Raw genomic sequence first — 55,562 nt, 5'->3', positions numbered from 1 at the left:
ATGCCACGCCGGGCGATGAGCGCCGGGTCAACCTGCCCCACCCGGAAATCATCGCCGCGCTGGAACCCGGCATGGACCTGCTGCTGGACGACGGCAAGTTGCGTCTGCGGGTAGTGACCAAGTACGCCGACGCCATCGACACCACCGTGCTCAATGGCGGCGAACTGTCGGACCGCAAAGGCGTGAACGTGCCGCAAGCGGTGCTAGACCTGAGCCCGCTGACCGCCAAGGATCGCCGCGACTTGACCTTCGGTCTGGAGCTCGGTGTGGACTGGGTGGCGCTGTCGTTCGTACAACGTCCCGACGACATCCGCGAAGCCCGCTCGCTGATCGGCGACAAGGCATTCCTGATGGCCAAGATCGAGAAGCCCTCGGCCGTCGAACAACTGCGCGAGATCGCCGAATTGAGCGATGCGATCATGGTCGCCCGTGGTGACCTTGGCGTGGAAGTGCCGGCCGAAAGCGTGCCGCAGATCCAGAAGAACATCATCAGCACCTGCCGCCAGCTCGGCAAACCGGTGGTGGTGGCGACGCAGATGCTGGAGTCGATGCGCTTCTCACCGGCGCCAACCCGCGCCGAGGTCACCGATGTGGCCAATGCCGTGGCCGAAGGTGCGGACGCGGTGATGCTGTCGGCGGAAACCGCGTCCGGCGAGTACCCGCTCGAAGCCGTGCAGATGATGAGCAAGATCATCCGCCAGGTGGAAAACGGTCCGGACTATCAGACTCAACTCGACGTCAGCCGACCGAAAGCCGAGGCGACTGTTTCCGACGCGATCAGCTGCGCCATTCGCCGCATCAGCAACGTGCTGCCGGTGGCGGTGCTGGTGAACTACAGCGAATCCGGCGCGTCGAGCCTGCGTGCGGCGCGGGAGCGGCCGACGGTGCCAATCCTCAACCTGACGCCGAACCTGCAGACTGCCCGTCGTCTGAGCGTGGCGTGGGGTGTGCACTCAGTGGTCAACGATCGTCTGCGTCAGGTCGATGAAGTCTGCTCGACGGCACTGGAAATTGCCCAGGCCCAGGGCATGGCGCAGCGTGGCGACACACTGTTGATCACAGCAGGTGTGCCCTTTGGCCAGCCGGGGTCGACTAACTCTTTGCGTATCGAGACATTGATCTAACGCCTGTACCGGCCTCATCGCGAGCAGGCTCGCTCCCACATTGGTTTTGTGTCGTTCACAGAATCAAGACTGAACAGAGATTCAGTGTGGGAGCGAGCCTGCTCGCGATGCGGGCAACTCGGTCCCACTGACTTTCAGAACTGCCATGCCTGCCAACCATTTCAACACCCACTGCCCCGACTGGGCCGAAGCATTGCTCAATGGCTTCAGCCAGATCTTTCTCCAGCGCAATCCGCTGTGCGGCCTGCTGTGCGTCCTGGCCATTTTGTTCACTGCGCCCGCCTTGCTCGGCGGCGCCTTGCTCGGCGGTGTCGCCGGGCTGCTCACCGCGCAACGCCGCAACTATGCCAAGGCTGATCGTCAGGCCGGGTTGTTCAGCTACAACGGTGTCCTGCTCGGACTGTTACTGAGCCTGTATTTCCCCTGGTCGGCGATGATGCCGCCACTGATTCTGGCCGCCGGTGGCCTGAGCGCGATGGTCACCCAGCAGTGGCTCAAGCGCGTCCGGTTCAGTCAATGCCTGCCGGCCTACACCGCGCCCTTCGTCGGGCTGGGCTGGTTGCTGCTGTGCTTCGCCACGCCGTCGACAGAGCCGCACTTGATCGAAGTCAGCACCCTGAACATGCTCGCCGCCCCCCTCAAAGGCATTGGTCAGGTGATGTTCCTCGGCCATCCGCTGGCCGGTGCGATGATTGCCGCCGGTTTGCTGATCGCTGATCGCCGCGCATTCTGCTGGGCGTTGTTGGCGTCTGTCGCGGGCATGGGCTGGAGCCTGCTGAACCACGACTTCTATACCGCACTGCTCGGCCTCGGTGGCTATAACGCCGTGCTGGCCGCCCTCGCCTTCAGCTCGCAGCGTCGCCAACCGTGGCTGCCGCTGGTTGGCATCGGCCTGGCGCTGTTGCTGACACCGGCGTTTGCCGCCATCGGTCTGCCTACGCTGACCGCGCCGTTCATTCTTGCCGGCTGGCTGATTCGCAGCGTCGTGCAAATGTTCGGCAAAGCCACGGTCGAAAGCGCGCCTTGCGCTCCCGGGGAGAATCAACCTAGGCTGCGCTGATTTGCGGCCAAGGCGATGTGCATGAACAGCAGCGACACGTGGCGTAACCGCCTGTACGTGATTATTTTCCAGACCGACACCGTTGCCGGTCGACGCTTCGACTCCAGCCTGCTGCTGATCATCCTCGCCAGCCTGGTGGTGGTGATCCTGGACAGCATCGATGACGTCCACCAGAACTACGCCAGCCTGCTGGCGTACATCGAGTGGGGCTTCACGATCATCTTCCTCGGCGAGTACATCCTGCGCCTGTACTGCTCACCCAAGCCCCTGCGCTATGCCTTCAGTTTTTATGGTCTGGTGGACCTGCTGGCCATCGTGCCTGGCATCCTCGCGTTGTACTACAGCGATGCCCAGTACCTGCTGATCATCCGGGTCATCCGGATGTTGCGGATCTTCCGCGTGCTCAAGCTCGGCCCGTACCTCAAGCAAGCCCATTACCTGCTCGATGCCTTGCGCGGCAGCAAGCAGAAAATCCTCGTGTTCCTGCTCAGCGTCTGCACGCTGGTCATCGTGTTCGGCACCCTGATGTATGTGGTCGAAGGCCCACAACATGGCTTCACCAGCATTCCCAAGGGCATTTACTGGGCGATCGTGACCCTCACCACCGTCGGTTACGGCGACATCGTGCCCAAGACCGCACTGGGCCAGGTCATCTCGTCGATGGTGATGATCACCGGTTACTCGATCATCGCCGTGCCCACCGGGATCTTCACCGCCGAACTGGCCACGGCCATGCGTGGCGGCCAGTTGCATCGCGACTGCCCGGTGTGTGCCAAGGACAGCCATGAACCGGAGGCGTCGTTCTGCTCCCGTTGTGGCAACGCATTGTTCAAAAAACTGGAATAAGCAAAGAGCTTTTTAATCTTTAAAGGACTATACGAGCCCAGTTATAGTCGCTGGCAAATTGCCCCACTTTTAATAGAACAAGGAATGCGCAGTGAAAAAACTCTTTGGCGCCTCGCTTCTCGCCGCTGGCCTGGCCCTGGGCAACATCGCCCAGGCTGCACCGACCCTGCTCAACGTTTCCTACGACGTGATGCGAGATTTCTACAAGGACTACAACACTGCGTTCCAGAAACACTGGCAAGCCGAGCACAACGAAAATATCGTCCTGCAGATGTCCTTCGGCGGCTCCAGCAAACAGGCGCGTTCGGTCATCGACGGCTTGCCGGCCGATGTCATCACCATGAACATGGCCACCGACATCAACGCCCTGGCGGACAACGGCAAACTGGTCCCGGACAACTGGGTCACGCGCCTGCCGAACAACAGCGCGCCGTTCACCTCGGCCACCGTATTCATAGTGCGCAAGGGCAACCCGAAAGCCCTGAAAGACTGGCCGGACCTGCTCAAGGATGGCGTTCAGGTCATCGTCCCGAACCCGAAAACCTCCGGTAACGGTCGCTACACCTACCTTTCGGCCTGGGGCTACGTGCTGAAAAACGGCGGCGACGAGAACAAGGCCAAAGACTTCGTCGGCAAGCTGTTCAAGCAAGCGCCGGTGCTCGATACCGGTGGCCGTGCCGCCACCACCACCTTCATGACCAACCAGATCGGCGACGTGCTGGTGACCTTCGAGAACGAAGCGGAAATGATTGCCCGCGAGTTTGGTCGCGATCAGTTCGAAGTCATCTACCCAAGCGTTTCCGCCGAAGCCGAGCCACCGGTGTCAGTGGTCGACAAGACCGTCGACAAGAAAGGCACCCGGGCAGCGGCCGAGGAATACCTGAAGTACCTGTGGTCGCCGCAAGGCCAGGAGATTGCTGCGGCGAACTACCTGCGTCCGCGTGACCCGGCCGTGCTGGCCAAGTACACCGACCGCTTCCCGAAAGTGGACTTCCTGTCCGTCGAGAAGACCTTCGGCGACTGGCGCACCGTGCAGAAGACCCACTTCAATGATGGCGGGGTTTTCGACCAGATCTACAGCGGTCAGTAATCGCTGGGCATTAACGAAAAAGGCGACCGGGCACAGGTCGCCTTTTTTGTACGTATCAGAATTCACTGCAAATCCATTGTGGGAGCGACTCCCCGCTACATCGGCGGCGTCACGCCATCCTTGCCCGCCGAGATGGATTGAGCGGTGAGCGTACCGTCAGCGCCCTGCGTCACAAAGCTCACGATCTTCACGCCCACCTTCAACAGGCTACGATCGGCCGGCACCAGGTTGACGATCGGCACATCCTCCGGCACCAGGATTTTCTGTTGACCGCCCTTGTAGTTGACGGTCAGCACCCGGCCATTGCTCACCACCAGGTCGCCGACGCTGCCGTTGGTCATGCTGCTGCCCTTGACCAGGTCAAACGGCCGATGACCGTCGCCACTGCCGGCCAGCTCCGGCGGAAAAACGTGGACCTCCAGGGCCTTGAGGGTGCCATCTTCCTGGGGAACAGCCGCGGAGCCGATGTAGCTGCCGGGCTTGATGTCTTCGATGTTGGCCAGGGTCACGGCGCGGACCTTGGTGTCCTTGGTCAGGTTGATCACCACGTTGTCGCCGCTGTTGGCATGGACTTTCAGAATGTCCGGACCGACGCCTGTGATCTCGCCGCGCACACCGATGCGCATGCCCGGCGCATCTTCGGCCTGAGCCAGGCCAACGTTGAATACGCTGATCAAGGTGACGACGGAAACCCAGCGAATCAGCTGACGAAACTTCACCTTCATGGGACGGCCCTCCGGCGGTGAGACAGGAAGAGAGAACATAAGCACGCTATCGAACAAGATGTAAGTGAATGTATCATTCACCTGCATAGTTCTGACGCAAGGCTCTTCGACGGACGACACACGCGTTCGTCAGTCATTCCGCAATGGAATGACTGCTATCACTCCAATCCCACTTCCGCCGTTTCAGTCAGCCCATTAGCCTGCGCGCATTCCTTTCCGTACAGCGAGACCCGTTATGAACCCAGCGACCCAGGTGTCCTACGGCACCGCGACAATGACCCGAGGCATGGTGCTGCTGTTCGCCTTCTGCTGCGGCGCGATTGTCGCCAACATCTACTACGCCCAGCCGATCATCGGCCTGATCGCCCCGGACATCGGCCTGACCAACACCATGGCCAGCCTGATCGTTTCCCTGACCCAGATCGGCTATGCGCTGGGGCTGTTTTTCCTGGTGCCGCTGGGGGATCTGCTGGAGAACCGTCGGCTGATGATCATCACCACGCTGGTGGCAATTGTCAGCCTGCTGGGCGCGGCGTTCACCGATCAGCCGAACGTGTTTTTGCTGATTTCGCTGTTGGTGGGGTTCAGTTCGGTGTCGGTGCAGATCCTGATTCCGTTGGCCGCGCACCTGGCGCCGGAAGAAACCCGTGGCCGTGTGGTGGGCGGGATCATGGGCGGTTTGCTGCTCGGTATCCTGCTGGCCCGGCCGGTGTCCAGCGTGGTGGCCGACCATTTCGGCTGGCGGGCGATGTTCATGATTGCCGCGGTGTTGATGGCGGCCATCAGCATCGTGCTGGCCGTGACTATTCCCAAGCGTGAACCTGATCACAGTGCTTCCTATGGCCAATTGCTGGGCTCGCTGTGGACGCTGTTGCGCAAACAACCGGTGCTGCGCCAGCGGGCGTTTTACCAGGGTTGCATGTTTGCCACCTTCAGCCTGTTCTGGACCGCCGTGCCACTGGAACTGGCGCGCAATCACGGTTTGTCGCAAAGCGAGATCGCGATTTTCGCCCTGGTCGGGGCCATCGGCGCGATTGCCGCCCCGATCGCCGGTCGCCTGGCCGATGCCGGTCACACCCGCATCGCCTCGTTGCTGGCCCTGCTGTTTGCCAGCCTGAGTTTCATGCCGGCGTTTATCCATCCGGCCTACAGCGTCATCGGCCTGGCAGTGACCGGCGTGGTGCTCGACTTCTGCGTGCAGATGAACATGGTCCTCGGCCAGCGCGCGGTCTACGCCCTCGACGGCAAAAGCCGCAGCCGCCTGAATGCGCTGTACATGACCAGCATCTTCATCGGCGGCGCCTTCGGCTCTTCGGTGGCCAGTGCGGTGTACGAACACGGCGGCTGGTTATGGATCGTGATCGTCGGCAGCGCGTTTCCGTTGTTGGCATTGTTGCGGTTCTTGAGTGTTTCGCCGAAGGGTTCGCTGGCGACGGCATAAATCTCTAAAAGCGCGGTATCTGGCCAGCGTGCCGATGGGCCGCCTGGGACAACCTCAGGAAATCGCCTCGGCGATTACGTTTCTACTGTCGGAACAGAGCGGGTTCATCAACGGGCAGACGCTGTTTGTCGATGCTGGTGCTTCTGTGGGTAAAGCCGCGTTCTGACTGTCGCCACATATCCCTTGTGGGAGCGAGCCTGCTCGCGATGGCGGCATGACAGTCAGCATCAATGTTGAATGTTAAACCGCTATCGTCGGAACGCCGCCCGGAGCAGGCTCGCTCCTACAGGGGCCTGCGACATCTTCAAGACTTCTCACAAGGACCTTCAATGGACCGCCTCGGCGCAATGGAAACCTTCGTCTACGTGGTGGAAACCGGCTCGTTTTCCGCTGCGGCCCGGCGCCTGAGCATCGGCCAGCCGGCCGTGTCGAAAACCATCGCGCAACTCGAATCGCGGTTGGCGGTGCGACTGTTGCTGCGCTCGACCCGGGGCCTGACGCCCACCGAGGCCGGGCTGGCCTTTTTCGAACGGGCCAAGCGTGCCATCGAAGAAGCCGACGAGGCCGATAACGCCGCACGGGGTTCCGCCAGCGGGCTGAGTGGCAACCTGCGCATCTGCGCGGCGGTCACCTTCGGCCGGCTGCACATCGTTCCGCACCTGGGCCCCTTCCTGGAGCAAAACCCGGCGCTGAACATCGATCTGATGCTCGATGATCGCAACGTCAATCTGGTGGAAGAAGGCGTCGATATCGCCCTGCGCATGGGCGAGTTGAGCGACTCGGGGCTGACCGCCCGCAAGATCGCCGAATGCCGGCGCATGATACTGGGCACGCCGGCGTACTTCGCAAAACACGGCGAGCCCACCTGCCCCGCCGACCTGTGCAAGCATCAGGCAATCCTCTACACCCTCGGAGGCGGCGCCAATTGGCAGTTCAACAAGGCCGGCGAGGAACAATCGGTGATCATCAGCGGCCGGATCCGCGTCAACGCCGCCGAAGGTTTGCGTGAAGCCGTGCTGGCCCATCAAGGGCTGACCATGGCCTCGCAATGGATGTTCGCGCCGGAACTGGCCGACGGTTCGGTCCGGGAGACGATGAAGGACTGGACACTGCCGAACCTGGATTTGTGGGCCGTTTTCCCTACCGGCCGGATGGCCAGCGCCAAGGCTCGGGCGTTTGTGGAGTATGTGCAGGGGTTGCTGGCGGGGTAACGCCTACAACACACACCCATCAAACCCGACCCTGACATTCGCCGGCAATTCACCCCGATGCTCCATCAACCACGCATCCAGGGTATGCCCGACATGGGTCAGTACCGCCGACTTCGGTTGCAACTCATCGATGCATTGCAAGGCCAGGTTCAGGTCGTTGTGATTGCGCGGTGCCTGGGGTTGCGGTGGCATGGAGCAATCCAGCACCAGCACATCCAGTGGCTCACGCCGCAGCCAGCTCAACGTGTCTGGCGGCAGGCCTACGGTGTCGGTCAGGTAGGCGATTCGCCGCCCTTCTCCTTCCAGCAGATAACCAAGGGTCGGTTTCGAGTGTTGCAGCGGCAGCGCGGTGACGCTGAGCGCAGCGAACTGCCGGGTTTCGAAGCTATCGAATGGCTGGCTGAAATCTAGAATACCGGGGTGTTTGTAGAGGTCGGCCAGGCCTTCCGGGTCCACGGGACCGTGGACCGGAATTACCAGGCCCTGGCCCCAGCGCATATGCAACAGGCCCTGGGCGTGATCGGCGTGGTAGTGGGTCTGGAAAATGCCATTGAAACTGCGCGGCGGGAAACGTTCGCACAGGTCAGGCAAACCGCTGTCGATCAACCAACGCTGATCTGCGCACTCGATCAGCGCACTGCATGGTCGACGCTGCAAGCGTTCATCGTGGCGAGCCGCATCGCAAGCCACACATTCGCAGCCGTAGACCGGCACTTGCCGGGCATCACCGGTGCCCAGCAACGTCAGGCGCATGGGGCTTGCTCGTCAATGCAGGCCAGCAAGCGTTCGACCGTAGACTCCAGCGGGCCGGAGTTGTCGAGCAGGTGCACGGCCGGATCTTCAGCCAGCAGCCGCTCGTTGAATCGGGCGTTGCGTGCCAGGCGCTGATCGATCTCGACCAATGATTCTCGCCCACGCTCCAGCAGTCGTTGGCGCAACACCGCTTGATCTACAGTCAGCAACAGCACCAATGCCTTCGGATAGCGCAGGCGGGTGTTCTGCAAATGCCCCCGCGAGCCATTGACCAGTACGTCCTGGCCGGCGGCCAGCCAATCGTCGATTTCCCGCGGGATGCCATAGGACAACCCATTGGCGTGCCAGCTCAGGGCAAATGCCCCTTGAGCTTCCATGTCGGCAAACTGCTGCGCGCTGACGCCCAGCGCCGCCTCGCCCACGGCTTCTGCCGAGCGGGTAATGACTCGCCGTACCATACGGCAGCCGCGTTCGGCCAGCCGCGTTCGCGCGGCATCCAGCAGGCTGTCCTTGCCCGAACCTGAAGGCCCGATGAGATAGATCAACCTGCCTGACATCAAAACACCCTCTTCGCTTGTCGCCATACTTGCTGGACCACCGGCAAACCGTCCTGACTGCGGGCCTGCACCAGGTCGGCACATAACCCCGGAGCGATTTCACCGCGATCAGTCAAACCAGCCGCCCGGGCCGGATTCAGGCTGACCAGGCGCACCGCTTCGGCCAGACCGATCCGCTCACTCTGCGCCGCCAGCGCAAACGCCGATTGCAGCAGGCTCGCCGGGTAGTAATCGCTGGACAGAATATCCAGCAAACCTTCGGCGGCCAGATCTGCGGCGGCCACGTTACCCGAGTGCGACCCGCCGCGCACGATGTTCGGTGCGCCCATCAACACATTCATGCCGTGCTCCCGGCAACCGCGCGCGGCCTCGACGGTGGTCGGGAACTCGGCGATGGTCATGCCGTAGCGCGCCGACTCCTCGACGTGGGCCAGGGTCGCGTCATCATGACTGGCCACCGACAGGCCAAGGGCCAGACAGTGCTCGACAATCGCCGCGCGGTAGCGGTCGCTGTAGGTGCGCGAGTTGGCCATCTGCAAAGTGATGAAGTCATCCATCTGCGTGGTGGTCAGGTGGTACTTGCCCATGTAGTACTCACGGTACTTGGATTCCAGTACGAACTGGCGTTGACCCGGCGAGTGGTCCATCACCGACACCAGTTGCACCAGCGGGTTTTCCACCAGATCGCGGAACACGCTGAGGGTGTCCGGGTGGCACAGTTCGCAGCGCAAGTGCAGGCGGTGTTCGGCGCGGGTCAGCCCGGCGTCGGAGGCTTTAGAGATAGCATCGAGCATCGCCGGCAGTTTCTGCATGCGATTGCCCTTGGGGTTCACGTCGCCGATGGACACTGCATCGAATACCGTGGTGATGCCCGCCGCGATGATCTGCGCATCATGGCTGAGCACCGCCGGCACCGACGGCCAGTCCACGCCGGGACGCGGCGTCATGTGGCGTTCCAGGTTGTCCGTGTGCAACTCCACAAGACCCGGCAGCAGGTAATCGCCATTGAGGTCCAGGGCCTGGGGCAAACGGCTCGGGCCTTCGGCGACTTCGGCGATCAAGCCGTCGCGCAGCACCACGGTGCCGTAGAACACACGGTCAGCGGTAACCAGTTGGGCATTGCTGAGGATCTGTTCAACGGGCATCGGCGTATTCCTCTTGGTTCACGGCGGCGGGAGTCATGTCGAGATGGCGGTCGGCAACCGCCTCACGGGCGATGCGGTCGTGGAAGATGCCGATCAACGCGGCACCGTCGGCTTTTGCTTCATTCATCAGTTCCAGCACCACCTGGCGATTGTTGTCGTCGAGTGATGCTGTCGGTTCATCGAGCAACATCACCGGCCACGCGACCATGAATCCCCGGGCGATGTTGACCCGTTGCTGCTCGCCACCGGAAAAGGTGCCTGGCGCCAGTTGCCAGAGACGTTGCGGGATATTCAGCCGAGTGAGCAAGGATTCGGCGCGTGCTTGCGCCTGCTCTTTCGACCAGCCATGGGCCAAGGCCGGCTCCATCACCACATCCAGGCACACCACACGTGGGATAACCCGCAGGAACTGACTGACATAACCCAGGGTGCGCTGGCGCACTTGCAGGATGTCCCGGGGCTCCGCGCCCACCAACTCCCGCCATTGGCCGTCGTGCTGCAAGCGGATGCTGCCGCCCGCCGGCAGATAGTTGCCGTACAGGGTGCGCAGCAAGGTGCTCTTGCCCGCGCCGGACTGGCCATGCAGGACCAGGCACTCGCCGCCCGCCACACTGAAATCCACGGCGCGCAGCACGTTGAGGACTACGCCGTTCTGCTGATGCAAAGTGAAGGTTTTCGAGAGGTCACGGACCTCGATCAAGGTATTCATCACAGGGTTTTCCACTATTGAACGGGGCTTCACGGCTGCAACACCGACGACACCAGCAGTTGTGAATAAGGGTGCTGCGGATCGTCGAGGATCTGATCGGTCAGCCCGGTTTCCACCACCCGCGAGCGACGCATCACCATCAAGCGGTCGGCCAGCAAGCGAGCGACTGCCAGGTCGTGGGTGACGATCACCACGGCCAGGTCCAGTTCACGCACCAACCCGCGCAACAAGTCGAGCAAGCGCGCCTGTACCGACACATCGAGGCCACCGGTCGGCTCGTCCATGAACACCAGCCGTGGACTGGACACCAGGTTGCGGGCGATTTGCAGGCGCTGCTGCATGCCGCCGGAGAAGGTCCGGGGCAAGTCGTCGATGCGCTGCGGATCGATTTCCACCTGGCTCAGCCAGTCGAGCCCGGCCCCACGCAGTTGCTGGTAATTGCGCACGCCCTGGGCCATCAGGCGCTCGCCGATGTTGGCGCCGGCGGACACGCCCATGCGCAAACCGTCGCGAGGGTTCTGTTCGACAAAGCCCCATTCGGTGCGCAGCAAGGTCCGGCGCTCGGCTTCGCTGGCGCTGTAGAGGTCCAGCCATTGGCCCTGTTTGTCGCGGTAACCGATGTTTCCGCGTTGCGGTGGTAGACGACCGCTGAGCAAGGACAGCAAGGTCGACTTGCCCGAACCGGACTCTCCGACAATGCCCAGTACTTCACCGGGGTACAGATCAAAGCTGACGTCCTGACAGCCTTTCTCCGGCCCATACAACAGCGACAGATCGCGCACACGCAGCAAGGGTTCGGTAGACACGGACACTTGGTTATTCAGCGCCTGATTCATTGGCCCTGCTCCTGCTGGCTGACGCGCTGGGCGCAGTAATAGGTGTCGGAACAGACGAAGCTCTGGGTGCCGGCATCGTCGAGAATCAGCTCGTCGAGGAACGACTCACGGCTGCCACAGATCGCACAGCACTCTTCCCACTTCTGCGTTTCGAAGGGGTGATCCTCGAAGTCGAGGCTGGTGACCTTGGTGTACGGCGGCACCGCGTACAGACGCTTCTCACGGCCGGCGCCGAACAGCATCAGCGCCGGGCTCATGTCGAGTTTCGGGTTGTCGAATTTGGGGATCGGCGACGGGTCCATCACGTAGCGCTCGTCGACCATCACCGGATAGGCGTAGGCCGTGGCGATGTGGCCGAAGGTGGCAATGTCTTCGTAAAGCTTGACGTGCATGACCCCGTAATCGTTGAGGGCATGCATGGTCCGGGTCTCTGTTTCCGACGGCTCGATAAAGCGCAGCGGCTCGGGAATCGGCACCTGATAGACCATGATCTGATCGGCATGCAGTGGCGTTTCCGGGATGCGGTGACGAGTCTGGATCACCGTCGCGTCCGGCGTACTTTCGGTGGTTGCGACGCCAGCGGTGCGGGCGAAAAATCGGCGAATCGACACGGCGTTGGTGGTGTCGTCCGCGCCCTGGTCGATGACCTTGAGCACGTCGTCGTCCCCCAGAATCGCGGCGGTCAACTGCATGCCGCCAGTGCCCCAGCCATAAGGCAGCGGCATCTCGCGACCACCGAACGGCACCTGGTAACCAGGGATCGCCACGGCCTTGAGCAAGGCGCGGCGGATCATGCGTTTGGTCTGTTCATCGAGGTAGGCAAAGTTGTACGCCGCATCGCGCACGGGTGCCTGAGTCAGGTCATTCATGGTTTTTGCCCTCGGCAGGCTTGCGCAGTTTGCGGATCAGTTCCAGTTCGGCCTGGAAGTCGACGTAGTGAGGTAACTTCAGGTGCGAGACGAAGCCTGCGGCCTCGACGTTGTCGCAGTGCATCAGCACGAATTCTTCCTGCTGTGCCGGGGACACGATCTCTTCGTTGTATTCGTCGGCGCGCAACGCACGGTCGACCAGCGCCATGCCCATGGCCTTGCGCTCGGCGTGTCCGAAGGCCAGACCGTAGCCACGGGTGAACTGCGCCAGCTCCGTGGCCGAGCCGACGAACTGGTTGACCATCTCGCACTCGGTGACTTCGATGCTGCCCAGGTTGATCGGGAAGCCCAGCTCTTCGGGATCGATCCACACCTCGACTTCACCGATGCGAATTTCCCCGGCGAACGGGTGATTGCGGCCATAACCGCGCTGGGTGGAATAACCCAGCGCCAGCAGGAAACCTTCGTCGCCACGGGCTAACGCTTGCAGGCGTTGCGCACGACTGGCGGGTAGCTCCAGTGGGTCGCGAGTGATGTCGGCCACGCTTTCGCCGTTGTCCGATTCGGTCTTGATCAGGCCCTCTTGGGCGAGCAAACCGAGGACTCGCGGACAGGGCTCAAGGCTGGCATTCGGGGTGACTTGCGGGCCCGGGTATTCGCCTTCGGCCAGCAATGCGAAGTCCAGCAAACGATGGGTGTAATCGAAGGTTGGGCCCAGCAGTTGCCCACCTGGCACGTCCTTGAACGTAGCGGACAAGCGCCGACTCAGTTGCATGTTCTGGGTATCGATCGGCAGGCTCGGGCTGAAGCGCGGCAACGTAGTGCGGTAGGCCCGCAGCAGGAAGATCGCTTCCACCAGATCCCCCGCCGCTTGCTTGATCGCCAGCGCCGCGAGTTCTTCGTCGTACAGCGAGCCTTCGCTCATCACCCGCGCCACCGCCAGCGGCAATTGCTGACGGATCTGCTCGACACTCAGCTCCGTGACCGAGGTATCGCCACGGCGCTTTTTCGCCAGCAGGCGGTGGGCATTGTCGATGGCCTGTTCGCCACCCTTGACGGCTACGTACATCAGGCGCGCTCCTCTGCGATGCGGGTGCTGCGGGGCAGGCCGATCAGGTCATGGCCCGCGGTGAAAAACAGGTCAAGCCCACGGGGGAATTCGTTGCGCAGTTCGCGTTCGCGCCAGAAGCCATCGGCCAGCGGCAGCGCTACGTCGTGTTCGCTTTCGATCCCCGGTCCGCGCCACTTCAGCGCTGCCCCGCCGTCGAGGCTTGGCAGTTGAATGAGCAAGGTGCAGGACTGGTCCGGGTAACGATCGTTGCCGGTGTCGAAACCGCTCAGGTCGAGCAGATCCTCGGCGGCAAGCAAGGCGAACCGCGCGTCTTCGCGCTTGGCGGTCAATGGGCAACCACAATGGAACGCCAGGTTGGCTCGGATCAACGGCGTATCGAACGATGGCGCCAGCCACAGCGGTGTGTCGACATCCAGCAACGACAGGCACAGCGCGTAGGTCGCGGGCGCCAAGCCTTCGAGGCTCGGTGTGGCATGCAGCGTCTGGATCAGACCGGGGCCGGCCAAGGCCTTGAGTGCAGCGCGAAATCCGTGCTGAGCATCCAGCACCGGGTCGGCGAACGCCGGTTGCAACAGCTGTGCGCTCATCAGTTTTCTCCTCGCACGAGGGTGAAGAATTCGACTTTGGTGGCGGCGGTTTCCGCCTCTTTTTGTGCCCGGCGTTCGGCCTGAACGGTCGCCAGCGGCGAGATCATTTCCGCCAGCCAATGACGCATTTGCACGCCCTGCAAATGTGCGTCGGCCAGGGCGGCCAGTTCGGCGTGGACCTTGTCGCGACCCGCCAGATAGCTGTAGCCGGTACGGCCATCGGCCAGGCGCACCACGCAGCGGGTCACGCTCATTTCGCCAACGTTGAACGGCGCGCCATTGCCGCCCATGCGGCCACGGACCAGAGTCATGCCGATTTCCGGGGCGCGGATCAGTTGGTACTCGACATCGCGCAAAGCGGCTTCGAAGGGCTGCAATTCACTGCGGCTGGCACGGGCCAGCACACCGATCCAGTGCTGCCGTTCGGTATGAGGAACAGGGTTGTGCATTGCGTTCTCCATCAGGTGACGACCTGGTACTGGAAGCGATCCGAACGGCTGGTGGACTGGGCCAGCTCCACCGCACGGCCGTCGCGATCGCGGGAAAGGGTGAATACGCTCAGGGCCGGCAGATGCCGGGGCATCAGCAGCAGCGCGGCCTCTTCGCGGTTGGGCAAGCGAGCGCCGATCAGGCTCTGGGTGCGGGTCAGCGGCAGGTCCCGTTCGCTCAGGTATTTGCGCAGGGAGCCCCCGGTGTAATCGGCCAACAGCGGCGCGTAACTGGCGCAGTAGCGATGGCGGATCAGGCTGACCGGTTGGTTGTCGAGCTTGCGCAAGGTCTGCAGCTCGATCATCGGCGCCATCTCGGCGATGCCCAGGTATTGAGCTTCTTCACGACTGGCGAAGCAGTAACGACGCTTGAGCAGCACTGCCTCGACGCCATGCCCCTGGGCTGACAGCGACTGGCTGTAGGCACTGTCGGCGGTCATCGAGTAAATCAGCGGCCGCTCCAGCACCTGGGTGCCCTTGCCCTGGCGACGCAACAGGCTGCCTTCGAACACCAGTTCATCGATGGCGCGGCGCAAGGTATGACGGTTGACCCCGAAGCGTTCGGCCAACATCACCTCGCCCGGCAGGAAATCTCCGGCGCGATAGTCCGCCAGCTCCCGACGCAGGATGTCGGCCAATTCGCGGTACACCGGCTCATCTTGTCTAGACAACTGCATGCTTAAAAAAAGCGCCCGCGGGCACCCCTCCGAAATATCAGATGAACTGCTTGCGCAGGCGTTGCGAGAGGATGTCGATCAGGCTGACGATGACGATGATCACCAGCAGCACCGCGCAGGTCTGCGTGAACTGAAAGGCGCGGATGTTCTCCCACAGGATCACCCCGATCCCACCGGCGCCGACCATTCCCACCACCGTCGCCGAGCGCACGTTGGCCTCGAAGCGGTACAGCGCGTAGGACACCCACAGCGGCATGACTTGCGGGATCACCCCGTAGATCACTTCTTGCAAGGCACTGGCACCGGTGGCGCGAACGCCTTCGACCGGGCCGGGATCAATCGCCTCGACGGCTTCGGCGAACAGCTTGGCGAGTACGCCAGTGGTGCTGATCCACAGCGCCAGCACCCCGGCAAACGGACCCAGCCCGACGGCCACCACGAACAACATCGCGAAGACCATTTCGTTGATTGAGCGGAACGCATCCATCACCCGGCGCAATGGTTGGTGGATCCACCACGGTGTGATGTTTTCCGAGCAGAGAATGCCCAGCGGCACCGAGCAGACAATCGCCAGCACCGTGCCCCACAGGGCGATTTGTACGGTGACGAGCATTTCCTTGAGGTACATGCGCCATTCATGGAAGTCCGGCGGGAAGAAATCCGCGGCGAAGGTCGCCATGTTTCCCGAGTCGCGGTACAGCGCCATCGGATTCATTTCGGCGCCGTGCCAGGCCCAGGCCAGCAGGACCAGGAACAGGCCCCAACCGAGGTACTGCGGCCAGGTGCGCTTGCCGACAGCTTCAGCGTGCAGAGTGGTCATGAGGGTTCTCTAAAAAATCAAATGAAGCGCGAAATGCGAGTGCAGACATAAAACCTGTGGGAGCGAGCCTGCTCGCGAAAGCGGTATGTCAGTCGCCATCGAGGGTGAATGTCAGGCCGCATTCGCGAGCAGGCTCGCTCCCACACTGGCTCAACCGGCGTTGGCCGCGCTCTTCTCGGTGTTGGTCTTTTCCAGCAAGGTCAGGCGCTCTTGCAGCTTCGCCAGCTCGGCATCGATGTCGGCCAGTTTCCTGGCCTTGTCGGCCGCTTCCAACTTGTCGTCAGCGCTGATCGTGGTGCGCTGCTTGAACAGCTCCAGCTGGCGAATCGGCAGTAACTGGTCGTCGCTGGATTTCAGGAACTTGCCCAGTTGCATGCCCTTGAGCACGGCCTTCTCTTCGTCGGTGTCGCCGTAGCTGAAGATGAAATCGCGGATCCTGGTTTTCTCGCTGTCACTCAGCGCTTTGCTCCACACCAGCGGGTCGGCCGGAATCAGCGGCGACTTCCAGATCACCTTGAGCTGTGCCGCCTTGTCCGGCTGGGTGACTTCCAGGCGATCCCAACTTTCGGTGTTGAAGGTCGCCACATCCACTTGCCCCTTGGCCACGCTCAGCGCGTTGACTTCATGGCTGGAATTGAGGGTGCGCTTGAACGCGGTGGCGGCGTCGACGTGGTTCTTGGCAAACACGTAGTAGCCCGGCACCAGGTAGCCCGAGGTGGAGTTCGGATCACCGTTGCCGAAGGTCAGGCTCTTGGCATTTTTCAGCATGTCATCGACGGAGTTGATCGGGCTGTCCTTGCGTACGATCAGCACACTCCAGTAACCGGCGGCGCCACTGGCGGCAGCGGTCTGGGCGAAGATCTCGCCGTTGGAGCGGTCCACCGCTTCGATCGCGGCCTTGTTGCCCAGCCAGGCCACATCGACCTTGTTGAAGCGCATGCCCTGGATCAGGCCGGCATAGTCGGAGGCAAACGTGGCGTTGATCTTCAGGCCGGTCTGCTTCTGCATGTCATCCAGGAACGGCTGCCAGATGCTCTTGAGGTTTTGCGAAGACTCGGTGGACATGATGCCGAAGTTGATGGCTTTTTCTTCCGCCTGGGCGTTGCCCAATACACAGCTGGCGAGCAGCGCTGCACCAGCAAAAACGCGACCGATACGGTTCAACATGGAAAGGTTTCCTGAGGGTGAACGGTGGGGGAATCCGGGGTTGATCACACGCGCGCCAACACCAGTCGCGGCGCCGCTTCGCTGTGACGGGATGACTCGGAACACATGAGGCTGGTGTCGGTGTCGGCACCGTACAAATCGTTGAGGAACTGGCCGCTCAATTGAGAGCCGGGGCCATCGAAATGAATCCGGCCGGCCTTGAGCGCCACGGCACGCGGGCAATAACGGGTGGCGTAGTCGACTTGATGCAGGGTCACCACAACGGTCTTGCCGTCACGGCGGTTGATGTCGGCGAGGATCTCCATGACCTTGCGCGCCGATTCCGGATCGAGGGAGGCAATCGGCTCATCCGCCAGAATCACCTCGGCCCGCTGGGTCAATGCACGGGCAATCGCCACGCGCTGTTGCTGACCGCCGGACAGGGTCGAGGCCCGTTGTGCCGCCAGGTCAGCCAGGCCGACACGGTCCAGGGACTCCATGGCGAACTGCTTTTCCTCGGCATTGAACAGGCTCAAGTTGCCACGCCAGCGCGGCATGCGCCCCAGGCAACCGAGCAGCACGTTGTCGAGCACGCTCAATCGGTTGACCAGGTTGAACTGCTGGAAGATGTAGCCGATGTCGGCGCGCAGGCGGCGCACCTTGCCATTCAAACGGCCGGATGCCTGCACTTCGCGACCCAGCACCTTGACGCTGCCCCCGTTGTGGCGATCGCAACAGGCCAGGCCCGCGAGATGGCGCAGCAAGGTGGACTTGCCGGAGCCGGACGCGCCGATCAGCGCGACCATCTCACCGGCCGCGATGGTCAGTTCGAGGTCGACCAGCGCGGTTTTGCGCGCAAAGGTCTTGTTCAGATGATCGACATGGATAGCTGCGTTCATGGGCTTCTCTGTCTGGTTGAACAGCCATCCGTGGCTGTATTTGAGTTCAACAGACTTTAGGCACCGGGCATGTCAGCCCTATGACTTGCACATGTCACTGGATGGGCCATTTGATGAAGGTTTTGTGAAAGGTTGAGCTGGAGGTTTGCGTATTTGGTCGCGGTTGCATCCATTGTTGTGGTTACTGAAGAACACTGTGGGAGCGGGCTTGCTCGCGAAGGCTTTGTGTCAGGCGATGATTATTTTGTGGGTGTACATATCCGTTGCTGCGGTAACGGCCACTTAGGGTTCCGCCCTTACGGCGGGTTACTTGGAAGAGCCCCAAGTAACCAAGGGCTCTTGCCCCTGACGTTCGTTGCCTCGCCAAGGCTCGACATGCCCTCGCTCCGGTCCTGCTCCGTGGGCCCGCCGCCATCGGCCATCCATGGCCGGCGGCGGCTAACCCGGCATCCATGCCGGGTTGCCCACTGCGCAGAACCTCCGCTCGGCCTCACGAGGTGGCAAGAAGATCAAGATCAAAAGCCAAAGCGAGGCGGCCTACCGGCCGGCCTGATCGCGGGGTTCGTTCGCCTGTGAGAATTGAGTTGGCTGACAGGCCGTCATCGCGAGCAAGCTCGCTCCCACAGAAGAGCAAAGGCGGATCGGCGTACACCTTCGCTCTTCACCACTCAACAGGCCGAGCGTTAGCTCGCCTGCAGCTCTTGATCTTGATCCACCCGCCCCCTCGGCAGGCTGAGTGGAGGCGTTCATCCGGGGGTAGGCGCGCAGCGCCGTTCGGCGCAGCCGAACACATCGAGAGGAGGTCGAGCGAAGCCGACCGGAGGCGATGCCCCCGGGTGAATGCCGGAGCGAAGGAACCCCGAGCCTTAGCGAGGGGCCGTACGTTCGGGGCGAGCGTTTTTTGGGTTACTTTTTTTAGGCGCTTGTAAAAAAAGTGACTCGCCGTAAGGGCGAAACCGCCAGCCGCCGTTACCAAAAAACCGGATATGTACACAGTCAACAAAAGACAGGTCGGCTATCAGCCCGCCTTCGCGAGCAGGCTCGCTCCTACAGTTGGGCTGGGTACATTCGGAAGAAATTGATCAGCTGTCAGGCCGCCTTCGCGAGCAAGCTGAACTGGTCAAGTAATCCCGGACACCGGTTACGGTGTTTATGCCGCTTTTTGCTCCATGGCTATTGGCGACAGGTAGTTGTTGTAGCTGTGGAGCCTGGTGCGGTTGTAGTACAGGAAGAAACGCACCATATCGGTTTTTGCTTCCTCGATCTTGCTGTAGCCACTACGAGGCACCCATTCTGATTTCAGCGTGCCGAAAAAACGCTCCGTTGGAGCATTGTCCCAGCACTGCCCGCGATGACTCATGCTTTGCAAAATGCCATGACGCTTCAGTTCTTCTTGAAACTTGCGACTGGTGTACTGACAGCCCTGATCTGAATGGAACATCAGTCCAGGAGGACACGCTCGCACCTCTGTCGCCATGCGTAGCACCTTGCTGACCAAGTTGGCGTCATTGACCAGCGAAAACGCCCAGCCAATGACGCGGCGAGCAAACAAATCGATCACGATGGCCAGATGAACCCAGCGCTCGCCCACCATCAAGCTGGTAACGTCGCCACACCAGACCTGATCAACTGCAGTCGGCTTAAAATTGCGCTTGAGTCGATTGGGCGCGACAAATGCTTCAACGCCTTTGGATCTGAATGGGTGAGGCTGGCGTTGTTTACTGACAATGTTGGCCTCCCTCATTAGCGCCCTGACAAGGCCTCTTCCGATCGCGATGTTTTGGGACTTCAGGTTCTTGCTGATCATTCTGGAACCCATGGCTTCCCGGCTTTCGCTGTGCAGTTCAACCACTTTCAACTTGAGGTCTTCGCGTCTGATCCGCGGTTTGGCTCGCCGCTGAAGCCACTCATAAAAGCTGCTGCGCTTCACATCGAAAACACGACACACAATGGCAGTCGGGAATGACTCTCTTAGTTCCGCAATCATCGAAAACGATCGGGATCCGACATCAAGAGAGCGGTAGCCTTTTTTAAGATCTCGGCTTCCATTTCCATGCGTTTGATCTTGGCCTTTAGTTCCTGGATCTGGCGCTGATCTTCGGTAATCGCCTTGGTGCCTTTGACTGGCTGTCCCTCGCGTTCCTTGCGAACCTGATCGACCCAACGCCGTAAAGCGGTAGGGCCGATATCCAGCGATGCACACACTTCTGGAACCGGGCAGTTATCATCAAGCACCATGCTGGCAGCATGCAGCTTGAACTCGCGGGTATAGACCTTTCTTTCGTTCATGGAACCTCCAAGTTGGCGAAATCATATCGCCCTTAAGAGGTGTCCGGAATTATTAGGCCAGTTCAAGCCCGCTCCCACAGGGTTCAGCAATCCCCCGGCAATCACATTTCAACAGGATCGAGTAGGAGGCGGATTTACATCCGCCGTCCTCTCACACCACCGTACGTACGGTTCCGTATACGGCGGTTCAGGTTACACGGCTAAGCCGGTATATCGTATCCAGTATCGAGACCAAACCGAGTCGATCCCAAAGCTTCTTCGGCAGCGCCTGATTCATATGTGACGCTCCCGAGTTCCACCAAGGGCCCTGCCCATTGGATGCAGATCTACGAGCGCGTCCTTCGTCGATCCCCAGACGCATCAGGTTACGCGCCCTGGTTGAGGGCTGCTTCCATTGGCGCCAGAGGATGCAGCGGAGTTTGTGACGCACCCAACCGTCCAACTCCTCAAGGGGTCGCTTGCTCTGACTGAGCTTGAAGTAACCAGCCCAACCGCGCAGTACAGGGTTAATCCGCTCGATGACGCTCGCCATCTTGCAGCCCTGCGCTCCGTGCAGCAGGTCTCTAAGCCGGTCGCGCAAGCGTCCCAGGCTCATCGTCGCTACTCTCAGTCTCGGCTGCTGATGCCAGCTCATCCCGTAACCCAGGTAATCGCACATCCAGGATCCGGCTACCCGACTCTTGTCCCGATTCAGCGTCAATTTAAGGCGCTGGTTCAGGAAGCGCTCGACGCTGACCATCACTCGTTCGCCTGCGCGAGGACTGCGCACATAAATGTTTGCATCATCGGCATAACGCACGAAGCGATGGCCCCGTCGTTCCAACTCGCGATCGAGTTCGTTGAGCAGGATGTTCGACAGCAACGGCGAGAGCGGGCCGCCTTGCGGCGTCCCCTCCTGCCGTCGGCTGACGAGTCCACCCGACATCATTCCCGCTTCGAGATAGCGACGGATCAGCGTGAGCACGCGCTTGTCTCCGATTTGACGCTCGATGTAGGCCATCAATACATCGTGGTTGACCCGATCGAAGAACTTCTCCAGATCCAGTTCCACGCACCAGCGGTGACCCGCTGCCACGTGGGCACGGGCTGTTTCGATGGCTTGATGAGCGCTTCTACCCGGACGAAAACCGTAGCTGTAGTCCGAGAACAGTGGGTCGAAGATCGGCGTGAGTTGTTGCAGCAGAGCCTGTTGGATCAGGCGATCCACGACACAGGGAATGCCCAGTTGCCGTGTTCCGCCTTTGGGTTTGGGGATGTCGACGGCGCGTACACCTTGCGGGTGATACTCACCGGCCAGCAACCGAGTCCTGAGGATCGGCCAATACTGTTTCACGTAGCCTGCCAATTGGTCGACCGTCATGCCATCGGCACCCGGTGCGCCCTTGTTGCTGACTACGCGTTGATACGCACGTCTGAGGTTGGCCGGTGCAAGCACCCGCGCCATCAGCGTGTCCGGCTCCGCGTTCGTCCACGTCACAGACGCCGCTGATACCTTTGCGCTGTCAGCCGTCACCCACGGATTCTGTCCGGGACTCGGAGTCACAGTCTTCTCTGGGAGAAATTTCTGCATTTCGGTATTCAACGAGACTCTGACGCCTACTGGCGGCATAACCTGTTCGGCCCTTGGTGGCGCGGTTAGCTGCCACTTACTACGGCTTCGGCTGACTTCTGCACGCTCATCCCGCCGCCTCTCGACGCTCGGTAGCACAATGGCAAACGTGCAGATCTCCCAGGGTAATTCGCGCGACCTTCCTGCTTATGCCTGTCGGATCTACGTCACAGCGTTCCGTGCAAGTATTGGGCTTTGGCAATTATGGCCACCTTACCCCGCTGCGCCGCCTAATCCGCTTCCTGTTCGTCAGGCCAGCATTTTGCCTCGGGCTTCCTTCAGATTCGCAGTCGCCCGCGACACCCTTGCCTCTGGCTAACACTTCCCCTTGCCGGGTGTGTAGAGGACTTTCACCTCCAAGTCACCAGCGTGGCCACCACAGCCAAGCTGGTTGCGCTAACGCGCAACGCGCCATGCCTGGCGCACCACAAAAAAGGCGACCCGAAGGTCGCCTCTTTGCGTTACTGCCCGAATTTCCGCCCCAGGCCACCCGGTACACCCTGGATATCAGTGTCTTCCCACGGCCCGTCAGGACTGATCGACCGGCTCCAGCCGTTATCCCAGCGGTAATAGGTACGCTGGCGATAAAAGGTATTGGGCTGGTCATCCAGCACATACACCCCAAGCTTCGGATCCCAATGGCTATTCCCCCCAGGTGGTGGCGCGAAGCTCGCAGAAGTGCGTGGCAACGGCTTGGAGGGTTTGGCCGGGATGGTCGGCTTGCTCGGTACAGGCGACGTCGATGGCGTGGGACTCGGCTGCGACGGCGGGAACGGCGGTGGTGGTGCCTGATGTTCCGTTGGCTGCTGGACCGCACAAGCGCTTAACCCCATAACGACGCTGAGCAGGGTGATACGAGCGAATGCGGTCATGATTGCGTTTTCCTGTTATTTGTCCGGGCTGTCGATGGTCAGTGTTTGCGGCGCGGTGGTGCTGCTGGCCAGGGGCTGGCTGCGACCGATCCATTCGCCGGCGGTCGGTTTGCCGGCACGGGAAATGCGCGCAACCAGTTGGACTTCAGGGAAGTTCGACAGTTTCAATTGCGGCATCATCGCGTCGGCATCGCCCAGTTCGACGGTCACCGGCAGGTCGGCCACGGTCATGCGTTTGACCGCCAGCGGGGCCGGAGGACCGGAGATCGCACGGGCGAAGATGAACACGCTGTCGCCAGGCTGGACCTTGGATTTGAGGTCCGCTGCCAGATCGACGCTGACCTTGAGCAACGCCGCGGCCTTGGCCGTCGGTGCTTGCGCAACCTTGCCACCACTGGCCACCAGCTTCTCCGTGGCCCGGGTAATCCCGCCTTGCAGCGCCTCGCGGGACTTGTCTTCCGGCGGCAGCTGCGCCAACAGGCGATTCCAATAATCGATGGCGTCCTGATAACGCTCGCTTTCAAACGCGGCAATGCCGAGCAGGCCAAGGCTGGTGACTTCTTTCGGATCGGCCTTGAGCGCTTCGTCGGTCAGGGCCTGGACCTTGTCCGACCACTTCTTGCCATCGGCGAAGTACTGGGCCTGGGCCCATTGACCGAGCAACTCGGGCTGACGACCGGCCAGGTTCACCGTGCGTTCGAACATCTTCGCCGCATCCGCCGGGCGGTCCTGAGCCATGTAGGTGCGACCGAGGAAGTACATGCCTTCAGCGGAATCCGGCTGAGCGGCGACCGCACGCTCCAGGCGCTGGGTCATCTCTTCCATCGACTGGGGAGCCTGGGAGAATTCGCGGGTCAGTTCGACCTTGTCGCTGGCACCGAAATGCAGATACAGGCCCAGGCCCAGCACCGGCACCAGAATGGCCGCCAGCAACGGCAAGGGTTTACCCAGACGCGACACCCGCGGCGCTTCAGCGCCTTCGGTGTCCGCCAGCAATTCACGGGCGGCTTCGGCGCGACCGGCGTCCATTTGCGCCGCATCGAGCACGCCCTCTTCCTGCTGAGTCTGCAACTCAGCCACGCGCTCCTGATACAGCGCAACGTTCAGGGCGGTACGATCCTCTTCACGCTGGGCGCGACGGCTGCGCAGCACCGGGATCAACAGAAAACTCAGGGCAACCAGAAGCAGCAGACCTGCAGCGAGCCAGAAATCAATCATTCTTGGTTTTATCCAACAGGTTGTCGAGGCGCGAGCGCTCCTCGGGAGAAAGCTCAGCCTGGGTACCGGCGCGTTGCACGCGACGACGGCGAACGATCACCGCGATGATCACGACACCACCCAGCAGCAGGCCGGCGGGGCCGAACCAGAGCAAGGCGGTCTTGGCGTTCAGTGCAGGCTTGTAGCGGACGAAGTCACCGTAGCGATCGACCATGAAGTCGATGATCTGCTGGTTGCTCTTGCCCTCGCCGAGCATGCGGAAAATCTCTTTGCGCAGGTCGGCGGCAATCGGTGCGTTGGAATCGGCGATGTCCTGGTTCTGACACTTGGGGCATCGCAGCTCCTTGGTCAGCTCGCGGAAACGCTCGCGGTCACCTTCCTTGGCGAACTCGTAGGTGTCGATGGCCGCGTGGGCCACGCCCGCCAGGCTCAAGCCCAGGATAACGGCAGCGATCCAGCGCTTCATGGCTTGGCCTCATCGACCAGCGCCTGGTACTTGCCCGCCAGTTTTTCGCGCCAGACCTGCTCGTCGATCACGCCGACGAACTTGTCGCGGATGATGCCCTTGGCGTCGATGAAGAAGGTTTCCGGCGCGCCATACACGCCGAGGTTCAGGCCCAGCGAGCCTTCGTCGTCACGAATGTCCAGCGCATACGGGTTGTGGAAGTCCTTCAGCCACTTCAAGGCATCGGCGTTGACGTCCTTGTAGTTGATGCCGTAGATCACCACGCCCTGCTGGGCCAGTTTGTTCAGCACCGGGTGCTCGACCCGGCAGGAAATGCACCAGGTGCCCCAGACGTTGACCAGCGCCGGTTTGCCCAGAATGTCAGCGCGGGTCAGGGTCTTGTCGCCTTGCACCGATGGCAGAGAAAACTCCGGGAACGGCTTGTCGATCATGGCCGAAGGCAGCTCGGCCGGATCCAGGTACAACCCACGGTAAAGGAATACAGCGACCACCAGAAAAATCGCCAGTGGTAACAACATCAACCAACGCTTCATGCAGTGGCTCCCGACATGCCCAGTGCTTCGCGCACGCGGCTTTTGACCTTGACCCGATAACGCCGATCCAGCGCCGCCAGCAACCCGCCGAAGCCGGTCAGCAAACCGCCGAACCAGATCCAGCGCACGAACGGCTTGACGTGCACGCGCACAGCCCAGGCGCCGTTACCCAGTGGTTCACCGAGGGCGACATAGAGGTCGCGGGTGAAACCGGCGTCGATGCCCGCTTCGGTCATCACCGAGTTCTGCACGGTATACAGGCGTTTTTCCGGGTGCAGCACGCTGATTTCCTTGCCGTTGCGGATCACCCGCACGGTGCCTTTGTCGGAAGTGAAGTTCGGGCCTTCGAAGTGTTTGGCACCTTCAAAGACGAACTGATAGCCGCCCAGGTCCATGGATTCGCCCGGCGCCAGGCGCAGGTCGCGCTCGGCACTGTTCTGGCTCGACAGCACGACACCCAGCGCACACACGGCAATGCCCAGGTGCGCGACCTGCATGCCCCAGTAGCTACGGGTCAGGGTTGGCAGGCCTTTGATCAGGCCTTTGTGGCGGGTCTTGTCGAAGATGTCACGCACACCGGCCAGCAACACCCAAGCGGCGAGCATAAAGGTTGCGAGCACGGCCCAGTTGAAATCGCCGTAGGCGACGCCGGCCACTACTGCTAGCGCGGCGCTGCCGAGCAGGACCGGGGTCAGCATGCTCACCAGCCATTTCACCGGTGTGTCTTTCCAGCGCACGATCACGCCGACCGCCATCACCACCATCAGCAACGCCATCAACGGAATGAACAGCGCGTTGAAGTACGGCGGGCCGACGGACAGCTTGGCGCCGGTCATGGCGTCCAGAATCAGCGGGTACAAGGTGCCGAGCAGGATCATCGAAGCCGCCACCACCAGCACCAGATTGTTGCCCAGCAACAGGGTTTCCCGGGACCAGAGGTTGAAACCGACCTGGCTCTTGACCACCGGTGCGCGCAGGGCGAACAGGGTCAGCGAACCACCGACCACGAACAGCAGGAAAATCAGGATGAACACCCCGCGCTCCGGGTCGGAGGCAAAGGCGTGCACCGAGGTCAGCACGCCGGAACGCACGAGGAAGGTGCCCAGCAGACTCAAGGAGAATGCGGCGATGGCCAGCAACACGGTCCAGCTCTTGAACACGCCACGTTTTTCCGTGACCGCCAACGAGTGAATCAGTGCGGTGCCCACCAGCCATGGCATGAACGAGGCGTTTTCCACCGGGTCCCAGAACCACCAGCCGCCCCAGCCGAGTTCGTAGTAGGCCCACCACGAGCCGAGGGTGATGCCGATGCCAAGGAAGGCCCAGGCCACGATGGTCCACGGACGCGACCAACGCGCCCACGCGGCATCCAGGCGACCGCCCATCAGCGCGGCGATGGCGAAGGCGAAGGCCACCGAGAAACCGACGTAGCCCATGTACAGCATCGGCGGGTGAACGATCAGGCCGATGTCTTGCAGCAAGGGGTTGAGGTCGGCACCATCGGTGGGCATTTGCGGCAGAATGCGTTTGAACGGGTTCGAAGTGAGGATCAGGAACAGCAGGAATCCGGTGCTGATCATGCCCATCACCGCCAACACGCGGGCCAGCATGATTTGCGGCAACTGCCGGGAGAACACCGACACCGCGAAGGTCCAGCCGCCGAGAATCAAGGCCCACAACAGCAGGGAACCTTCGTGGGCTCCCCACACGGCGCTGAACTTGTAGTACCACGGCAAGGCGCTGTTGGAGTTGTTGGCCACATAGGCCACGGAGAAGTCATCGACCATGAAGGCGTAGGTCAGGCAACCGAAGGCGAACAGCAAGAACGCGAACTGCCCCCACGCGGCCGGCTGGGCCAGGCTCATCCAGAAGCGGTCACCGCGCCAGGCACCGACCAATGGCACCACCGCCTGAACCAGCGCGAAACACAGCGCCAGGATCATGGCCAGGTGGCCCAACTCGGGAATGAAGATTCCAGCTGTCATCAGTTAGCCCTCTTTCGCGGGAGTGGGTGCCGACTGGCCGCTGTCTTTCAGGGCCTTGGTCACTTCCGGCGGCATGTACTTCTCGTCGTGCTTGGCCAGCACTTCATCGGCCACCACCACGCCATCGGCGTTGAGCTTGCCCAGGGCGACGATGCCCTGCCCTTCACGGAACAGGTCCGGGAGGATGCCGCGATAAGTGATGGTCACGGACTTGTTGAAGTCGGTGACCACGAACTTCACGTCCAGCGAGTCGCCGGAACGCTGCAAGGAACCGGCCTCGACCATGCCGCCGGCACGGATACGCGTGTCCTGCGGCGCTTCGCCGTTGGCGATCTGGGTCGGTGTGTAAAACAGGTTGATGTTCTGCTGCAGGGCGCTCAGGGCCAGGCCGACGGCAGCGCCGACCCCGACCAGGATCGCAAGAATGATGATAAGACGCTTTTTGCGCAGCGGATTCACTTGCCGTTCTCCCGGCGCAGACGACGCGCCTCTTGTTGCAGATACCGCTTGCGGGCCAGGATCGGCGCCGCCACGTTGAGGGTCAGTACCGCCAGGCAGATGCCATAGGCTGACCAGACATACAAGCCATGATGGCCCATGGCGATGAAGTCGCCGAATGAAGCAAAACTCATCGAGCGACCTCCAGGCTGTTTTCCACTTCGGCTTTGACCCAACTGGCCCGGGCTTCGCGCTTGAGCACTTCAAGACGCATGCGCAGCAACAGCACCGCGCCGAAGAAACAGTAGAAACCCAACGCCGTCAGCAGCAGTGGCAGCCACATTTCGGCCGGCATCGCCGGTTTTTCGGTGAGGGTGAAGGTCGCGCCCTGGTGCAGGGTGTTCCACCACTCCACCGAGTATTTGATGATCGGGATGTTGATCACGCCGACGATCGCCAACACCGCACAGGCTTTGGCCGCGCTGTCACGATTGCTGATCGCGTTGCCCAGCGCAATGAGACCGAAGTACAGGAAAAGCAGGATAAGCATGGACGTAAGGCGTGCGTCCCAGACCCACCACGAGCCCCAGGTCGGCTTGCCCCAGATCGCCCCGGTGACCAGCGCCACGGCGGTCATCCAGGCACCGATGGGCGCCGCGCATTGCAGGGCGACGTCGGCCAGTTTCATCTTCCAAACGAGGCTGACGATGCCGCACACCGCCAGCATCACGTAGATGGACTGCGCCAGCATGGCGGCCGGAACGTGGATATAAATGATGCGAAAGCTGTTGCCCTGCTGGTAGTCCGGCGGCGCGAAGGCCAGGCCCCAGACCACGCCAACGCTGATCAGCAGCAACGCCGCGACGCTCAGCCAGGGCAGCATTTTGCCGCTGATGCCGTAAAACCATTTGGGCGAGCCAAGCTTGTGAAACCACGTCCAGTTCATACTGTTTCCATCACGGTTGCTCTTTACTGTGAAGAGCCAGGGTCTTTGCTGGTTGTTTTTTAACCAGACCTCATTATTCGCCGACGCTGATCTTCAGGCCAGCAGCTATTGCAAAAGGTGTCAGGGTTATCGCCAGGGCGGTCAGGCTGCCAAGCCACAACAGATAACCGGTCGCCGGCATCCCCTGCAAGGCGGCCTGCAAGGCGCCACTGCCAAGGATCAACACCGGGATGTACAACGGCAGAATCAGCAGTGCCAGCAACAGGCCACCGCGTTTCAAGCCCACCGTCAGCGCCGCGCCCACCGCACCGAGCAGGCTCAGTACCGGTGTACCGAGCAGCAACGAAAGCAGCAACACTGGCAGACAGGCGGCAGGCAAACCGAGCATCAGCGCCAGCAAGGGCGCGAGCAAAACCAGTGCCAGGCCGGAAAAAGCCCAGTGTGCCAGCACCTTGGCCAAAACCAGAAGAGCCAGGGGGTGCGGCGAAAGGACCCACTGCTCGAGCGATCCATCCTCGAAATCACTGCGGAAAAGCCCGTCCAGCGAGAGCAAAACCGATAAAAGCGCTGCCACCCAGACCAGCCCCGGAGACAAGGTTTGCAACAATTGAGACTCGGGTCCGACCGCCAGCGGGAACAGCGAAACGACGATCGCGAAGAACACCAGCGGATTGGCCAGCTCCGCCGGACGGCGGAACAGCAGACGAGCCTCGCGGGCGACCAGCAGGCCGAAAACACTCATACGGCCCAGCTCCCCAGATCGATGTCGCGATAACCGGCCGGCATCCGGCTCAGCGTGTGGTGGGTGGTCAACACCACCATGCCGCCGCGTTCGCAGTGGCCGGCCAGATGAGATTCAAGCTGTGCCACGCCCTGCTTGTCGAGGGCGGTAAAGGGTTCATCGAGGATCCATAGCGGCGGACTGTCCAGATACAGGCGCGCCAGCGCGACGCGACGCTGCTGACCAGCGGACAGGGTGTGGCAAGGCACATCCTCGAAACCACGCAGGCCTACCGCGGCCAGCGCCTGCCAGATCGCCTCGTGGGTCGCCGGATGATGCAAGGCGCACAGCCAGCTCAGGTTCTCTTCCGGCGTCAGCAAATCCTTGATCCCGGCCGCGTGGCCGATCCACAGCAGGTTGCGCGCCAGCTCACCGCGTTGTTCGTTCAGCGGCTGGCCGTTGAGCAGCACCTGACCGGCGGTCGGCTGCATCAGCCCCGAGAGCAGGCGCAACAGGCTGGTCTTGCCGCTGCCGTTGGGGCCGCTGATTTGTACCATTTCGCCACTGGCCAGTCGCAAATCGAGATTTTCGAAGAGCAGCCGAAGGTCTCGCTCACAGGCAAGGGCAACGGTTTGCAGGACAGGACTGGTCAAGGGTTCACGGGCCTTATACGGTTCAAGTCGGCTCTGGCGCGGCCGTTAAAGAGATGCAGCATAGATGCAATGACGTCTTGTTCTAGAGAGCTGCGTCAAACAATTGCAAAGTTTTCGCCATTTTTGGATACAACGGCGCGGCATTATACATGCCAGACCTTACTCTAAAGAGTGCATTTTCCTCAGGTTGTGACCGCGTATGACAGGCGAAATGAACATCCTCCCGCTACCGCAAACCCTCCCGGCGACTTCGCGCCCGCCGGTGGTCAGTGGTGAGTTGCTCAAGTTGATGACGCCGGTGGAGGGGCTGATCAGCGTCGGTCAAACTGCCCAGGCCGAAGTACTGTCGCTCAAGCAGGCGGACCAGACTTTCCAGATGCTGCTCAAGGTCACCCTCGACAGCGGCCGCCAGACCACGGTCCAGACCACCAGCAATCAACCGCTGGCACAGGGCACCACGCTGGTCGTCAGCCAGCCCTCGGCCGGCAACCTGGCCGTGACGGTGCAACAGGCCATTGCCTCCAACATCGCCACCCTCACCCGCCTCGACACCGCGCAACTGCCCGTTGGCACCCTGCTGCAGGGCAAAGTGCTGACCTCGCAAGTGTTGCCCCAGGTGCCCGGCCAGCCCATGGTGTTTCGCTCGATGGTGGGCCTGCTCAACACCGCACTGAGCGGCAGCACCTTGAGCATCGACAGCCCGCAGCCCTTGCGCATCGGCACCTTGTTGAGCGCGCAGGTGCAAGACGCCCATACCGTGAAATTCGTGCCCCTGAGCAGCCGACAGGAGCAACTGGCGGTGACCCGGCAACTGGTCGACCAGCAAAGCCGCCAGGGATCGCTGGACGGCTTGCTCAAGCTCCTGCAAAACCTGCCGCCCTCGGACCAGACATCCGTTGAATTGCGCAGCGCCGCTGCCCGGTTGCTCGCCGGCCTGCCGGACGTTCAACAGTTGAGCACCCCCAAGGGCCTGGCCCAGGCCCTGGCCAGCAGCGGTGTGTTTCTCGAAAGCAAACTGCTGACCGGGCAAAACCCGACGCTCGCACCGGACATGAAAGGCGACCTGCTCAAACTGGTTGCGCAATTGAGTCAGGGCTTGCCGGCCAACACCGGCCTCGGTGCGATCATCGTCGCCAATACCCTGGCCCAGGCTATGCCGAATTTTGTCCGCAATGCCCTGGGCATGCTCGGTCAGGTCAGTGCCAAGCCGTCGCCGAGCGGTTTCCCGCTGCCCGAGCGCTTGCTGCAAAGCGCCGACGGTGAAAACGACCTCGAACACCTGCTGCGCCTGGCCGCCGCCGCGGTTTCACGCCTGCAAAGCCATCAACTGTCGAGCCTGGAACAGACCGGCGTAACCGCCGACGGACGGCTGATGAGCACCTGGCAGCTGGAAATCCCGATGCGCAATATGCAAGACATCGTGCCCTTGCAGGTCAAGTTCCAGCGTGAAGACTCACCCGAAAAAGAACAGCCCAAGGAACGTCGCGGAGAACGCGAACCCAAGCAGCAGTTGTGGCGTGTGGAACTGGCCTTCGCCATGGAGCCTTTGGGGCCGCTGCAAATTCAGGCGCAACTGATCAAGGGCAGCCTCAGCAGCCAGCTCTGGGCAGAGCGGCCTTACACCGCCAGCCTGATCGATAGCAACCTGAGCGGGCTACGCGACCGCTTGCTGTCCGCCGGCCTGAACGTCGGCGACCTCGATTGCCACCTCGGCACACCACCCCAAGGCCCGCAAACCCGCCTCGAACAACGCTGGGTCGACGAAACCGCATGAAAAACCCCAACACCCCACGCCAGGCCATCGCCCTCAAATACGACGGCACCCACGCCCCGACCCTCACCGCCAAGGGTGATGAAGCGCTGGCGGAAGAAATCCTGCGCATTGCCCGCGGCTGCGAAGTGCCGATCTATGAAAATGCCGAGCTGGTGAGGTTGTTGGCGCGGATGGAGCTGGGGGACAGCATTCCGCAGGAGCTCTATCTGACGATTGCCGAGATCATTGCGTTTGCGTGGAGTTTGAAGGGGAAGTTTCCGGCGGGGCAGGATCCGGATGCGTTGATGGTGGAGAAGGACGTCACCGAGCGCGGGGATGATTATTGAGCTTACGAACCCGTTATGCAGGAGCCAGTTTGCCGGCGAATGCGAACTTGAATATTGCACCGATCATTTAGCCGCCTTCGCTGGCAAGCCAGCTCCTACGAAACGCAATAGCTTGAAACTGCGACCAACAATCAAACCATTGATGAGCCCTGCCCCCAGCGCCGCCCCTGCAACCGCCGACATTTCATTGGCCAGTTCCGGGTACATGGCCGCCTGGTAACCTTCGTAATAACGCCAGGCAAAAAAGCCCCAATACACAATCAGTACCTTGATCGTACCGGGTAGAACCAGATGTTGCCCCTCGCACTGCACATTGTTGTACGAGAAAAAACGCAGTGCCAGCAACCACCCCGCCAGCAATCCCAATGCATAGACTGAAAGCTGGATTGCAATTTCCTGGGAGGGATTGAGCGATGCGAGGGACAAAGCCACGAATATCACGGGTGATATCTGCAATGACCTTTTCGACTCATGATTCTTGAAGCAGGCAATGACACCGTAATAAGTCAGGATCAGAAAAACCGCATATACCCACAGCGGTGTACCGCGCAAGATATCGAACATAGGCCTCCCTGGCACTGCACATGTTTGAACAGATCAAACGACTGATGGCGGGTTGCGATCATAAGACGGCGAAATCTGAGAAAGCTATAGGCAGGAGACTACGACGGCGAATTACCAGTCTGAGGATGAAGGGGGGATGCGTCGTAATCGCGGGGATGATTGCTGCGCATTCGAAGACGCCATCGCGAGCAAGCTCGCTCCCACAGTTGATCTGCGGTGAACACATGTTCTGTGTCCGACATAGAACCATTGTAGGAGCGAGCCTGCTCGCGATGGAGGTATGAGCGCCGCGTTTCTCCAGGAGGCCCGCGTCATCGTTAACGTCCATCGCGAGCAATCGAGCGTCGACCGGCTGCTCCTACAGGTTTCTAGCTGCTCTTGTGCAGCTTGCTCATCAACTCCGCCTCAGCCTGGGTCAAGCCGCAGGACTGGGTCAGTTCGTTGACGCTGGCGCCCATCCCGACCAGTCGCGCCGCCTGGGCGAACGACAGGCTTGAAGGATCACGCTGTTCCAGCTGAGCGAGTTTGTCCGGCAACGGCGCGACGATCGCCCGCAGCTCGTGCAGGTCTTCGCCCATGCGCACATTGCCGTTCTGGTAGTCGTCGACGCGCTTGGCCAGGTCCTTGATGCGCTGATCACGCTGCGCATCACCCTTGGCCTGTTGCGCGGCGATCTGTTTTTGACCGCGAATGTACGCCAGGAACATCGCCAGCGTGCCTGCCCAAAACAGGAACAGGACAATGACCGCAACCTCGAGAATCAATCAGATACTCTCCAGTTCCGACCATTCTTCTTCGCTCATCATCTTGTCGAGCTCGACCAGGATGAGCAGTTCGTTGTTCTTGTTGCACACGCCTTGAATGAACTTGGCGGACTCTTCGTTACCCACGTTCGGCGCGGTTTCGATTTCCGACTGACGCAGGTAAACCACTTCGGCCACGCTGTCGACCATGATCCCGACCACCTGCTTGTCGGCTTCGATGATGACGATACGGGTGTTGTCGCTGATCTCGGCATTCATCAGGCCGAAGCGCTGGCGGGTGTCGATCACGGTGACGACGTTGCCGCGCAGGTTGATGATGCCCAGCACGTAGCTCGGGGCACCCGGGACCGGGGCGATTTCGGTGTAACGCAAGACTTCCTGGACGCGCATCACGTTGATGCCGTAGGTCTCGTTGTCCAGCTTGAAGGTGACCCATTGCAGGATCGGATCTTCGGAACCCTTTGCCGCCGTTGCCTTGTCATTCATACCCAGCCCCTCAAGAAACCGCCCTGGCGGTGTGTGTTCCCTGCAACGCCATCAGGGTGACGTCGCCTGTTTTGTTTATTTGACTGATGTCGGTTTGTGGCCCGGCTTGCCACCGGACATGTGCCGGGCTCCGCCGCTGGCGATCAACTCGGCCAACGAGGCGACATCGAGCAAGGCGCACATGTGTTCAATCACCGTGCCGGCGAGCCATGGCCGCTGACCTCGATGACTTCTCCATTTGATTTCATTCGGGTCCAGACGCAACGAACGACTGACCTGATGCACCGCCAGCCCCCACTCGTAGCCCTGCACCGAAATCACGTATTGCAGGCCCTGCTTGAAATCGTCGCGGTAACGGTCGGGCATGACCCAACGCGCGGTATCGAGCACCTTGAGGTTGCCGGCCTGGCTCGGCAGGATGCCCAGGAACCATTCCGGCTGGCCGAACAACGGTGTTAGCTCGTGACCGGCCAGCGAGTAAATCGACCCCAGGCACACCAGCGGCACCGCCAGGGTCAAACCGGCGACATCGAACAGCAGACATTCGAAGGGTTCGGCAGCCCAGGACGGACGACCGTCGGCTTCCACCGGTGGCGGCGTGTTGTTCGGTGGCAGGTGCACTTCGACGACGGGCGGAACCAAGGCTTGAGGCGCCTCGATCACCGGAGTCTCCAGCGCCAAAGGCTTTTCAATGGCGGGAGCGCTCAGGGTTTGCAACAGCGGCGCGAGGGTCGATACCGGTGCCAGAACGGGCTCCGGGGCTTCGACCACAGCGACCGGTGCCTTGGCCACCGGTGCTACTGGCGCAACCACAGGCGCGGTTTTCTGCGCATCCCGGGCCTGTTCTTCGAGCACGGCAGCCTGGAACTCGTCCAGCACGGTTTCGGCGGCAATCTCCTCGGCCACTGCCTCTACGGGCAGCGTCAACTCTTCAGTCACCTCCTGAAGCAGGCTGTCCAGATAGGACTGCAAGGCCAGTTGCGGGCGCGAGGTGGTCTTCAACGGGCGGTTCATGCGCACATACCCGTAGGAGCGAGCATGCTCGCGATAAACCTGAGCGCGCCACGGGGTGTCAGGTTTCCCGCGTCATCGTTGACGACCATCGCGAGCATGTCGAATCGTCGCACCGTCGCTCCTACAGGGATCGGGGTCATGTCAGGCCACCTGCGGAACGAGTTGTGCCGCCAACAGGTGCTTGAGCAATGCGCGGTACGCGAGAACGCCACGGCTCTTGCCGTCGAACTGCGAAGGCGTCAGACCGGCCCGGCTGGCATCGCGCAGGCGCGTGTCTACCGGGATGTAGCCTTGCCAGATTTCCTCGGGGAATTTGTCGCGCAGCACGCGCAACGTCCCGAGGGACGCCTGGGTGCGTCGGTCAAACAGGGTCGGCACGATGGTGAAGGGCAACGCCTGTTTGCGCGAACGGTTGATCATCGCCAGGGTGTTGACCATGCGCTCGAGGCCCTTGACCGCCAGGTGTTCGGTCTGCACCGGGATCACCAGTTGCTGGCTCGCCGCCAAGGCATTGACCATCAGCACGCCGAGCAAGGGCGGGCTGTCGATCACCGCGTAATCGAAGTCCTGCCACAGTTGCGCCAGGCTCTTGGCAATCACCAGGCCCAAACCGCTCTGCCCCGGCGACTGGCGCTCAAGGGTGGCCAGCGCGGTGCTGGAGGGCAACAGGGAGATGCGTTCGTCACTGGTCGACAGCAGCAGTTGACCCGGCAGGCCTTGCGGCACGCTGCCCTTGTGCAGGAACAAGTCGTAGCTGCTGTGCTCCAGGGCGTCGGGATCGTAGCCGAAGTAACTGGTCATCGAGCCGTGGGGGTCGAGATCGACCACGACCACGCGCTTGCCCGCCTCCGCCAGTAAACCGGCTAAAGCGATGGAGGAAGTGGTTTTACCGACACCACCCTTTTGATTGGCGACTGCCCAGACTCTCATTCGGATTGTTCCTCCCGACCGAATGGATCGACCGAGAAATAGCTCAACGTGTTAATGCGGGTGACGGAGAATTGACGGCGCTCTCTCGTACCGGCGACTTGACCGGTGTCGGTGCAGTTTGTGTGCCAGCACGCTTCAATGCGGCATCCGGTTGCGCATGGGCGGTTCCGGTGCCGGTCAGGCTGCGGCGAACATCGAGGTTGCGCGACACCACCAGCACCACGCGACGGTTGCGTGCGCGGCCTTCAGCGGTGGCGTTGTTGGCCACCGGCTGAAACTCGCCATAGCCCACCGAAGCCAGGCGACCTGGGTTCACCCCTTGCATTGCCAGCATGCGCACGATGCTGGCCGAGCGGGCCGAAGACAGCTCCCAGTTGGTCGGGTACTGCGCGGTGCGAATCGGTTGATCGTCGGTGAAACCTTCGACATGAATCGGGTTGTCGAATGGCTTCAGGATCGCTGCGACCTTGTCGATGATGTTGAACGCGATGTCGCTGGGCATGGCGTCGCCGCTGCCGAACAACAGGCTGGAATTGAGCTCGATCTCGACCCACAACTCATTGCCGCGCACGGTCATCTGGTTGGAACTGATCAGGTCACCGAACGCTGCACTGATGTCGTCGGCGATGCTTTTCAGTGGATCGCTGGCGCCGGCGACACCGGCATCGACCTGGTCACTGTCCTTGACCAGCGGCTTGGCCGGGGTCACGGTCTTCGGCCGCTCGTCACCGATGGGGATCGGCTTGAGCGAACGATCGGAATCGGTGAAGACGCCGATCAGCGCTTCGGAAATGACCTTGTACTTGCCTTCGTTGATCGAAGAGATCGAGTACATCACCACGAAAAAGGCGAACAGCAAGGTGATGAAGTCGGCGTAGGACACCAGCCAGCGTTCGTGGTTGACGTGTTCTTCATGCTGGCGACGACGAGCCATAGTCCTTTACCCCCATCAATCCATGAAGCCCTGAAGCTTCAACTCAATGGAGCGAGGGTTTTCACCTTCGGCGATCGACAGCAGCCCTTCCAGCAGCATTTCGCGATAACGCGACTGGCGCAACGCGATGGATTTGAGTTTGGCGGCAATCGGCAGCAGCACCAGGTTGGCACTGGCCACGCCGTAGATGGTGGCGACGAAGGCCACGGCGATGCCGTTACCCAGTTGCGACGGATCGCCCAGGTTGCCCATGACGTGAATCAGGCCCATCACCGCACCGATTATGCCGATAGTCGGCGCGTAACCGCCCATGCTTTCGAAGACCTTCGAAGCTTCGACATCGCGGCTTTCCTGGGTGTAGAAATCCACCTCGAGAATGCTGCGAATCGCTTCCGGCTCGGCGCCGTCAACCAGCAGTTGCAGGCCTTTGCGCGCGTAGTTGTCGGGCTCGGCGTCGGCGATGCCTTCAAGGCCCAGCAAGCCTTCCTTGCGGGCGGTCAGGCTCCAGTTCACCACGCGGTCGATGCCACCGGCCAGATCGACACGGGGCGGGAACAGGATCCAGGCGAGGATCTGCATGGCGCGCTTGAAGGCGCTCATCGGCGATTGCAGTAGCGCGGCGCCAATGGTGCCGCCGAGCACGATCAGCGCTGCCGGGCCGTTGGCCAGGGCGCCGAGATGACCGCCTTCAAGGTAGTTGCCGCCGATGATGGCGACGAAGGCCATGATGATGCCAATCAGGCTTAGAACATCCATCAGATACAGGCCTCGACCAGGTGCTTGCCAATGTCGTCCAGGCTGTACACCGCGTCGGCGAGCTCGGCTTTGACGATGGCCATCGGCATGCCGTAGATCACGCAACTGGCTTCGTCCTGTGCCCAGATCGAACTGCCGCCCTGCTTGAGCAGGCGCGCGCCTTCACGGCCGTCGGCGCCCATGCCGGTCAGGACCACCGCCAGAACCTTGTCGCCGTAGGACTTGGCTGCCGAACCGAAGGTGATGTCCACGCACGGCTTGTAGTTGAGACGTTCGTCACCCGGGAGGATTTTCACCGCGCCACGACCGTCGATCATCATCTGCTTGCCACCCGGCGCCAGCAGCGCCAGGCCCGGACGCAGGATGTCGCCATCCTCGGCTTCCTTGACGCTGATACGGCAGAGCTTGTCCAGGCGCTCGGCGAAGGCCTTGGTGAAGGCGGCCGGCATGTGTTGAACCAGCACGATCGGGGCCGGGAAGTTGGTCGGCAATTGGGTCAAGACCCGCTGCAAGGCGACCGGGCCGCCAGTGGACGTACCGATGGCCACCAGTTTGTAGGCTTTGCGTTTCGGCGCGGGCGACGAAGGGGCGGCCGCATGCGCACGCGCCGGGATCGGTGCCGGACGCACGGGCGCACTGCCACCAAAGCTGCCAACGCTCGAAGGCGAAGGCGCATGTATCGGGGCTGGCGCAGCGACAGGTGCCGGAGCGCTGTAGGTACTGACTCGACGATTGCTGCGCGCAATGCTCAGGATCTTTTCGCACAGCAGTTGCTTGACCTTCTCGGGGTTGCGCGAGATGTCTTCGAAATTCTTCGGCAGGAAGTCCACCGCACCGGCATCCAGCGCATCGAGGGTGACCCGGGCGCCTTCGTGGGTCAGCGAGGAGAACATCAGGACCGGGGTCGGGCAGCGTTGCATGATGTGCCGCACGGCGGTGATACCGTCCATCATCGGCATCTCGTAGTCCATGGTGATCACGTCGGGCTTGAGGGCCAGTGCCTGATCGATCGCCTCTTTGCCGTTGGTCGCCGTGCCGACGACCTGGATATTGGAATCCGCTGAAAGAATTTCCGAGACGCGGCGGCGGAAAAACCCCGAATCGTCCACCACCAGGACTTTGACTGCCATAAACACTCCATTAGATGGAGCGAGGCCAGGCGCCCCGCTCCACCAGAATCAAATACGCCGTGTGGCGTAACGCTTGAGCATGCTCGGAACATCGAGAATCAGCGCAATGCGGCCGTCACCGGTGATGGTGGCGCCGGACATGCCCGGCGTTCCCTGGAGCATTTTGCCCAATGGCTTGATGACCACCTCTTCCTGGCCCACCAGTTGATCGACGACAAAGCCGATCCGCTGCGTGCCCACCGAAAGGATCACCACATGGCCCTCGCGCTGCTCTTCGTGAGCGGCGGAGCGGACCAGCCAGCGTTTGAGATAGAACAATGGCAGTGCCTTGTCCCGCACGATCACCACTTCCTGGCCGTCCACGACGTTGGTGGTCGACAGGTCGAGGTGGAAGATCTCGTTGACGTTCACCAGCGGGAACGCAAACGCCTGGTTGCCGAGCATGACCATCAGCGTCGGCATGATCGCCAGGGTCAACGGCACCTTGATGACGATCTTCGAACCCTGGCCTTTGGCCGAGTAGATGTTGATCGAACCGTTGAGCTGGGAAATCTTGGTTTTCACCACGTCCATGCCCACGCCGCGACCCGATACGTCGGAGATCTCGGTCTTGGTCGAGAAACCCGGGGCGAAGATCAGGTTGTAGCATTCGGTGTCGCTCAGGCGATCGGCGGCATCCTTGTCCATCACACCGCGTTTCACCGCGATCGAACGCAGGACATTCGGGTCCATGCCTTTACCGTCATCGGAGATCGACAGCAGGATGTGGTCGCCTTCCTGCTCGGCTGCAAGAATCACCTTGCCACCCCGGGCCTTGCCCGAAGCTTCGCGCTCTTCCGGCGATTCGATGCCGTGGTCGACCGCGTTGCGCACCAAGTGGACCAACGGGTCTGCCAGGGCCTCGACGAGGTTCTTGTCGAGGTCGGTTTCTTCGCCGACCAGTTCCAGGTTGATCTCTTTCTTGAGCTGGCGAGCCAGGTCGCGAACCAGGCGCGGGAAGCGCCCGAAGACTTTCTTGATCGGTTGCATCCGGGTCTTCATGACCGCGGTTTGCAGGTCGGCGGTGACCACGTCGAGGTTCGACACAGCCTTGGACATGGCTTCGTCGCCGCTGTTGAGGCCGAGGCGGACCAGGCGGTTACGCACCAGCACCAACTCGCCGACCATGTTCATGATCTCGTCGAGACGCGCGGTATCGACGCGCACGGTGGTCTCGGCTTCGCTCGCCGGTTTTTCCGCCGGTGGCGCGGCCGGGGCACGCGCAGCAGCAGGTCCAGCAACCGGCGTTTCGGCTTTTGGCTCGGGTGCCTTGGCCACCGGTTTCGGCGCCGCAGTCTTCGCGGCCGGCGCGGCAACGGACGTGTTCGATCCGCTGGCAACCGTCGCGGTGCCGACTTCGCTGAACTTGCCTTTGCCGTGCAACTCATCGAGCAGCGATTCAAATTCGTGATCGGTGATCAAATCGCTGCCGACCACTGCGGCGGCTGGCGCGGCAGGTGCTGGCACGCAAGCAATGGCCGACTCCAGTGCCTCGACAGCAAAGTTACCCTTGCCGTGCAGTTGGTCGAGCAGTGCTTCGAATTCGTCGTCAGTAATATCGGAACTGTCGCCTGCCGCTTTCGGCGCTTCTGGCGCAGCTGGTGCCGGGACCACTGCGTCAACGGCGAACTGGCCTTTACCATGCAGTTGATCGAGCAACGACTCGAACTCGGCATCAGTGATTTCATCGCTGGCAGCGGCATTGCTGACAGGCGCTGGAGCAGCCGCCGGCGCCTCGGCCTGCGCCTTGACGGCGTTCAGCGAGTCCAGCAGTTGTTCGAATTCGGTGTCGGTGATGTCGTCGGAACCGGTTTCGGCCACCGGTTCTTCAATCACTTCGGCGACGGGCGCAGGCGTCACTTCGTCAGCCGATTGCGGCTCGGCCAGACGGGCCAGCGCCGCAAGCAGTTCTGGTGTCGCAGCGGTGATCGGGCTGCGCTCGCGGACTTCGCTGAACATGCTGTTCACCGCGTCCAGCGCTTCGAGAACCACGTCCATCAGTTCCGAGTCGACGCGACGTTCACCCTTGCGCAGGATGTCGAACACGTTCTCGGCGATGTGGCAGCACTCCACCAGCTCGTTGAGCTGGAGGAAGCCGGCGCCCCCTTTTACAGTGTGAAAACCGCGAAAAATTGCATTGAGCAGATCCGCATCATCCGGACGGCTTTCCAGCTCGACCAGTTGCTCGGACAGTTGCTCTAGAATCTCGCCGGCCTCAACCAGGAAATCCTGAAGGATCTCTTCATCGGCGCCGAAGCTCATTAAGGGGGGTGCTCCTACAGGTCTAAAAACCCAAAAAACCTAAAATTCTAAAACTCTAAAATCCCAGGCTGGATAACAAATCGTCCACATCGTCCTGACCGGACACAACGTCTTCTCTTTTATCGGCATGAATCTGCGGACCTTCACCCTGAGAGAGATGTTTTTGTGGATCTTTTTCTGCAAGCATCGCTTCGCGGTCATGCTCGATGCCCGCAAAGCGGTCCACCTGACTGGCCATCAGCACGAGCTTGAGCAGGTTGCTTTCAACTTCGGTGACCAACTGGGTCACACGCTTGATCACCTGGCCTGTGAGGTCCTGGTAATCCTGGGCGAGCAGGATGTCGTTGAGGTTGCCCGACACCGCGCGATTGTCCGTGCCGCTGCGCACCAGGAATCCGTCGACCCGCCGGGCCAGTTCGCGGAACTCTTCAGCGCCGACCTCACGACGCATGAACCGTCCCCAGTCCGCGCTCAAGACCTTGGCTTCATCCGCCAGGCCATTGACCAGCGGCGTGGCACTTTCCACCAGATCCATGGTGCGGTTGGCCGCTGCCTCGGTCAGCTTCACGACATAGCCCAGACGCTCGGTGGCGTCGGTGATCTGCGACACTTCTTCGGCTTGCGGCATGTGCGGGTCAATCTGGAAATTGACGATCGCGCTATGCAGTTCGCGAGTGAGCTTGCCCACTTCCTGATACAGGCCGCGGTCACGGGTCTGGTTGAGCTCATGGATCAATTGCACCGCGTCGCCGAACTTGCCTTTTTCAAGGCTGGCGACCAATTCGACGGCGTGTTTTTTCAGGGTCGACTCAAAGTCGCCCAATGAAGTTTCGTTATTGCCCATAGCTCCCCCGTGGCGCACTCATCAACCGATGCGTTCGAAAATCTTCTCGATTTTTTCTTTCAACGCCTGGGCCGTGAAGGGTTTGACCACATAGCCGTTAACGCCGGCCTGGGCCGCTTCGATGATCTGCTCACGTTTGGCTTCAGCGGTCACCATCAGCACCGGCAGGTGCTTGAGCTTTTCATCGGCACGCACGTGGCGCAGCAGATCGATACCGGTCATGCCAGGCATGTTCCAGTCCGTTACCAGAAAGTCGATGCTTCCGCTGTTGAGCACCGGAATGGCGGTAGTGCCATCGTCGGCCTCGACGGTGTTGGTGAACCCAAGGTCACGCAGCAGGTTCTTGATGATCCGCCGCATCGTTGAGAAGTCATCAACGATGAGGATTTTCATGTTCTTGTCCAATTCGACCTCCAAGCAGTCTTAAACGCGCCCAGCACCTGGACGCGCCATTTCAATCAATCCGGCAAAGCACTCGATGACTGTCTGGAGCACAACAGATCGCGACCGGCGCAGTTCAACACCACACCGGCCTCGTTCGCAGTGTCCCCCACACTGCCTTCAGCGCGCTCGCCACTCCCCCAAACGCCCCCGCAAACGGGCCGCGCACTGGCTGTGTAACTGGCTGACCCGAGATTCGCTGACCCCCAGGACCTCACCGATTTCCTTGAGGTTCAACTCTTCGTCGTAGTACAGCGCCAACACCAGTCGCTCACGCTCCGGCAAATTGGCAATCGCATCTGCCAGCGCAGCCTGGAAGCGTTCATCTTCCAGGTCGCGTGACGGTTCGATATGAGCACTCGCGCCATCCTCGTGCAGCCCTTCGTGTTCGCCGTCCTGCAACAGATCGTCGAAACTGAACAGCCGGCTGCCCAGGGTGTCGTTCAAAATCCCGTAGTAATCGTCGAGACTCAATTGGAGTTCGGCCGCAACTTCGTGATCTTTAGCGTCACGGCCGGTTTTCGCTTCAATCGAGCGAATGGCGTCGCTGACCATGCGTGTATTGCGGTGAACCGAACGTGGCGCCCAGTCCCCCTTGCGCACTTCATCGAGCATGGCGCCGCGGATTCGAATGCCCGCGTACGTCTCGAAACTGGCGCCTTTGCTGGCGTCATATTTGGTCGACACTTCAAGCAGGCCGATCATCCCGGCCTGGATCAGGTCTTCGACCTGGACACTGGCCGGCAGGCGCGCCAACAAGTGGTAGGCAATGCGTTTAACCAGCGGCGCGTAACGCTCGATCAGCTCGTACTGCGCATCACGCGCCGATTTTTTGTAGAGGTTGTAACCGCTTGCTGTCATAGAACCGGCCCTGCTGTCTGCTGCACGAGCCGCTCGACGAAAAACTCCAGGTGCCCGCGCGGGTTGGCAGGCAGCGGCCAGGTATCGACCTTCTGTGCGATGGCCTTGAATGCCAGCGAGCACTTGGAACGCGGGAACGCCTCGTAGACGGCGCGCTGCTTCTGCACGGCCTTGCGCACGCTTTCGTCGTAGGGCACCGCGCCGACGTATTGCAGGGCGACGTCGAGGAAGCGATCCGTGACCTTGGTCAACTTGGCGAACAGGTTGCGCCCTTCCTGCGGGCTCTGGGCCATGTTGGCCAGGACCCGGAAGCGGTTCATGCCGTAGTCACGGTTAAGCAGTTTGATCAATGCGTAGGCGTCAGTGATCGAGGTCGGCTCGTCGCACACCACCAGCAGCACTTCCTGGGCTGCGCGAACGAAACTGACTACCGAGTCACCAATACCCGCCGCGGTATCGATCACCAATACATCGAGGTTGTCGCCGATATCGCTGAAGGCCTGGATCAGGCCGGCGTGTTGCGCGGGGCTCAGATGCACCATGCTCTGAGTGCCGGATGCGGCCGGAACGATTCGGATGCCACCGGGTCCCTGCAGCAGTACATCGCGCAGTTCGCAGCGGCCCTCGATCACGTCGGCCAGGGTACGTTTGGGTGTCAGGCCCAGCAGAACGTCGACGTTCGCCAGTCCCAGGTCGGCGTCCAACAGCATGACGCGCCGGCCAAGCTCAGCCAGAGCCAGGGACAAGTTCACTGACACATTAGTTTTCCCGACGCCACCTTTGCCGCCGGTCACCGCGATCACCTGTACGGGATGCATGCTGCCCATGTTATTTCTTTACCTTGTCTTGCATAGACGGAGGCCACATTACTGGCTGCGCGTTCACAAACGGAACAATGCATGGCAGACCATCGATGTAGGTACAAAAACTGTTCATTTTTACCTCAGCCAACCTGCTTGGTCGGGCTGTGGTAGATGTCAGCGAACATGTCAGCCATGGCTTCTTCGCTGGGTTCTTCCTGCATTTGCACGCTCACGGCGCGACTGACCAACTGGTGACGACGCGGCAGATGCAAATCATCCGGGATCCGCGGGCCATCGGTCAGGTAAGCCACCGGCAACTCATGACTGATGGCAAGGCTCAACACCTCACCCAGACTAGCCGTTTCATCCAGTTTAGTCAGGATGCAGCCAGCGAGCCCGCAACGCTTGTAACTATGATAGGCGGCGGTTAGAACCTGTTTCTGGCTGGTGGTTGCCAGGACCAGATAATTTTTCGAGCGGATGCCACGACCGGCCAGGCTTTCGAGTTGCATGCGCAAGGCCGGGTCGCTGGCCTGCAGGCCGGCGGTATCGATCAGCACCACGCGCTTGCGCAGCAAGGGTTCCAGCGCCTGCACCAGGGACTGGCCCGGATCGACGTGGGTCACCGGCACATTGAGGATGCGCCCCAGGGTCTTGAGCTGCTCCTGGGCACCGATGCGGAAGCTGTCCATGCTCACCAGCGCTATGTTCTGCGCGCCGTACTTGAGCACGTAACGGGCGGCCAGCTTGGCCAGGGTAGTGGTCTTGCCCATGCCGGCCGGGCCGACCATGGCAATCACGCCGCCTTCTTCCAGAGGCTCGACTTCCGGGGTAACGATCATGCGCGCCAGGTGCGCCAGCAACATGCGCCAGGCCTGACGAGGCTCTTCGATATCGGTGATCATCGCCAAAAGGTCGCGCGACAGCGGGCCGGACAGGCCGATGCGTTGCAGGCGACGCCAGAGGTTGGCCTGGTCCGGACGGCTGCCCTGCAGCTGATTCCAGGCCAGGGAGCCGAGCTGGACCTCCATGAGTTCGCGCAGGCTGTTGAGCTCGAAACGCATCGAGTCGAACGCGCGCGGGTCCACGCCAGTGGAGGCTGGTGCAGCGGCCGGTGCGGGGCGACGGGGTTCGGCGTAGGTGGGCTCGATCAACGGCTCGGCTGCGGTGAGCGGCAAGCCGGCGAACAACTGGCGATTGGTCGCATTGTCGCTCTCGCCGTCGCCACGCAGGCTCAGTTCGGCCTGGGCCGTGACGATCCGCGACTGAGTCTTGCGCAGCTCGTCTTCGAGTTCCATGTTCGGAACCCGCGGCGCCAGCGCCGACAACTTGTAATCCAGTGCAGCCGTCAGTTCGACACCTCCAGCGATCCGGCGGTTGCCAATGATGGCGGCATCAGCGCCCAGCTCATCGCGAACCAGCTTCATGGCCTGACGCATATCGGCGGCGAAAAAACGCTTAACTTGCATAAACCACTACCTCAGCCGTTGGGCCCTACTGTCGCAACGATGGTCACTTGCTTGTTGTCAGGGATTTCCTGGTAAGCCAACACGTGCAAACCCGGGACTGCGAGCCGACCAAATCGCGAGAGCATCGCGCGAACCGGACCGGCCACCAGCAGAATCACCGGCTGACCTTGCATCTCCTGGCGCTGCGCTGCGTCGATCAGCGAGCGTTGCAGCTTCTCAGCCATGCTTGGCTCCAGCAGAACGCCCTCTTCCGAGCCTTGCCCAGCCTTTTGCAGACTATTGAGCAATATCTGTTCCAACCTTGGCTCCAGCGTGATGACTGGCAGCTCCGACTCAGTGCCTACAATGCTTTGGACGATTGCACGGGATACGCCAACCCGCACGGCAGCCACCAGCGCGGCGGTATCTTGACTCTTGGCGGCATTGTTGGCGATGGCCTCGGCAATGCTGCGGATGTCGCGCACCGGCACTTGTTCGGCCAACAGCGCCTGCAGCACCTTGAGCAGCTGCGACAGCGAAACCACGCCCGGCACCAGCTCCTCGGCCAGTTTCGGCGAGCTTTTGCCCAGCAATTGCATGAGTTGCTGCACTTCTTCGTGACCGATCAGTTCACTGGAATGCTTGTACAGAATCTGGTTCAAGTGGGTAGCCACTACGGTACTGGCATCGACCACCGTATAACCGAGGGATTGCGCCTGGGCGCGCTGGCTGATTTCGATCCAGACCGCCTCCAGGCCGAAAGCCGGATCTTTGGCGGTAATGCCGTTGAGCGTGCCGTAGACCTGTCCCGGGTTGATCGCCAGTTCGCGATCCGGGTAAATCTCCGCTTCGGCCAGGATCACCCCCATGAGGGTCAGGCGATAGGCGCTCGGCGCCAGGTCGAGGTTGTCGCGGATATGCACCGTGGGCATCAGGAAACCCAGATCCTGGGACAGCTTCTTGCGCACCCCCTTGATCCGCGCCAGCAACTGGCCGCCCTGGTTGCGGTCCACCAACGGAATCAGGCGATAACCCACCTCCAGGCCGATCATGTCGATTGGCGTCACGTCATCCCAGCCAAGCTCCTTGGTTTCCTGGGCGCGGGCCGGCGACGGCAGCAACTCCTGCTGGCGCTTGACCTCTTGCAGGGCCTGCACCTTGGCGACGTTCTGCTTTTTCCAGAACAGGTAAGCGCCACCGGCCGCCAGGGCCGCCATGCTCAGGAACGAGAAGTGCGGCATGCCGGGCACCAGGCCCATGACCGCCATCAAGCCTGCCGCCACTGCCAGCGCCTTGGGCGAGGCGAACATCTGGCGATTGATTTGCTTGCCCATGTCTTCCGAACCGGAAGCACGGGTCACCATGATCGCGGCGGCTGTCGATAACAACAGTGATGGCAATTGCGCCACCAAACCGTCACCGATGGTCAACAGCGCATACACCTTGCCGGCGTCGCCGAAGGTCATCCCGTGCTGGAAGATACCGACCGCCATGCCGCCGATCAGGTTGATGAACAGGATCAACAGGCCGGCGATGGCATCACCGCGGACGAATTTGCTGGCGCCGTCCATGGAGCCGTAGAACTCGGCTTCCTGCGCAACTTCCGAACGGCGGGCCTTGGCCTGGGCCTGATCGATCAGGCCGGCGTTGAGGTCGGCGTCGATCGCCATTTGCTTGCCGGGCATCGCATCGAGGGTGAATCGCGCACTCACCTCGGAAATCCGCCCCGCGCCCTTGGTCACCACGACGAAGTTGATGATCATCAAGATCGCGAAGACCACGATACCGACCACGTAGTTACCGCCGATCACCACCTCGCCGAACGCCTGGATCACCTTGCCGGCTGCGGCATGGCCGTCCTGACCGTGGAGCATCACCACCCGCGTGGAGGCCACGTTCAACGCCAGGCGCAACAGCGTCGCCACCAGCAGAATGGTCGGGAACACCGCGAAATCCAGCGGCCGCAAAGCGTAGACGCACACCAGCAGCACGACGATGGACAGGGCAATGTTGAAGGTGAAGAACACGTCCAGCAGGAACGGCGGAACCGGCAACATCATCATCGCCAGCATGACCAGCAGCAACAGCGGCACGCCCAGATTGCCTCGACTGAGGTCGGCAATGTTGCTGCGGGCACTGTTGATTAACTGAGAGCGATCCACCGGTTTTCCCCGTTCCTTTAAAGCAAACTTTTGACGCCCGAAGCAGGCGCAGAGCGGCTACTGCAAGAAGCTTTCCAACTTTTGCAGAGCCAGGTAACAGAGGGGTTTTGAAGGATTCTGTGGGAGCGAGCCTGCTCGCGATGGCGGCGTGTCAGTCGACACAAATTGTGCCTGTGCAGCCGCTATCGCGAGCAGGCTCGCTCCCACACTGATCGATATCGAAATCAGGAGTCGCGCCGCAAATCCGGCGGAATCGGCAGGTCATCCTTGAGCGGATCCGGTCGCTTGCCCTTGCCCGCCCGGTACTGTCGAATCTGATAAACGTAAGCCAGCACCTGCGCGACCGCCAGGTAGAGCCCGCCGGGAATTTCCTGCTCAAGTTCGGTGGAGTAGTAGATCGACCGCGCCAGCGCCGGGGACTCCAGCAGCAGGATCTCGTTGGCCGCCGCGATCTCGCGGATCTTCAGGGCCAGGAAGTCGCTGCCCTTGGCCAGCAATACCGGCGCATTACCCTTTTCCGGGTCGTACTTGAGGGCCACGGCGTAGTGCGTCGGGTTGGTGATGACCACGTCGGCCTCGGGAATGGCGGCCATCATCCGCCGCTGGGACATCTCACGTTGCAGCTGTCGAATCCGCTGCTTGACCTCTGGCCGTCCCTCCTGATCCTTATGCTCGTCACGCACTTCCTGCTTGGTCATCAGCAGTTTCTTGTGGCTTTCCCAGAGCTGCACCGGCACATCCACCACAGCGATCAGGATCAGCCCGCACGCCATCCACAAGGTGCTCCAGCCCACCACTTGCAGGCTGTGAATGATCGCCATGTCCAGGGGCTCATGGGCGATGCGCAGCAGGTCATCGATGTCCGACGACAGTACCGCCAGCGCCACGAACAGGATGATGATGAACTTGGCCAGGGCCTTGAGCAGTTCGACCAGCGACTTGGTCGAGAACATGCGCTTGAGGCCTGGACCGGGATTCAAGCGGCTGAATTTGGGCGCCATGGAACTCGCCGCGAACAGCCAGCCACCCAGGGAAATCGGACCGATGATGGCAGCCAGTACCAACGTGATCATCACCGGCTGGATCGACCACAGAGCAATTTGCCCCGAGCGCATCAGGTAGGTGGCCATGGAGCGCTGATCCAGAATCACTTCCCGCGGCAGCGAGAAGTTGATGCGCATCAGCTCCATCATGTCCTGCGCCATGGCGCCGCCAAAAATCAGCAGCGCCGAGGCACCGACCAGCATGATCGCCAGGGTGTTGAGTTCCTTGGACCGGGCTACCTCACCCTTTTCACGGGAGTCCTGTTTGCGCTTCTCCGTGGGGTCTTCTGTTTTGTCCTGACCGCTTTCGCTCTCGGCCATGACTCAGCTCGCCCGTGCCATTTCGCGTAATAACTGCAAGGCCTCAGTGGCCAGCGGTTGATACTGGTTGAGAATGTCCGCCAGACCGACCCAGACGATGAACAGCCCAAGCACCAGGATCAGCGGGAAGCCGACAGAGAAAATATTCAGTTGCGGCGCCGCCCGGGTCATGACGCCAAACGCGATGTTGACCACCAGCAACGCGGTGATCGCCGGCAGCACCAACAACAACGCCGAACCGAGCACCCAGCCGAGCTTGCCGGCCAGCTCCCAGTAGTGATTGACCATCAGGCCGCCACCCACCGGCAACGTGGTGAAACTCTCGGTGAGGATCTCGAACACCACCAGATGACCGTTCATGGACAGGAACAGCAGCGTCACCAGCATGGTGAAAAACTGCCCGATCACCGCCGTCGATACACCGTTGGCCGGGTCGATCATGGAAGCGAAGCCCATGCCCATCTGGATGGCGACGATTTGCCCGGCGACCACAAAGGCCTGGAAGAACAGCTGCAAGGAAAAACCCATCACCGCACCAATGAGAATCTGCTCGGCAATCAGCAACAGCCCACTCAAATCCAGGGGATTCACCGGCGGCATCGGCGGCAGACCCGGCGCGATGACCACGGTAATGGCCAAGGCGAAATACAGGCGGATGCGCCGGGGCAGCAGGGTCGTGCCAAACACCGGCATGACCATCAGCAAGGAGCCGACGCGAAACAGCGGCAGCATGAACGTCGCCACCCAGGTGCTGATCTGCGTATCGGTCAGCGCTAGCAGTGACATGGTTTAGCCGATGACCTGAGGAATGCTGCCGTACAGCTGCAGGATGTAATCCATGAAAGTCTGCACCAGCCACGGGCCGCCGACGATCAGCGTCACCAGCATCACCAGCAGGCGCGGCAGGAAGCTCAGGGTCTGTTCGTTGATCTGGGTGGCGGCCTGGAACATCGCCACCAGCAGGCCCACAAGCAAACTTGGAATCACCAGCACCGCCACCATCATGGTGGTCAGCCACAGCGCTTCGCGGAAGATGTCGACCGCAACTTCTGGCGTCATGGCGAGACACCGCCGAAGCTGCTGGCCAGCGTGCCGATGATCAGCGCCCAGCCATCCACCAGCACGAACAACATGATTTTGAATGGCAAGGAAATGATCAGCGGCGAGAGCATCATCATACCCATGGCCATCAACACACTGGCCACGACCAGGTCGATGATCAGGAACGGAATGAAGATCATGAAGCCGATCTGGAACGCCGTTTTCAGCTCGGAGGTCACGAAGGCCGGCACCAGGATGGTCAACGGCGCCTGATCCGGCGTCGCGATGTCAGTGCGCTTGGACAGGCGCATGAACAGCTCCAGATCGCTGGTGCGGGTCTGGGCGAGCATGAAGTCCTTGATCGGCACCTGGGCCTTGGCGACCGCATCCTGGGCCGTCAGTTTTTCCGCCAGATACGGCTGCAAGGCGTCCTGGTTCACCCGGTCGAACACCGGCGCCATGATGAACAGGGTCAGGAACAGCGCCATGCCGGTGAGGATCTGGTTCGACGGTGTCTGCTGCAGGCCCAGGGCCTGGCGCAGGATCGAGAACACGATGATGATCCGGGTGAAGCTGGTCATCAGCATGACAAACGCCGGGATAAAACTCAGCGCGGTCATGATCAGCAGGATTTGCAGGCTGACCGAGTATTCCTGCGCCCCCTGCGCATTGGTGCCCAGGGTGATGGCCGGGATCGACAGCGGATCGGCGCCGAATACCAGCGGCGCGGCCAGCATCAGGGTCAGCATCAAGACGATGCGTAGCGCACCCATTACTTCTTATCCTTTTGATCTTTACCCAGCATCTCCAGCAGGCGCTGGGCAAACTCCGGCGTCGGTTTCTCAGTACTCGGCACTTGCACCGGCTCCTTGAGAACGTGCAGCGCAGCAATGTTGCCGGGGCTCAGGCCCAACAGGATCTGCTCGTTGCCGACCTGCACCAGCATCAGGCGGTCGCGAGGCCCCAGCGCGCGGGAGCCGACAATCTCGATCACCTGCCCCTTGCCGGCCGGACCGGCCTGCTGGACCCGACGCAACAACCAGGCGAGAAGGAAGATCAGCCCCAGCACCAACAGCAAACCGAACACCAGTTGCGTCAGCTGACCGGCCACACCGCTGCTCACCGCCGGCGCAGCAGCCGTGGCCGCCGTGGCCGCCGTGGCGACAGGCTCAGCCGCCAGCACGCTGAACGGCATTGCCAACACAAACCCGAGAACCTTCTTCACTCAGCGCAGCTTCTTGATGCGTTCGCTTGGGCTGATCACGTCCGTCAGGCGGATGCCGAACTTCTCGTTGACCACCACCACTTCGCCGTGGGCGATGAGCGTGCCATTGACCAGCACGTCCAGCGGCTCGCCGGCCAGGCGATCAAGCTCGATCACCGAACCCTGGTTCAGTTGCAGCAAGTTGCGGATGTTGATGTCGGTGCTGCCCACTTCCATGGAAATCGACACCGGGATATCAAGGATCACGTCCAGGTTCGGGCCTTCGAGGCTGACCGGCTCGTTGTTTTTCGGCACGCTGCCGAACTCTTCCATTGGCAAACGGTTAGACGCGGAACTGCCGGAATCGGCGGCCAGCAAAGCGTCGATGTCAGCCTGCCCGGCATCACCGGTTTCTTCCAGGGCCGCAGCCCATTCATCGGCCAGTGCCTGATCGTCCTGCGTGTTCATATTGTCAGTGTCCTCGGCGAGCAAAAATTCAGAATTCGGTTAATCGCGAATGGGTACGAGCACCGGTCAACGGCGCTCGATCGGCTCGATCACTTGCAACGCCAGGTTGCCCTTGTGCGAGCCCATCTTGACCTTGAAGGCCGGCACGCCGTTGGCGCGCATGATCATTTCTTCCGGCATCTCGACCGGGATCACATCCCCCGGCTGCATGTGCAGGATGTCGCGCAGGCGCAACTGACGACGAGCCACTGTGGCCCCGATCGGCACGTCGACATCCAGCACGTCCTGGCGCAGGGCGTTGACCCAGCGCTCGTCCTGGTCATCGAGGTCCGACTGGAAGCCGGCGTCGAGCATTTCGCGCACAGGCTCGATCATCGAGTACGGCATGGTCACGTGCAGGTCGCCGCCACCGCCATCGAGTTCGATGTGGAAGGTCGACACCACAATGGCTTCGCTCGGGCCGACGATGTTGGCCATGGCCGGGTTCACTTCCGAGTTGATGTACTCGAAGTTGACTTCCATGATCGCCTGCCAGGCTTCCTTCAGATCGACGAAGGCCTGCTCCAGCACCATGCGCACCACACGCAGTTCGGTCGGGGTGAATTCACGGCCTTCGATCTTGGCGTGACGGCCGTCACCGCCGAAGAAGTTGTCCACCAGCTTGAACACCAGCTTGGCGTCGAGGATGAACAGCGCGGTGCCGCGCAGGGGTTTGATCTTGACCAGGTTGAGACTGGTCGGCACGTACAGCGAGTGCACGTATTCGCCGAACTTCATCACCTGCACGCCGCCGACCGCCACGTCCGCCGAGCGACGCAGCATGTTGAACATGCTGATGCGGGTATAGCGGGCGAAACGCTCGTTGATCATTTCCAGGGTCGGCATGCGTCCGCGGACGATGCGATCCTGGCTGGTCAGGTCATAGCTTTTGACGGTGCCGGGTTCGGCAGCGTTTTCGGTCTGTACCAGACCATCGTCGACGCCATGCAACAGCGCGTCGATCTCATCCTGGGACAGCAGGTCCTGCACGGCCATGTCGTGTTCCTACTGCAGTACGAAATTAGTGAAAAGCAACTGTTCGATCACCACTTTGCCGAGCTCTTTCTGCGCCACTTCCTGGACGCTGGCGGTGGCTTTCTGCCGCAGCATTTCCTGGCCGACCGGCGAGGCGAGGGTCGCGAAGTCCTGCCCGGAGAACAGCATCACCAAGTTATTGCGGATCACCGGCATGTGGACCTTGAGTGCATCCAGATCCGCCTGATTGCGCGCGAGCATGGTGATGCTCACTTGCATGTAGCGCTGGCGACCGTTCTGGTTGAAATTGGCCACGAAAGCCGGCGCCATCGGCTCGAAAATCGCCGGCTGCTTGCCGACGGGAGCGGTTTGTGCCACGTCGACGGCAGGCTTGCTCTGAGCGCTGTGCATGAAGTACCAGGTCGCCCCCACGGACACACCGATCGCCAGCAGCAGGGCCACCACGATCACGATAATCAGCTTGAGTTTGCCTTTGGTTGCGGGGTCTTTTACTGCTGCGTCGCTCTTCGCCATGCCAATAATCCGTCACTATTCGGGTTTTCACAGTCGCACGGCAAGGCAAGAGCAAGTGTTATGCCATGTAGGAGCGAGCCTGCTCGCGATGGCGGTGTGGCAGTCAACAAAGATGTTGAATGTTACACCGCCATCGCGAGCAAGCTCGCTCCCACAGGGTCAGGTGTTGTGTTCGTCAGGCGTAGTAATCGACCACGCTGGAGCCGATCACGCTGGTGGTATTGGCCGCTACTTCAGCGACGCTCGAGGTGATGTCGTCATCCATTGAATCGAGGCGACCGCCGATGGCACTGGTCCGCCCGCTCTGGTTTTGCCGGGCTTGTTCCTGCCCTTGCTGCGAACCACGGGACTGGTCCGAAACGTTGACATCGACCTGCCCCATGCCCTGCTGCGCGAACATGTCGCGCAAGCGATGGACCTGGCCATCCAGCGCCTCACGGACACCCGGATGCGCACTCATGAACGTGACCTGGGTCTGTTGATCGGGAACCATGCTCACCCGAATGTCCAGGCGCCCCAGCTCAGCGGGCTGCAACTGGATGTCCGCGGCCTTGAGATTGGCGCTGGACAGGTACATGACCCGGTTCACCACCTCTTCGGTCCAGCCGCTCTGGTGCATGGCAATCGGCTGGTTCACCGGCAAGGCATTGGCGGTCTTCGGTGTGGCCGCCTGTGTCAGCGCTGCCAGACGGTTGGCGAAATCATCGACACGGGTGTCGCTGCTGGCGGACTTGAGATCCTTCAGGCCGTCATCGATCAAGCCACTGAAAGCCTTGTCGTCGCCCTGACCGGTGCTGCTCTTGTCGCCCTGAACATCCAGCAGGGTCGCCGTGCCGGCGGCAAAGTTTTGCGCCGGTGTCAGCTCACCGTCGGCCTGGGCTTGCACCTGTGTCGGTGCAGCCTTGGGCTGCGCCTGGCTGGAAGCCGATACGTGACCGCTCTGCTCCATCGCCAGGCGCACCGCCGGCAATGCATCGAGCGGATCGGTCGAGGGATCGAAATCGCCGTCGGTAGTGGCCAGCGCTGGAGCGATTGCAGCCGTAACCGTAGCCGCGGCGGCAACTGGCGCTTCAACGGCAGGTTGCACGGTGTCGGCCACGGCGGGTGCTACCGGTGCCGGCACGACTGGCTGAAGGACTGGCTGCAATGAAGGATCAATCGCCGGATCGAGCGGTGCGGCATCGACGACCGGAGCCGGATCGGCAACTGACGCTTCATCACCGACAGTCTTGTCGTCAGCCTGCATCGGTGTGTCGGCAGGCAAGGATTTGCCGCCATCGGCAACCACCGGTTCCCCGGCGGCAGGTTTGTCGTCGCCAGTGTCTTCTTTTCCGGCGACATCGGAGCTTTTTTCGCGCCCCGGCTTGACCGAGGCATCCGCCAACGCATCGGGCTTGCTCTGGGCCTGATTGGCATAGACATGAGCGAAGCTTGCGGCCTTGTCCCCGGGCTCAGCGGTCTGCGCCGGAGGATTGGCGCAGGCGGCCTGAGTCTTGGCCTGTCTGGAGGCCTGAAGCAGAACATTGGGGGTAACGGGCATGAAACGGTCTCCGCTGCACGGGGCTCATAAGTACAGTTGGAGAGTTAACTGCAAAGGTCGAGCCAGTTTCACTCGGAGGAGAGCAAATGCGGCGAATGCTCAGATTTTCGTCGGGCAATGCTGTCGTTCAGCTTCGTACAGAGGCCGGATCGCGGCGAACTCGCGATCGATTTCGCCGACCAGTTCCGCAATGGCGGTGCATGGCAAACTTCTGGCCTGCTGCTCAAGTTGATGGCAGAGCTCGGTCAGCCTGCGCGCGCCCATATTGCTGCTGCTGCCTTTGAAACTATGGGCGGTTTCAACGAGCAGTGCGGTACTGTCAGCTGTTCTCAATACTTGCAGGCGCTCTTCGGAGTCCGCAAGAAAGATATCCAGCAGATCCGGATAGCCCTCTTCCATCACTTCCTGCAATGCACTCAGCACGTCGCGATCCACATGTGTGTCGTCCACTTGCTCACTCCTTGATCAAGAATGCGCGGATTATGCCAGAGCCTCCCAGACAAACTCCACGCGTGCACTTCGACCATCGTCGATCCAGCGGGCATTACGCCCCAACTGACGGATCAGACTGACGCCACGTCCCGACAGGCGGATGTCATCCACAGGTCTTGCCATCACCCGCTCGACATCGAAACCCTTGCCGCTGTCTTCGATGTGAATGGTCAGGCAACCGCCGTCACTTGTTGGCGCCACCTTGAAATGTAACCGTACATAGCCTTCCTGAAGCTCGTCCAGCCGGGTATTGCGCTCTTGATAATACCGCGCAAACCCCGAGGCATCGCGTTTGAGGCTCGAATCCAGCCCCAGCACGCCGTGCTCCAGCGCATTGGAATAGAGCTCCGCCAGCACACTGTAGAGCGCACTGCTCTGAGCCCGGAGGCCATGCACCTCAAGCAGCAACTGCAACAGATAGGGTAAGGGATTGAAGCGCTTGAGCGTGGCGGCGCGAAACTCGAAACTCACCGACCAGTCCAGCGGGCAGGACTGGCCGCTGTCGGAGTAGACCAACACCGGCGCAGTGATCTGCGCCGACTCCAGCAGGCTGATTTCGACCATGCTGACATCGTCACGCGC

At 61.2% G+C, this 55,562-nt stretch carries 61 protein-coding genes and 1 pseudogene (2 of these 62 cut by a window edge); 9 read left to right on the top strand and 53 right to left on the bottom strand.

The genetic code is table 11. The features are described from left to right. From pyk to WHX55_RS07830, 4 genes are all read left to right on the top strand, one after another. Positions 1-1,124 carry the 3' portion of a pyruvate kinase gene (gene pyk / locus WHX55_RS07845; protein ID WP_150716449.1) on the top strand. 292 nt of this gene lie to the left of the window's left edge, so the window shows 1,124 of its 1,416 coding nt (coding positions 293-1,416); the start codon falls outside the window, past its left edge; it ends in the stop codon at positions 1,122-1,124. A gap of 145 nt (positions 1,125-1,269) precedes the next feature. Next, positions 1,270-2,184 carry an urea transporter gene (locus WHX55_RS07840; RefSeq protein WP_150724513.1) on the top strand — a complete coding sequence of 305 codons (915 nt, stop codon included), beginning with the start codon at positions 1,270-1,272 and terminating at the stop codon, positions 2,182-2,184. Positions 2,185-2,205: 21 nt separating this feature from the next. Beyond that, positions 2,206-3,030 (top strand): ion transporter, encoded by an 825-nt coding sequence (locus tag WHX55_RS07835; protein ID WP_150724512.1) that lies wholly within the window; start codon positions 2,206-2,208, stop codon positions 3,028-3,030. Between the two features lie 91 nt (positions 3,031-3,121). Continuing rightward, a complete protein-coding gene (locus tag WHX55_RS07830) occupies positions 3,122-4,120 on the top strand; it encodes a sulfate ABC transporter substrate-binding protein (RefSeq protein WP_095944037.1) in 999 nt (332 codons plus the stop codon). 95 nt (positions 4,121-4,215) lie between these two features. On the opposite strand, the gene WHX55_RS07825 is transcribed toward WHX55_RS07830, so the two are convergent. Continuing rightward, positions 4,216-4,845 carry a hypothetical protein gene (locus WHX55_RS07825; protein ID WP_353742360.1) on the bottom strand — a complete coding sequence of 210 codons (630 nt, stop codon included), beginning with the start codon at positions 4,843-4,845 and terminating at the stop codon, positions 4,216-4,218. Positions 4,846-5,080: 235 nt separating this feature from the next. Here WHX55_RS07825 and WHX55_RS07820 point away from each other — a divergent pair, with 235 nt between their 5' ends. From WHX55_RS07820 to WHX55_RS07810, 3 genes and pseudogenes are all read left to right on the top strand, one after another. Beyond that, positions 5,081-6,286: an MFS transporter gene (locus WHX55_RS07820; protein WP_353742359.1), complete on the top strand. Its 1,206-nt coding sequence runs from the start codon at positions 5,081-5,083 to the stop codon at positions 6,284-6,286. A 7-nt stretch (positions 6,287-6,293) separates the two neighbouring features. Then, a pseudogene (locus WHX55_RS07815) lies at positions 6,294-6,452 on the top strand (SDR family oxidoreductase); the annotation flags it as partial. Positions 6,453-6,615: 163 nt separating this feature from the next. Further along, positions 6,616-7,497 carry a LysR family transcriptional regulator gene (locus WHX55_RS07810; protein ID WP_150753398.1) on the top strand — a complete coding sequence of 294 codons (882 nt, stop codon included), beginning with the start codon at positions 6,616-6,618 and terminating at the stop codon, positions 7,495-7,497. A 3-nt stretch (positions 7,498-7,500) separates the two neighbouring features. Here the strand turns inward: WHX55_RS07810 and phnP are convergent, their stop codons facing one another. From phnP to ccmA, 26 genes are all read right to left on the bottom strand, one after another. Continuing rightward, on the bottom strand, positions 7,501-8,250 hold the full coding sequence (phnP, locus tag WHX55_RS07805) for a phosphonate metabolism protein PhnP (RefSeq protein ID WP_150724507.1): 750 nt from the start codon (positions 8,248-8,250) through the stop codon (positions 7,501-7,503). Further along, complete coding sequence (gene phnN, locus WHX55_RS07800) at positions 8,241-8,807, bottom strand: phosphonate metabolism protein/1,5-bisphosphokinase (PRPP-forming) PhnN (RefSeq protein WP_150753400.1); 567 nt, start codon at positions 8,805-8,807, stop codon at positions 8,241-8,243. Before phnN ends, phnP begins: the two co-directional genes overlap by 10 nt. Further along, positions 8,807-9,952, bottom strand: coding sequence for an alpha-D-ribose 1-methylphosphonate 5-triphosphate diphosphatase (locus WHX55_RS07795; protein WP_150753401.1), 1,146 nt, complete (start codon positions 9,950-9,952; stop codon positions 8,807-8,809). The genes phnN and WHX55_RS07795 overlap by 1 nt, the downstream gene beginning before the upstream one ends. After that, complete coding sequence (phnL, locus tag WHX55_RS07790) at positions 9,942-10,661, bottom strand: phosphonate C-P lyase system protein PhnL (protein ID WP_353742358.1); 720 nt, start codon at positions 10,659-10,661, stop codon at positions 9,942-9,944. Before phnL ends, WHX55_RS07795 begins: the two co-directional genes overlap by 11 nt. A gap of 29 nt (positions 10,662-10,690) precedes the next feature. After that, entirely contained in the window at positions 10,691-11,497 is an 807-nt protein-coding gene (gene phnK, locus WHX55_RS07785) for a phosphonate C-P lyase system protein PhnK (protein WP_150757681.1), read from the bottom strand. Further along, positions 11,494-12,366 carry an alpha-D-ribose 1-methylphosphonate 5-phosphate C-P-lyase PhnJ gene (locus WHX55_RS07780; protein ID WP_353742357.1) on the bottom strand — a complete coding sequence of 291 codons (873 nt, stop codon included), beginning with the start codon at positions 12,364-12,366 and terminating at the stop codon, positions 11,494-11,496. Before WHX55_RS07780 ends, phnK begins: the two co-directional genes overlap by 4 nt. After that, positions 12,359-13,435: a carbon-phosphorus lyase complex subunit PhnI gene (locus tag WHX55_RS07775; protein ID WP_353742356.1), complete on the bottom strand. Its 1,077-nt coding sequence runs from the start codon at positions 13,433-13,435 to the stop codon at positions 12,359-12,361. The genes WHX55_RS07780 and WHX55_RS07775 overlap by 8 nt, the downstream gene beginning before the upstream one ends. Beyond that, positions 13,435-14,025 (bottom strand): phosphonate C-P lyase system protein PhnH, encoded by a 591-nt coding sequence (phnH, locus tag WHX55_RS07770; protein ID WP_353742355.1) that lies wholly within the window; start codon positions 14,023-14,025, stop codon positions 13,435-13,437. Before phnH ends, WHX55_RS07775 begins: the two co-directional genes overlap by 1 nt. Continuing rightward, the gene (gene phnG, locus WHX55_RS07765) at positions 14,025-14,474 is read right to left on the bottom strand and encodes a phosphonate C-P lyase system protein PhnG (RefSeq protein ID WP_353742354.1); all 450 of its coding nucleotides are present in this window, start codon (positions 14,472-14,474) and stop codon (positions 14,025-14,027) included. Before phnG ends, phnH begins: the two co-directional genes overlap by 1 nt. A gap of 11 nt (positions 14,475-14,485) precedes the next feature. Next, positions 14,486-15,190 (bottom strand): phosphonate metabolism transcriptional regulator PhnF, encoded by a 705-nt coding sequence (phnF, locus tag WHX55_RS07760; RefSeq protein ID WP_191628006.1) that lies wholly within the window; start codon positions 15,188-15,190, stop codon positions 14,486-14,488. A 37-nt stretch (positions 15,191-15,227) separates the two neighbouring features. Then, on the bottom strand, positions 15,228-16,010 hold the full coding sequence (gene phnE, locus WHX55_RS07755) for a phosphonate ABC transporter, permease protein PhnE (protein WP_150753407.1): 783 nt from the start codon (positions 16,008-16,010) through the stop codon (positions 15,228-15,230). Between the two features lie 150 nt (positions 16,011-16,160). Continuing rightward, the gene (gene phnD / locus WHX55_RS07750; RefSeq protein WP_353742353.1) at positions 16,161-17,177 is read right to left on the bottom strand and encodes a phosphonate ABC transporter substrate-binding protein; all 1,017 of its coding nucleotides are present in this window, start codon (positions 17,175-17,177) and stop codon (positions 16,161-16,163) included. Between the two features lie 44 nt (positions 17,178-17,221). Next, a complete protein-coding gene (gene phnC, locus WHX55_RS07745; protein WP_150753409.1) occupies positions 17,222-18,055 on the bottom strand; it encodes a phosphonate ABC transporter ATP-binding protein in 834 nt (277 codons plus the stop codon). 1,150 nt (positions 18,056-19,205) lie between these two features. Next, a complete protein-coding gene (locus WHX55_RS07740) occupies positions 19,206-20,042 on the bottom strand; it encodes an IS3 family transposase (RefSeq protein ID WP_353741274.1) in 837 nt (278 codons plus the stop codon). Next, positions 20,039-20,344 (bottom strand): transposase, encoded by a 306-nt coding sequence (locus WHX55_RS07735; RefSeq protein ID WP_150753137.1) that lies wholly within the window; start codon positions 20,342-20,344, stop codon positions 20,039-20,041. The genes WHX55_RS07740 and WHX55_RS07735 overlap by 4 nt, the downstream gene beginning before the upstream one ends. 187 nt (positions 20,345-20,531) lie before the next feature. Continuing rightward, the gene (ltrA, locus tag WHX55_RS07730) at positions 20,532-21,953 is read right to left on the bottom strand and encodes a group II intron reverse transcriptase/maturase (protein ID WP_150753644.1); all 1,422 of its coding nucleotides are present in this window, start codon (positions 21,951-21,953) and stop codon (positions 20,532-20,534) included. Positions 21,954-22,414: 461 nt separating this feature from the next. Beyond that, on the bottom strand, positions 22,415-22,825 hold the full coding sequence (locus WHX55_RS07725) for a hypothetical protein (protein ID WP_150753410.1): 411 nt from the start codon (positions 22,823-22,825) through the stop codon (positions 22,415-22,417). 15 nt (positions 22,826-22,840) lie between these two features. Continuing rightward, positions 22,841-24,043 (bottom strand): c-type cytochrome biogenesis protein CcmI, encoded by a 1,203-nt coding sequence (gene ccmI, locus WHX55_RS07720; protein ID WP_150753411.1) that lies wholly within the window; start codon positions 24,041-24,043, stop codon positions 22,841-22,843. Continuing rightward, positions 24,036-24,509, bottom strand: a complete 474-nt coding sequence (locus tag WHX55_RS07715; protein WP_353742352.1) for a cytochrome c-type biogenesis protein — start codon at positions 24,507-24,509, stop codon at positions 24,036-24,038. Before WHX55_RS07715 ends, ccmI begins: the two co-directional genes overlap by 8 nt. Beyond that, positions 24,506-25,042, bottom strand: coding sequence for a DsbE family thiol:disulfide interchange protein (locus tag WHX55_RS07710; RefSeq protein ID WP_223532251.1), 537 nt, complete (start codon positions 25,040-25,042; stop codon positions 24,506-24,508). The genes WHX55_RS07715 and WHX55_RS07710 overlap by 4 nt, the downstream gene beginning before the upstream one ends. Continuing rightward, entirely contained in the window at positions 25,039-27,027 is a 1,989-nt protein-coding gene (locus tag WHX55_RS07705; protein ID WP_353742351.1) for a heme lyase CcmF/NrfE family subunit, read from the bottom strand. The genes WHX55_RS07710 and WHX55_RS07705 overlap by 4 nt, the downstream gene beginning before the upstream one ends. Positions 27,028-27,030: 3 nt before the next feature. Beyond that, positions 27,031-27,486, bottom strand: coding sequence for a cytochrome c maturation protein CcmE (ccmE, locus tag WHX55_RS07700; RefSeq protein WP_008052305.1), 456 nt, complete (start codon positions 27,484-27,486; stop codon positions 27,031-27,033). Next, a complete protein-coding gene (gene ccmD, locus WHX55_RS07695; RefSeq protein WP_060541438.1) occupies positions 27,483-27,659 on the bottom strand; it encodes a heme exporter protein CcmD in 177 nt (58 codons plus the stop codon). The genes ccmE and ccmD overlap by 4 nt, the downstream gene beginning before the upstream one ends. Continuing rightward, positions 27,656-28,411, bottom strand: a complete 756-nt coding sequence (locus WHX55_RS07690; protein ID WP_353742350.1) for a heme ABC transporter permease — start codon at positions 28,409-28,411, stop codon at positions 27,656-27,658. Before WHX55_RS07690 ends, ccmD begins: the two co-directional genes overlap by 4 nt. A gap of 73 nt (positions 28,412-28,484) precedes the next feature. Further along, positions 28,485-29,153, bottom strand: coding sequence for a heme exporter protein CcmB (gene ccmB, locus WHX55_RS07685; RefSeq protein ID WP_007980754.1), 669 nt, complete (start codon positions 29,151-29,153; stop codon positions 28,485-28,487). Next, a complete protein-coding gene (gene ccmA / locus WHX55_RS07680) occupies positions 29,150-29,785 on the bottom strand; it encodes a cytochrome c biogenesis heme-transporting ATPase CcmA (RefSeq protein ID WP_150724488.1) in 636 nt (211 codons plus the stop codon). The genes ccmB and ccmA overlap by 4 nt, the downstream gene beginning before the upstream one ends. Positions 29,786-29,984: 199 nt before the next feature. Here ccmA and WHX55_RS07675 point away from each other — a divergent pair, with 199 nt between their 5' ends. After that, entirely contained in the window at positions 29,985-31,559 is a 1,575-nt protein-coding gene (locus WHX55_RS07675) for a flagellar hook-length control protein FliK (RefSeq protein WP_353742349.1), read from the top strand. After that, complete coding sequence (locus tag WHX55_RS07670) at positions 31,556-31,885, top strand: EscU/YscU/HrcU family type III secretion system export apparatus switch protein (RefSeq protein WP_353742348.1); 330 nt, start codon at positions 31,556-31,558, stop codon at positions 31,883-31,885. The genes WHX55_RS07675 and WHX55_RS07670 overlap by 4 nt, the downstream gene beginning before the upstream one ends. Before the next feature lie 63 nt (positions 31,886-31,948). Here the strand turns inward: WHX55_RS07670 and WHX55_RS07665 are convergent, their stop codons facing one another. The 26 genes from WHX55_RS07665 to WHX55_RS07540 all read right to left on the bottom strand — a co-directional run. Beyond that, positions 31,949-32,449 (bottom strand): DUF6622 family protein, encoded by a 501-nt coding sequence (locus WHX55_RS07665; protein ID WP_353742347.1) that lies wholly within the window; start codon positions 32,447-32,449, stop codon positions 31,949-31,951. A gap of 368 nt (positions 32,450-32,817) precedes the next feature. Then, positions 32,818-33,213: a DUF2802 domain-containing protein gene (locus WHX55_RS07660; RefSeq protein WP_353742346.1), complete on the bottom strand. Its 396-nt coding sequence runs from the start codon at positions 33,211-33,213 to the stop codon at positions 32,818-32,820. Beyond that, positions 33,214-33,699 carry a chemotaxis protein CheW gene (locus WHX55_RS07655; RefSeq protein ID WP_007980742.1) on the bottom strand — a complete coding sequence of 162 codons (486 nt, stop codon included), beginning with the start codon at positions 33,697-33,699 and terminating at the stop codon, positions 33,214-33,216. A 75-nt stretch (positions 33,700-33,774) separates the two neighbouring features. Continuing rightward, a complete protein-coding gene (locus tag WHX55_RS07650; RefSeq protein ID WP_353742345.1) occupies positions 33,775-34,713 on the bottom strand; it encodes a CheW domain-containing protein in 939 nt (312 codons plus the stop codon). Between the two features lie 141 nt (positions 34,714-34,854). Continuing rightward, positions 34,855-35,643 (bottom strand): ParA family protein, encoded by a 789-nt coding sequence (locus WHX55_RS07645; RefSeq protein ID WP_150753417.1) that lies wholly within the window; start codon positions 35,641-35,643, stop codon positions 34,855-34,857. A gap of 43 nt (positions 35,644-35,686) precedes the next feature. Beyond that, the gene (motD, locus tag WHX55_RS07640; protein ID WP_085716991.1) at positions 35,687-36,577 is read right to left on the bottom strand and encodes a flagellar motor protein MotD; all 891 of its coding nucleotides are present in this window, start codon (positions 36,575-36,577) and stop codon (positions 35,687-35,689) included. A gap of 15 nt (positions 36,578-36,592) precedes the next feature. After that, positions 36,593-37,333 (bottom strand): flagellar motor protein, encoded by a 741-nt coding sequence (locus tag WHX55_RS07635; protein WP_150724481.1) that lies wholly within the window; start codon positions 37,331-37,333, stop codon positions 36,593-36,595. Continuing rightward, complete coding sequence (locus tag WHX55_RS07630) at positions 37,333-38,463, bottom strand: chemotaxis response regulator protein-glutamate methylesterase (RefSeq protein WP_353742344.1); 1,131 nt, start codon at positions 38,461-38,463, stop codon at positions 37,333-37,335. Before WHX55_RS07630 ends, WHX55_RS07635 begins: the two co-directional genes overlap by 1 nt. A gap of 48 nt (positions 38,464-38,511) precedes the next feature. Then, positions 38,512-40,764, bottom strand: coding sequence for a chemotaxis protein CheA (locus WHX55_RS07625; protein WP_353742343.1), 2,253 nt, complete (start codon positions 40,762-40,764; stop codon positions 38,512-38,514). A 55-nt stretch (positions 40,765-40,819) separates the two neighbouring features. After that, positions 40,820-41,608: a protein phosphatase CheZ gene (locus WHX55_RS07620; RefSeq protein ID WP_150724478.1), complete on the bottom strand. Its 789-nt coding sequence runs from the start codon at positions 41,606-41,608 to the stop codon at positions 40,820-40,822. 21 nt (positions 41,609-41,629) lie between these two features. Then, positions 41,630-42,001, bottom strand: coding sequence for a chemotaxis response regulator CheY (locus WHX55_RS07615; RefSeq protein ID WP_003183998.1), 372 nt, complete (start codon positions 41,999-42,001; stop codon positions 41,630-41,632). A gap of 168 nt (positions 42,002-42,169) precedes the next feature. Next, positions 42,170-42,910: an RNA polymerase sigma factor FliA gene (gene fliA, locus WHX55_RS07610; RefSeq protein ID WP_150724477.1), complete on the bottom strand. Its 741-nt coding sequence runs from the start codon at positions 42,908-42,910 to the stop codon at positions 42,170-42,172. Next, positions 42,907-43,737, bottom strand: coding sequence for a flagellar synthesis regulator FleN (gene fleN / locus WHX55_RS07605; protein ID WP_008001746.1), 831 nt, complete (start codon positions 43,735-43,737; stop codon positions 42,907-42,909). Before fleN ends, fliA begins: the two co-directional genes overlap by 4 nt. Before the next feature lie 116 nt (positions 43,738-43,853). After that, the gene (flhF, locus tag WHX55_RS07600) at positions 43,854-45,182 is read right to left on the bottom strand and encodes a flagellar biosynthesis protein FlhF (protein WP_150724476.1); all 1,329 of its coding nucleotides are present in this window, start codon (positions 45,180-45,182) and stop codon (positions 43,854-43,856) included. Positions 45,183-45,193: 11 nt separating this feature from the next. Further along, on the bottom strand, positions 45,194-47,323 hold the full coding sequence (gene flhA / locus WHX55_RS07595; RefSeq protein WP_150753420.1) for a flagellar biosynthesis protein FlhA: 2,130 nt from the start codon (positions 47,321-47,323) through the stop codon (positions 45,194-45,196). Positions 47,324-47,547: 224 nt separating this feature from the next. Continuing rightward, a complete protein-coding gene (gene flhB / locus WHX55_RS07590) occupies positions 47,548-48,687 on the bottom strand; it encodes a flagellar biosynthesis protein FlhB (RefSeq protein WP_150724474.1) in 1,140 nt (379 codons plus the stop codon). Between the two features lie 3 nt (positions 48,688-48,690). After that, complete coding sequence (gene fliR, locus WHX55_RS07585; RefSeq protein ID WP_150724473.1) at positions 48,691-49,473, bottom strand: flagellar biosynthetic protein FliR; 783 nt, start codon at positions 49,471-49,473, stop codon at positions 48,691-48,693. Positions 49,474-49,476: 3 nt separating this feature from the next. Next, the gene (gene fliQ / locus WHX55_RS07580) at positions 49,477-49,746 is read right to left on the bottom strand and encodes a flagellar biosynthesis protein FliQ (protein WP_057398373.1); all 270 of its coding nucleotides are present in this window, start codon (positions 49,744-49,746) and stop codon (positions 49,477-49,479) included. Continuing rightward, positions 49,743-50,477 (bottom strand): flagellar type III secretion system pore protein FliP, encoded by a 735-nt coding sequence (gene fliP / locus WHX55_RS07575; protein WP_353743026.1) that lies wholly within the window; start codon positions 50,475-50,477, stop codon positions 49,743-49,745. Before fliP ends, fliQ begins: the two co-directional genes overlap by 4 nt. A 23-nt stretch (positions 50,478-50,500) precedes the next feature. Beyond that, the gene (fliO, locus tag WHX55_RS07570; protein ID WP_353742342.1) at positions 50,501-50,953 is read right to left on the bottom strand and encodes a flagellar biosynthetic protein FliO; all 453 of its coding nucleotides are present in this window, start codon (positions 50,951-50,953) and stop codon (positions 50,501-50,503) included. After that, positions 50,954-51,400 carry a flagellar motor switch protein FliN gene (fliN, locus tag WHX55_RS07565; RefSeq protein WP_150757663.1) on the bottom strand — a complete coding sequence of 149 codons (447 nt, stop codon included), beginning with the start codon at positions 51,398-51,400 and terminating at the stop codon, positions 50,954-50,956. It lies immediately after the preceding gene. Between the two features lie 66 nt (positions 51,401-51,466). Further along, a complete protein-coding gene (gene fliM, locus WHX55_RS07560; protein WP_057398369.1) occupies positions 51,467-52,435 on the bottom strand; it encodes a flagellar motor switch protein FliM in 969 nt (322 codons plus the stop codon). Between the two features lie 9 nt (positions 52,436-52,444). After that, a complete protein-coding gene (fliL, locus tag WHX55_RS07555; RefSeq protein WP_150753425.1) occupies positions 52,445-52,948 on the bottom strand; it encodes a flagellar basal body-associated protein FliL in 504 nt (167 codons plus the stop codon). Positions 52,949-53,123: 175 nt separating this feature from the next. Further along, positions 53,124-54,488: a flagellar hook-length control protein FliK gene (locus WHX55_RS07550; RefSeq protein WP_353742341.1), complete on the bottom strand. Its 1,365-nt coding sequence runs from the start codon at positions 54,486-54,488 to the stop codon at positions 53,124-53,126. A 99-nt stretch (positions 54,489-54,587) separates the two neighbouring features. Continuing rightward, positions 54,588-54,938, bottom strand: coding sequence for an Hpt domain-containing protein (locus WHX55_RS07545; protein ID WP_353742340.1), 351 nt, complete (start codon positions 54,936-54,938; stop codon positions 54,588-54,590). A gap of 30 nt (positions 54,939-54,968) precedes the next feature. Next, positions 54,969-55,562 carry the 3' portion of a fused response regulator/phosphatase gene (locus WHX55_RS07540; protein WP_151213375.1) on the bottom strand. Its footprint extends 1,113 nt past the window's final position, so the window shows 594 of its 1,707 coding nt (coding positions 1,114-1,707); the start codon falls outside the window, past its right edge; it ends in the stop codon at positions 54,969-54,971.

The organism is Pseudomonas fluorescens (genome assembly GCF_040448305.1).
Taxonomy (GTDB): Bacteria; Pseudomonadota; Gammaproteobacteria; order Pseudomonadales; family Pseudomonadaceae; genus Aquipseudomonas; species Aquipseudomonas fluorescens_BH.
The sequence above is the reverse complement of the archived record's forward strand: the minus strand, read 5'-3'. Positions and strand labels throughout refer to the sequence as shown.

Coding starts and splice junctions, on each gene's coding strand:
- fliP (WP_353743026.1), bottom strand. CDS start 50,477: ATGCTGACCCTGATGCTGGCCGCGCCGCTGGTATTCGGCGCCGATCCG.
- fliA (WP_150724477.1), bottom strand. CDS start 42,910: ATGACAGCAAGCGGTTACAACCTCTACAAAAAATCGGCGCGTGATGCG.
- WHX55_RS07840 (WP_150724513.1), top strand. CDS start 1,270: ATGCCTGCCAACCATTTCAACACCCACTGCCCCGACTGGGCCGAAGCA.
- WHX55_RS07625 (WP_353742343.1), bottom strand. CDS start 40,764: ATGAGCTTCGGCGCCGATGAAGAGATCCTTCAGGATTTCCTGGTTGAG.
- fleN (WP_008001746.1), bottom strand. CDS start 43,737: ATGGGCAGCATGCATCCCGTACAGGTGATCGCGGTGACCGGCGGCAAA.
- WHX55_RS07795 (WP_150753401.1), bottom strand. CDS start 9,952: ATGCCCGTTGAACAGATCCTCAGCAATGCCCAACTGGTTACCGCTGAC.
- phnP (WP_150724507.1), bottom strand. CDS start 8,250: ATGCGCCTGACGTTGCTGGGCACCGGTGATGCCCGGCAAGTGCCGGTC.
- WHX55_RS07740 (WP_353741274.1), bottom strand. CDS start 20,042: ATGATTGCGGAACTAAGAGAGTCATTCCCGACTGCCATTGTGTGTCGT.
- fliN (WP_150757663.1), bottom strand. CDS start 51,400: ATGAACACGCAGGACGATCAGGCACTGGCCGATGAATGGGCTGCGGCC.
- phnF (WP_191628006.1), bottom strand. CDS start 15,190: ATGCAGTTGTCTAGACAAGATGAGCCGGTGTACCGCGAATTGGCCGAC.
- phnL (WP_353742358.1), bottom strand. CDS start 10,661: ATGAATACCTTGATCGAGGTCCGTGACCTCTCGAAAACCTTCACTTTG.
- fliL (WP_150753425.1), bottom strand. CDS start 52,948: ATGGCGAAGAGCGACGCAGCAGTAAAAGACCCCGCAACCAAAGGCAAA.
- phnE (WP_150753407.1), bottom strand. CDS start 16,010: ATGACCACTCTGCACGCTGAAGCTGTCGGCAAGCGCACCTGGCCGCAG.
- WHX55_RS07810 (WP_150753398.1), top strand. CDS start 6,616: ATGGACCGCCTCGGCGCAATGGAAACCTTCGTCTACGTGGTGGAAACC.
- fliQ (WP_057398373.1), bottom strand. CDS start 49,746: ATGACGCCAGAAGTTGCGGTCGACATCTTCCGCGAAGCGCTGTGGCTG.
- WHX55_RS07630 (WP_353742344.1), bottom strand. CDS start 38,463: ATGGCAGTCAAAGTCCTGGTGGTGGACGATTCGGGGTTTTTCCGCCGC.
- fliR (WP_150724473.1), bottom strand. CDS start 49,473: ATGTCACTGCTAGCGCTGACCGATACGCAGATCAGCACCTGGGTGGCG.
- WHX55_RS07835 (WP_150724512.1), top strand. CDS start 2,206: ATGAACAGCAGCGACACGTGGCGTAACCGCCTGTACGTGATTATTTTC.
- WHX55_RS07665 (WP_353742347.1), bottom strand. CDS start 32,449: ATGTTCGATATCTTGCGCGGTACACCGCTGTGGGTATATGCGGTTTTT.
- phnD (WP_353742353.1), bottom strand. CDS start 17,177: ATGTTGAACCGTATCGGTCGCGTTTTTGCTGGTGCAGCGCTGCTCGCC.
- WHX55_RS07735 (WP_150753137.1), bottom strand. CDS start 20,344: ATGAACGAAAGAAAGGTCTATACCCGCGAGTTCAAGCTGCATGCTGCC.
- WHX55_RS07615 (WP_003183998.1), bottom strand. CDS start 42,001: ATGAAAATCCTCATCGTTGATGACTTCTCAACGATGCGGCGGATCATC.
- phnK (WP_150757681.1), bottom strand. CDS start 11,497: ATGAATCAGGCGCTGAATAACCAAGTGTCCGTGTCTACCGAACCCTTG.
- ccmD (WP_060541438.1), bottom strand. CDS start 27,659: ATGAGTTTTGCTTCATTCGGCGACTTCATCGCCATGGGCCATCATGGC.
- WHX55_RS07690 (WP_353742350.1), bottom strand. CDS start 28,411: ATGAACTGGACGTGGTTTCACAAGCTTGGCTCGCCCAAATGGTTTTAC.
- motD (WP_085716991.1), bottom strand. CDS start 36,577: ATGGCTCGTCGTCGCCAGCATGAAGAACACGTCAACCACGAACGCTGG.
- WHX55_RS07645 (WP_150753417.1), bottom strand. CDS start 35,643: ATGAGAGTCTGGGCAGTCGCCAATCAAAAGGGTGGTGTCGGTAAAACC.
- phnN (WP_150753400.1), bottom strand. CDS start 8,807: ATGTCAGGCAGGTTGATCTATCTCATCGGGCCTTCAGGTTCGGGCAAG.
- phnH (WP_353742355.1), bottom strand. CDS start 14,025: ATGAGCGCACAGCTGTTGCAACCGGCGTTCGCCGACCCGGTGCTGGAT.
- WHX55_RS07550 (WP_353742341.1), bottom strand. CDS start 54,488: ATGCCCGTTACCCCCAATGTTCTGCTTCAGGCCTCCAGACAGGCCAAG.
- flhB (WP_150724474.1), bottom strand. CDS start 48,687: ATGGCCGAGAGCGAAAGCGGTCAGGACAAAACAGAAGACCCCACGGAG.
- flhF (WP_150724476.1), bottom strand. CDS start 45,182: ATGCAAGTTAAGCGTTTTTTCGCCGCCGATATGCGTCAGGCCATGAAG.
- WHX55_RS07655 (WP_007980742.1), bottom strand. CDS start 33,699: ATGAATGACAAGGCAACGGCGGCAAAGGGTTCCGAAGATCCGATCCTG.
- WHX55_RS07780 (WP_353742357.1), bottom strand. CDS start 12,366: ATGAATGACCTGACTCAGGCACCCGTGCGCGATGCGGCGTACAACTTT.
- WHX55_RS07635 (WP_150724481.1), bottom strand. CDS start 37,333: ATGGATGTTCTAAGCCTGATTGGCATCATCATGGCCTTCGTCGCCATC.
- phnG (WP_353742354.1), bottom strand. CDS start 14,474: ATGCACAACCCTGTTCCTCATACCGAACGGCAGCACTGGATCGGTGTG.
- WHX55_RS07670 (WP_353742348.1), top strand. CDS start 31,556: ATGAAAAACCCCAACACCCCACGCCAGGCCATCGCCCTCAAATACGAC.
- ltrA (WP_150753644.1), bottom strand. CDS start 21,953: ATGCCGCCAGTAGGCGTCAGAGTCTCGTTGAATACCGAAATGCAGAAA.
- WHX55_RS07820 (WP_353742359.1), top strand. CDS start 5,081: ATGAACCCAGCGACCCAGGTGTCCTACGGCACCGCGACAATGACCCGA.
- ccmB (WP_007980754.1), bottom strand. CDS start 29,153: ATGAGTGTTTTCGGCCTGCTGGTCGCCCGCGAGGCTCGTCTGCTGTTC.
- ccmI (WP_150753411.1), bottom strand. CDS start 24,043: ATGATTGATTTCTGGCTCGCTGCAGGTCTGCTGCTTCTGGTTGCCCTG.
- WHX55_RS07675 (WP_353742349.1), top strand. CDS start 29,985: ATGACAGGCGAAATGAACATCCTCCCGCTACCGCAAACCCTCCCGGCG.
- WHX55_RS07715 (WP_353742352.1), bottom strand. CDS start 24,509: ATGAAGCGCTGGATCGCTGCCGTTATCCTGGGCTTGAGCCTGGCGGGC.
- WHX55_RS07620 (WP_150724478.1), bottom strand. CDS start 41,608: ATGGGCAATAACGAAACTTCATTGGGCGACTTTGAGTCGACCCTGAAA.
- fliM (WP_057398369.1), bottom strand. CDS start 52,435: ATGGCCGTGCAGGACCTGCTGTCCCAGGATGAGATCGACGCGCTGTTG.
- WHX55_RS07650 (WP_353742345.1), bottom strand. CDS start 34,713: ATGAACCGCCCGTTGAAGACCACCTCGCGCCCGCAACTGGCCTTGCAG.
- WHX55_RS07775 (WP_353742356.1), bottom strand. CDS start 13,435: ATGTACGTAGCCGTCAAGGGTGGCGAACAGGCCATCGACAATGCCCAC.
- WHX55_RS07710 (WP_223532251.1), bottom strand. CDS start 25,042: ATGAAGCGTTGGTTGATGTTGTTACCACTGGCGATTTTTCTGGTGGTC.
- phnC (WP_150753409.1), bottom strand. CDS start 18,055: ATGAACGCAGCTATCCATGTCGATCATCTGAACAAGACCTTTGCGCGC.
- WHX55_RS07825 (WP_353742360.1), bottom strand. CDS start 4,845: ATGAAGGTGAAGTTTCGTCAGCTGATTCGCTGGGTTTCCGTCGTCACC.
- WHX55_RS07725 (WP_150753410.1), bottom strand. CDS start 22,825: ATGACCGCATTCGCTCGTATCACCCTGCTCAGCGTCGTTATGGGGTTA.
- WHX55_RS07705 (WP_353742351.1), bottom strand. CDS start 27,027: ATGACAGCTGGAATCTTCATTCCCGAGTTGGGCCACCTGGCCATGATC.